A 55,967-nucleotide genomic window follows, 5' to 3' on the forward strand; every position below is an offset into this window, starting at 1 on the left:
GGGGGCGTTGCTGTCGTGGGCGTTGCTCTGCGCCGAAATTCTCTATGCCACCGCCCATGACAAGACCATGCCCGCGTTCCTGAAAAAGGAAAACGTCAATCAGGTGCCGGTCAATGCGTTGTGGCTGACCAATGTGATGATCCAGCTGTTCCTGGTGATCACGCTGTTTTCGGAAAGTACCTACACCACCCTGATCTACCTGGCGTCGTCGATGATTTTGGTGCCCTACCTGTGGTCGGCGGCGTATGCAGTGCTGTTGAGCGGGCGCGGTGAAACCTACGAAGGTGCCCATGGCGAACGCATGAAGGACTTGCTGGTGAGCCTTATCGCCCTGGCTTACGCAGTGTGGCTGCTCTACGCCGGAGGCTTGAAGTACCTGCTGCTGTCGGCGTTGCTGTACGCGCCGGGGGTGATCCTGTTTGCCCTGGCCAAGCGTGAGCAGGGCCAGCCCTTGTTTACCCACCTGGAAAAAGGCATTTTCGCCTGCGTGATCGCCGGGGCGAGCCTGGCGGCGTATGGGTTGTACAGCGGGGTGTTGTCGTTGTGAGGATGCAGCTGGCGTATCAGGCGCCGTATGACTGGGCGGCGATGCTGGGCTTTTTGTCGGCGCGGGCGATCAGCGGGTTGGAGACGGTGGACGGCGGTGTGTACTCGCGCAGTATCACTGTCGACGGTCAGCAGGGTTGGCTCAGTGTGTCGCCGGGGGCCGGGGATTGGCTTGAGGTAACGGTGAACTTCCCCAACCCGTCTGCGTTGCCGGAAATTGAGCGGCGGTTGCGGGACATGTTTGACCTGTCGGTTGACCCGAAGCGGATCAACCGGCAATTGGCGAATGATCCCTTGATGGCGAGCTTGGTGGCAGCGCGTCCTGGTCTGCGGGTGCCTGGAACCTGGGATGGATTGGAGTTGGCGATCCGCGCGGTGTTGGGCCAGCAGATTACCGTGGTAGCGGCGATCAAGTTGGCGGGCAAGCTGGTGGCGCAGTACGGCACGCCGCTGGTGACGCCCCATGCCGGTGTGACCCACGTGTTTCCTTCCGCCGAGGTGCTGGCAGCAGCAGATTTGGCGACCCTCGGCATGCCGAAAAGTCGCGGGCGCACCTTGTCGGGTGTGGCCCAGGCCTTACTGGATGACCCGCAGGTATTCCAGCCGAAGGCGAGCCTGAAGGAGGGTGTGGCGCGGTTGGTGGCATTACCGGGGATTGGAGACTGGACGGCGCAGTACATCGCCATGCGCCAGATGCGCGAGCAGGATGCGTTTGCCTCGGGGGATATCGGCTTGATCAATGCGTTGGTGGCGCTGGAAGGCGGACCGGTGAGCCCACGCCAGTTGCTGGCGCGGGCTGAGGCCTGGCGACCGCTTAGAGCCTATGCGGCGCAGCATTTGTGGACATCACTGAGCCGCGCGGATTGACGGTGACTGCAAGGGCCTCATCGCGGACAAGCCCGGCTCCTACAGGAGATCCGAGTCAGCTCAGGCAACTCGATCAACTGTGGGAGCCGGGCTTGCCCGCGATAGCGATTTTCAAGTCACCACTTCGCCCGATGTGAACCCAGTTCACCTGCTGGCAAATCCCACTGCAACGGTGTTCCGCTGATGGTCACCGGGGGCAGCAACCGGTGGGCCGGGCCCCAGGCTGTTTGCTCCACCACCAAGCCTTGATCACCCGGCTCTTCGGCCCGCAGCGGTAGTTGTTCCGGGACTTGTCCTGCGTCCACCAACAGTTTTGCCGTGCGCGCGAGGGACAGCAGCGCCGAACCGCCGCGCCCGGATTTCAATCGTTCACTCAAGGCCTGGATTGCACTGGCCGCCATCAAATACCCGGTGGCGTGATCCAGTGCCTGCAATGGCAGCGGCACCGGCTTGTCCGACTTTTTCCACTGCCTGCCGGCCTCGGCAATCCCGGTACTCATCTGCACCAGGCTGTCGAACCCTCGGCGATTGCGCCATGGGCCGCTCCAGCCATAGGCATTGAGGCTGGCGTCGATCAGGCCGGGGGCGATGGCTTGCAACGCGGCCTCACCGTAGCCCAACTGCTCCAGGGCATCGGCGCGGTAGCCGTGCAGCAGAATGTCGGTGTCCTTCAGCAGGTTTTCGAAGGTCTGGCGGTCGTCGGCGTTCTTCAGGTCCAGGCGGGCGCAGCGTTTGCCCAGAGTCATTTCCGGTACGACGCCAGGTTCGTTCCAGTCCGGTGAGTCGATGCGCAGTACATCGGCGCCAAGGCCTGCAAGAAAGCGACTGGCAGTGGGGCCGGCCAATACGCGCGTCAGGTCCAGCACCTTGATCCCCGCCATCGGCCTTGCCACCGAGCCCAGCCAGGGTTTGTCGCTGAGGGTTGCAAAGGTCTGGCGATGGACCAGCGGTTCCTGATTGACCGCCAAACCTTGTGGATGCACCTGCCAGTCTTGCCACGAGCGCATCTGCGCCGCACAGCCGTTGGCTTCGACAATCGCCTGTTCCAGTTCGGCGGCGTTCCATTGGGCGACCTTCGCGGCCATCGCATCTCGGTCAGCGACCTGCCCGAGTACGCGTTCAGCGGCGGCGCGATGGTGTGGCGCATTGGTGTGCAGGCGAATCCAGCCGTCGGCGCAGGCGTAGTCGCCGGCAATCGGGTCCCACAGCGGCGGGGTGGTCCAGCCATCGGGACGCAGGGACGAGGAGAACCAGAATGAGGCGAGGCGCCGGTCCACGGTCACCGAGGGCAGGCGCCCGGTTTGCTGTAGCAGCAACTGGGCAACTGCCTGGCCCGCCGCACCGATGCTGGCGCTGGCCAGTTCGGTGACGGCAAAGGTCGAGGGCAGGGCGCCAGCCTCGGTAAAGGCCAGCGGGGTGACGGGTAAATCGAGTGCTTCCTGGATGGGGGTGAGCAGATCAGTCATCAAAGGCCCTCCTAATGAGAAGGACCATCATAGAAGATCATCAGGGTTGAATGACAACCCCGGGCTCCAGCGGCAAATCCACACTGGCGATAAAACCGCCGTCAGGATGATTGGCCAGGATCAGGCTGCCGCCATGACGTTCTGCGGCGCGCCGCGCGATGGCCAGTCCTAGTCCGTGCCCTTGGGCGGTTTGCCCTGGGGCGCGGTAAAACGGCTCGCCCAGTTGCTTCAGGTGTTCGGCGTCCACGCCGGGGCCGTGGTCGCGCACGCTGATCACAATACGGTCGCCCTGGCGTCTGGCGTCCATTTCAATCGGTTGGCCTGGCGGGTTGAAGCGCTGGGCGTTGCGCAGCAGGTTGTCCACGGCGCGTTCAATCATGGTCGGCCAGCCCTTGAGTTGCAGCCCGGCCTCGGCATCGAGCTGCACGGGTTGGTCCGGTGCGCCGAGCAAGGCGTCTTTTTGCAGGGTCCTGAGCAACGGGTTGAGGTCGATGTCTTCGGCGCTGGCGTTGTCGGCATCCACCCGGGCGAGTACCAGGATTTCACTGATCAGCGCTTCAAGGCGGTCGCATTCGCGGGTCAGGCGGGGCCAGAGTTTCTCCCGTGCCTCGGGGGTGGCGCGTTCTGCCAGGGCCAAGGCGATCCGCAGCCGGGCCAGGGGCGAGCGCAGTTCGTGGGACACGTCACGCAGCAATTGGCGCTGGCTGCCAATCAGGCTTTGCAGGCGGGCGCCCATGCGGTTGAAGTCGGTGGCCAGTACGCCGAATTCGTCGCGACGGTTGGCCAGCCGCGCCAGGCTGTTCTGCTGGTAGGTGGTCTGGCCCAGATCGTGCACTGCGCCGCGCAGGCGGCTGAGGGGGCGGGTGATGGACAGCGTCACCAGCAAACTGAACAGGGTCAGCACCACCAACGCGATCGCCAGGGCACTCAATGGCCAGAGCAGGCTGTTGCGGTGCCAGGCGTCCAGTTCCGGGTGGGGAATGCGGTAGATCAGCAGGTAAGTGTCGCCGGTTTTTTCACTGGTGTACTCGGCGGTCAGGCGCCGCCAGGGCAGATGGCGGTCCTGGCTGTCTTTTTGTCGGGCTTCGAGGGCGGCGGCGCGGCGCGGAAAGGTACCGAGCACTACGGGCTCGCCGCTTTCGTTAAGCACTTGTACGTCGATGTGGTACTGGCGCTTGCGCTGCTGCAGCAATTCCTGGGCGGCGTCCTCGCCTTGGGCCTCATAGAGCTGCGTCCATTCCTGCGCGAGGTTATTGAGCCCGGGGTGGCGGCTGAGAATCCAGGCGTCCTGGTTGAGCATATGCCCAAGCAGGATCGACAGCCCGGCAACCAGGGCGATGGCCAGCCAGAAGCTGGCTAGGACGCGCCAGAACAATGAACGCACAAGAAACCCTCAAACAGGAAAAGCCCAGCGGCGGTGGCCACTGGGCTGGGAGTGAAGCTAGATCATTATTGCGCTTTTTGCGGCTGTTGGGCTTTCCAGGCCTGGAATTCCTTCCACTCGGCGCGGCGTTCGGCTTGTTTCTTCACGATCTCGTCGAATTTCTTCTGTTGATCGGGTTTCAGCACGGCACGGATGTCGGTCTGGGTTTTCTGCTTGGCGGCCGCCATGTCGTCTTTCATGGCTTGCTTGTCAGCGGCTGGCAGTTTGTCCAGGTACTTGCGCACCAGCTCTTTGCGAGCGTGCCACTGTTGGCCCATCAACTTGCCGATCTGCTGGCGCTGTTCAGGGCTCAGGTCCAGCTGGCTGAAAGGGCCACCTTTGCCCCGCATGCCGTGTTCGCCGCCGTGGCCTGGGCCACCCATCATGTGGCCTTCAGGACCGCCCATCGGGCCTGGGCCTTCAGGTGCTGCGGCCATGGCAACGGTTGGCAGGGCAGCAGCGAACATCAAAGCGATAAGGGTCTTGCGCATGGTGATTCTCCTGTCTCTATTCCGGTGAGTCCGGATGTGAGTAGATTACGGAGAACAAGGTCAGCGGCAGTCAGGGGACGGTAAAGCTTGGGTAAAGAGGATTTTGGGCGAAGCTGACAAAACTATCCCGGCAGGGGAGATCATGTGTGGGAGCTGTCGAGCCTTGGCGAGGCTGCGATGCAGGCACCGCGGTCTATCCGTTGCACCGGGGTGATGCCATCGCAGCCTCGCGAAGGCTCGACAGCTCCCACAGGGGACAGGTGTTGTGCTTAGAGGCTGTAGTAATAACCGCGGCTACGCAGCGCCACGATCCGTGGTCGGCCATCCGGGTGCGGGCCGATCTTCCTGCGCAGGTTGCTGACGTGCATGTCCAGGCTGCGGTCATACAAGGTCAGCTTGCGGCCCAGGGCGATTTGCGCCAGTTCCTGCTTGTCCAGCGGCTCGCCCGGCTGGCGCAGCAAGGCTTCCAGCAGACGGCTTTCGGAAACGGTCAGGGCAAATTCCTGTTCATCGATAGTGACCACGCCACGCACCGGGCTGAAGCACAGGTCACCCAGCTCCAGCTGGGTGGACACGGCAGCCGGGTGACTGCGGCGCAGCACGGCGCGCAGGCGGGCGGTCAGTTCGCGAGGGTCGCAGGGCTTGGCCAGGTAATCGTCGGCGCCCAGCTCCAGGCCGAGGATCCGGTCCAGCGGTTCGCCGCGAGCCGAGAGCATCAGCACCGGCAGCTCCGGGTGGTCGTTGCGCAATTGCTTGAGCAGCTCCAGGCCGCTGCCGTCGGGCAGCATCACGTCGAGCACCACGGCCGCCGGGGCGGCTTCGGCCAAAGCCTTGCGGGCGCTCAAGCCATCATGGCAGGCGCGCACCTGGAAACCTTCCTGGCTCAACCAACTGGTCAGCAGCTCACAGAGCTCCTGGTCATCATCTATCAGTAACAGCTCGCTCATGACTCACTCAATTTAGCCATTGTCGACGGCGCCGGTGCCCGCCACTGGCGAAGATCCCGCACAGCAGGGCGATCAGCGCGACTGCTCCACCGGTCACGAACCATTGCTGTTGCTCGGTAAGCCAGCGTGGCAAGGCACTGCCCTGTGCTTCTTTGAGTTGCTGGACCAGGCGTTGGTTCTCCTGGCGCAGTTTACTCAATTGGGTACTTTCCCGCGTGGCGTCAGCACTTTGCAATTGCTTGCTCAGTTCATCCCGCTGCCGTTCGCTTTCTTTCAAACGTTGCTGCAAATCGGTGATCTGGCTGCCGGCACTCAAGGACAGGGGCGTGGAACTGCCGGTGTTCGAGGTTTCTTCAGCGTGGGCCGTAGCCCCGATCATTAACACTGCCAACAGACACAACTGACGTAAGCGCATCGGAACTCCTGATTCCACACGAATATTCAGAACGTTGTCGGCAGGTTACCGGGAATAATGAGCGTTTAGGAGTGCGCTGAAGCCAATTGGTTCAGCGCACAACGAATCAAGGCAGGACTTGCTTGAACGGCTTGACCAGGACATGGGCATACACGCCGGCCGCGACATACGGATCAGCGTCGGCCCAGGCTTGTGCCGCCGCCAGGGAGGCGAACTCGGCGACGATCAGGCTACCGGTGAAACCGGCGTCTCCCGGGTCATTGCTGTCGACTGCCGGGTGCGGGCCGGCGAGCACGATACGGCCTTCGGCTTGCAGCTGTTTCAGGCGCTCGACGTGGGCCGGGCGCACGCCCAGGCGTTTTTCCAGCGAGTCGGCAACGTCGGTGGCAATGATGGCGTAGAGCATGTCAGTCCTCGGTTTTCGGCGTGGTAGGGTCGGTGTCATGCAGGTGGCGCGACAGGTAGATACCCTGGCCGACCAGGAACAGCACGGTCATGCCCAGGCTGCCGAACACCTTGAAGTCCACCCAGTAGCTCTGGAAGGTGAAGGCGACGAACAGGTTGGCGGCGCCGCAGAACAGGAAAAACACGATCCAGGCGATGTTCAGGCGCACCCAGATCGGGTCCGGCAAGCTCAGCGCGTGACCCATGATCCGCTTGATCAGCAAGCGGTCACCGATGAAGTGGCTGCCGATAAAGGCCAGGGCGAACAGCCAGTTGACCACCGGGGCTTTCCATTTAAGGAAGGTTTCGCTGTGGAAGGCCAGGGTCAGGCTGCCGAAGACGAGGCAGGCGATCAGGGTCAGCCATTGGCTTTTTTCCAGCTTGCGCTGGGAGATGAAGAGCGCGCCGTAGACCACCACGGAGCTGATGATCAGCACCGCCGTGGCACTGTAGATGCCACCGACTGTCAGCTCGTGGCCGGCAAGATCAATGACGCGAGGGTCGGTTTTGTAAACGATGAAAAACAGCAACAGCGGGATGAAGTCGATGAATTGTTTCACAGTAAGAGCCAGAAGCTGGATGTGGCGGCATAATAACAAACATCCTTGGTAGCGAAAGCGCCAGCTGACTTGAGGTTACACACTCCCGTGAATGTTGATTTGCACTGCCATAGCACAGCCTCCGACGGCGCCCTGGCGCCCGCGGTCCTGGTTGCGCGTGCGTTTGAAAAAGGCGTGCGAGTCCTGTCGTTGACCGACCACGACACCCTCGAAGGCCTGGCAGAGGCCCGTGATGCGGCGAATGCGTTGGGCATGCAACTGGTCAACGGGGTTGAATTGTCCTGCACCTGGGGCGGCGCGACGATTCATGTATTGGGCTACGGTTTTGACGTAAACGCACCGCCGCTGGTGGAGGCCATCGCCAAATTGCACGATGGCCGCTGGCTGCGGTCCGAAGAAATAAGCCGCAAGCTGGCCCTCAAGGGCATGCCCAACGGCCTGGAAGGCGCCCGCGCCATCCAGCAGGAACTGGGCGACAGCGGCAACGCCCCGGCCCGTCCGCACTTTGCCGACTGGATGGTGCGTGAAGGTTTTGTAAAGGATCGTGCCGAAGCGTTCCGCAAATGGCTGGGTGCCGGCAAGCTGGGGGACGTCAAGCAACACTGGCCCACCCTGGAAGACACCGTCGGCACATTGCGGGCAGCAGGTGCCTGGGTCAGCCTGGCGCATCCATGGCATTACGATTTCACCCGCAGCAAGCGCCGCAAGCTGATTGGCGACTATATTGGAGCGGGCGGCCACGCAATCGAAGTGGTCAACGGGCATCAACCCGCCGAGCAGGTAGGCAGCCTGGCGATTCTTGCCCGCGAATTTGGTCTGCTGGTCAGCGCCGGCAGTGATTTTCATGGCCCTGGCGGCTGGTCCGAGATTGGCGAGTACCGCGCCGTCCCGGAAGATTTGCCGCCCCTTTGGTGTCGCTTCAAACATGACCCCATTATTGCCACCGTCTGAACAGGTAGAACACGTGAGTCAATTCTTCCAGATTCATCCGGAAAACCCCCAGGCGCGCCTGATCAAACAGGCCGTGGAGATCATCCGTGCCGGTGGTGTGGTGATTTACCCCACGGATTCCTCCTACGCTATCGGTTGCCAGATCGGCGACAAGAATGCGGTCGAGCGCGTAAGACGCCTGCGTGACCTGGACAAGAACCACAACTTCGCACTGATTTGCAGTGACCTGTCCCAGCTGGGGCTGTTCGCCAAGGTCGACACCGGCACCTTCCGCCTGCTCAAGGCCCACACGCCGGGGCCCTACACGTTCATCCTCAACGCCACCCGCGAAGTGCCGCGCCTGCTGCTGCACCCTAAGAAGCGCACCATCGGCCTGCGGGTGCCGGAACACCCGATCGCCCTGGCGCTGCTGGCCGAACTCGGTGAGCCGTTGATGAGCGTGTCGCTGATCCTGCCGGGTGAAGAAGAGCCGTTGTACGACCCTTATGAAATGCGCCGGTTGCTGGAAAAACACGTCGACCTGATCATCGACGGCGGCTACGGCGGCAACAAGGCCTCCACCGTGATCAACCTGGCCGACGGCGAGCCGGAAGTGGTGCGCGTGGGTTGTGGCGACCCGGCACCGTTCATGGTCGAGGCCTGAATGTCGGCCGTGGAATCCGTCGACAGCCAGGCGGGCGCCCAGCAGGAACTGCCATTTGCCATGGTCTACGGCCAGGCCGTCATGGAAATGCCGCTGGACCTGTACATCCCGCCGGACGCCCTGGAAGTCTTCCTCGAAGCCTTCGAAGGCCCGCTGGACTTGCTGCTGTACCTGATCCGCAAGCAGAACATCAACATCCTCGACATCCCGGTGGCGGAAATCACCCGCCAGTACATGGGCTATGTCGAGTTGATGCAGACCGTCCGCCTGGAACTGGCCGCCGAGTACCTGGTGATGGCCGCGATGCTCGCGGAGATCAAGTCGCGCATGCTGCTGCCGCGTTCGGAAAGCATCGAGGCGGAAGAGGATGACCCGCGCGCCGAACTGATCCGTCGCCTGCAGGAGTACGAACGCTTCAAGGCCGCTGCCGAAGGCATCGACGGCCTGAGCCGGGTGGGCCGCGATGTGGTGGTGCCCAAGCTCGACGCCCCGGAAGCCCGGGCGCGCAAGCTGCTGCCGGACGTAAGCCTGGAAGAATTGCTGATGTCCATGGCCGAAGTACTGCGCCGTGGCGATATGTTTGAAAGCCACCAGGTCAGCCGCGAGGCACTGTCCACCCGCGAGCGCATGAGTGATGTGCTGGACCGCCTCAAGGGCGGCGGGTTTGTGCCTTTTGTCGAACTGTTTACCAAAGAAGAAGGGCGTCTGGGGGTAGTCGTGACCTTCATGGCAATCCTCGAATTGGTCAAGGAATCCTTGGTCGAGCTGGTCCAGAATGAGCCTTTTGCGGCTATCCACGTGCGGGCGCGAGCCGAATAAAGAGCTGAATCGATGAATCTGACTGAACCCCGCGAACTGGCCCCGCTGCTGGAGGCCTTTCTCCTGGCCTCGGGCAAGCCGCAATCCCTGGAACGCCTGTTCGAACTGTTTGAAGAAGCCGAACGACCTGAGCCGCCGGTGTTCAAGAAAGCGTTGGAGATTCTGCGCAAGTCCTGCGATGGCCGTGCCTTTGAGCTGCGGGAGGTGGCTTCAGGGTATCGCCTGCAAATCCGCGAGAAGTTTTCGCCGTGGGTTGGCCGCCTATGGGAAGAACGCCCGCAACGTTATTCCCGGGCGATGCTGGAAACCATGGCGCTGATCGCCTATCGCCAGCCGATCACCCGGGGCGAGATCGAGGACGTGCGGGGCGTGGCGGTTAACAGCCATATCGTCAAGACGCTGCTGGAGCGGGAGTGGATTCGGATCGTTGGTTATCGGGATGTGCCCGGCAAGCCGGCGATGTTTGCTACCACCAAGGTGTTCCTCGACCACTTCAACCTGAAAAACCTCGACGACTTGCCGCCGCTGGCCGAGCTGCGGGAGATGGAGCCGGACCCGGTCCTGGATTTCGACGACGCACCGGTGCCGGCCAGTTTGCAAGAGCTGGCCGACGCCAGCGCCGAGCCGGAAGAGCCGAAGGACGAAACCAGTTTCCATACGCTGTTGCTGGAACTGGATGACATGGAGCAGGGCATCAAAACCGACTTCGACGACTTGCTGCGTGATGGCGCGGTGGGTGACAGTGAGCAGGAGCCTGCGCTGCAACTGAACGTTGAGGTTGAGCTGCCAGTCGAAGTTGAAGATGAGCCCGAGCCTGAACCCGAGGAGGACATCCTCGGCGTCGCCGAAGCCCGTGCCAAACTCCTGGCCGCCGTAGCTGCGCTTGAACAACCGCCGCTGAGCGACGAAGAAGACGAAGCCCGCGCCCTGGCCGAAGCCATCGAAAACGAACGCCGCCAATTCGAAGACTGACGCCGCTTCAAAATGTGGGAGCTGGCTTGCCTGCGATGCAGGCGACTTGGTCTTTCTGCTACACCAAGGCGATGCCATCGCAGGCAAGCCAGCTCCCACAGAAAACCAGTGCCTGGGAGGATTTCAATGAGCTCCACCAAAGACCCCTGCATCAGCATCTGCAAATTCACCGACGACATCTGCGTGGGCTGCGGCCGCAGCAAGCGCGAGATCCGTGCCTGGAAGAAACTCGACAAGGTCGACAAGCGCACGGTACTCGCCGAAGCTGAACTGCGCCTGCTGGCGCTGGGTGCCACCGGTCGGCGGAAAGGCAAATGAACCCGCACATATCGACTAGTCTCTGATGCGCAACGCTCGCCATGAGCGTATGATTCGCGACCCTTTGGCGATGCGTTCGCCAAAAGCCCAGCTTTTACTATCTTCAGGCCCAGCCTGAATCGACACACCGGGAGGTGCTTAAGATGAGTGACCAAGACCAGAAAGACAGCCAGGAAATCGGCCCCGCAGGTGAAAAACTGCAGAAAGTCCTCGCCCGTATCGGCGTAGGCTCGCGCCGCGACGTAGAAGCCTGGATCACCCAGAAGCGCATCAAGGTCAACGGCGTTGAAGCCACCCTTGGCCAGCGCGTCGACCTGCACGATGCCATCACCATTGATGGCAAGGTCATCAAGCGTGAAGAGGCCGCCGAATCGGTGCGCCGCGTCATCATGTACAACAAGCCTGATGGCGAAATCTGCACCCGTGACGACCCGGAAGGCCGTCCAACCGTATTCGACAAGATGCCGCGCCCTAAAGAAGGCCGCTGGATCAACATCGGTCGTCTCGACATCAACACCACCGGCTTGCTGATGTTCACCACCGACGGTGAACTGGCCAACCGCCTGATGCACCCTTCCTACGAGATGGACCGTGAATACGCGGTGCGTGTACGTGGCGAAGTCGATGACGAAATGATCGAGCGCCTGAAAGCCGGCGTCGTGCTGGAAGACGGCCCGGCCAAGTTCACCGACATCAAGCAGGCTCCAGGCGGCGAAGGCTTCAACCATTGGTACCACTGCGTGGTGATGGAAGGCCGTAACCGTGAAGTACGTCGCCTGTGGGAATCCCAGGGCCTGGTGGTCAGCCGCCTGAAGCGTGTACGTTTCGGCCCGGTGTTCCTCAACTCCGACCTGCCGATGGGCCGCTGGCGCGAAATGAGCCAGTACGAAGTCGACATCCTGAGTGCCGAAGTCGGCCTGACGCCGGTGGCCATGCCGCAGATGAACGCCAAGAGCAAAGACAAGCTCGAGCGTATGCAGCGTAAATCGTCGCGTCCGGTGGCACGTACCGACCGTGTTGCCCGCACCCTGCGCCCTGCACTGGATGCACCGGCCACTGGCGGTCGTATCTCCCGCGAGCCGCATATCGAAGGCGAGCGTCGTCCTTCGGCACCGGCCCGTCAGGATGGCGAACGTGCGCCGCGCGCTCCGCGTCCAGCCGGTCGTGGTGGTGATGCCCCAACGGGCGGTCGCGGTAACCGGGGCGAGTCTGGCCGTGGTGCTCCGGCTGCGGGCCGTCCCGACGACAGCGCCAGCACCAAACGCCCAGCCAAGCCATCGCCGAAAAAGCGCCCGGGCTTGAAACTGGTCGATGACGCGCCATCGGGCAAGCGTCGTGGTGCACCGGCCGGTTCCGGCCAGCGTCCAGGTTTTGGTCGCAAGAAGCCGCAGTGATTCGTTAAGCGCTGCATAAAAACGCCAACCCTCGGGTTGGCGTTTTTTTTGGCCTGGATTTGGAATGCTTTCTATCAAGCAGACCTGATTTCCTGTGGGAGCTGGCTTGCCTGCGATACCGGCAACTCGGTCTATCAGCAATACCGAGGTGATGCCATCGCAGGCAAGCCAGCTCCCACAGTTGATCTCCATTGTTTTGACGGGCGGGTCAGAACATGAACGCCCCATCGAACACGGGTTTATCGTCGAGGGCCAACACGCCACTGGCGAAGATCAGGTCCAGATGGTGGCTGCCTTTCTGCCCGCCACCCAAGCCCAAGTGCAGCCCGCAATGGCGCTCTTCAAAGCCGGCATTGCGCGCATACAAATCCTTCACACCTTCATTGGTGCCAATGCCCAGTTCTTCCACCCGGCGATTGGACGGGTTGGCATTCAGGTATTTGTTGAAGTCATCTGCCAACCCCGGCACTTCGCTGGCCACGGTGCAGATGGTCGAGTTCTCGATCCACAATTCCAGCGGCGATTGCAGCACGCCGTATTTGCGCGCAAAGGGAATGGTGCTGAGAAAGGTGCCTACAAACCGCACCTGGCCATTGATGGCCTCGCTGTGGGTCGCGATCTCGCCGGGCGCCAGGTCGTGGTTGCCGACGCCGTTGATATTGGTCCACTTCTTGATGCTGCTCATGGGCGCTTCAAGGCGCGAGCCATGCTGGTCGGTGAAGCTCAGCACGCTGGCCTGGGACATGCGCCGGATCAACGTGGCGTTGAGGTCGGCAATCCGCTGTGGGGCGACGCTGAAGGTGTCGTAGAAATAGTCGCCGTAGTCCTTGAGCAGCAGGGATTTTTTCCAGTGCTCGGCCATCACGCCTTGCAGCGCGCGGATAAAGTCCGGGCCCTCGGCACGCGGGTTGGGCAGGGTCGAGGAATCGTAGAGAAACATGTACAGGTCGCAGGCTTCGATGGCCGTGGCCAGCGCTTCGCTGGGGGCCTGGTCCAGGCGTTGTACCTGGAAGTCGAAACGGGCGGCGCTGCCTTGGGTGATCGAGTGGGCGATGGCGTCGTAGCGTTCGGTATGGCCGAGCAGAATGGTGGGGCGGTGCAGGCCGGTGAGGGCCGGGTGATGGGCGAGGTAGTAGAGAAAATGTTCGACGGCGCGGGCCTTGTCCATGACGTCCTTCCTTCAAAGCCTTCGGTAGGAGCAGTGGCAGGTGCGGCGTCCCGCACCTGCCGGGGTGCCTGATCAGATTAGAAAGGCCACATCGCGGTGCCGAACGGCACAACGGCATCGGCTTGCATCATTTCAACGGCGGCCTCATGGGTCGGCGCTTCAAACCAATCGTCGAGTTGCAGTTCGGTTTCCAGGTCGTTTTCCAGTGCTTGCATGGTGAATCTCCTAGATGACGGTGTTTGAGAACGAGCTTGCCAGCGGGCTGCGCTGGGCAAGTGGATGAACCTAGAAGAGTGTGTTTGGGAATGCAAAATTTTTATTGACACGGTTTCATTTGGATTTTTTATTCTGTTTTGATGGCGATTTGGTTTATGTCGACGAAACAGTCAGTTGGTTGCGTCTTTCTGAAGGAATTGTCTCGCCGTCAATTTCCCGATATCTGAAAGAATTTTCCCAATGTCCCTGCTATCCGTCGCATCGCATCCTGTCGGCCCAGACAGGTTTGGCGGTGTACAATGCGCCGCGTTTTACTGTGATCCCACTTTTTCAGGGCTATCCGCCTTGTTCATTCCGCCTGGCCACAAGCCTGTCGGGTTCGATTTCGTCACAGATAAAAACAACAGGTGACGTATGACCGTAAGAAAAAACGCTGGACCGAGGTTTGATCGGCGCTGCTGTAGCCCGTTACCAAAGCAGCACCCCTCCATGAGTACCCTCAAACCTTGCGTGAGACCCTTTTCATGAGTGAAGCCAACTCGCATTCAGGCGAACTGAAGCGCGGCCTGAAAAATCGCCATATTCAACTGATCGCCCTCGGTGGCGCGATTGGCACCGGGTTGTTCCTGGGATCGGCCGGTGTGCTGAAATCTGCCGGACCCTCGATGATCCTGGGCTATGCCATCTGCGGCTTTATCGCCTTCATGATCATGCGCCAACTGGGCGAGATGATCGTCGAAGAGCCGGTAGCCGGTTCCTTCAGCCACTTTGCCCACAAGTACTGGGGCGGTTTCGCCGGCTTCCTGTCAGGCTGGAACTGCTGGATCCTGTACATCCTGGTGGGCATGTCGGAGCTGACGGCCGTCGGCAAGTACGTGCACTACTGGTGGCCCGAGATCCCGACCTGGGTGTCGGCGGCGGCGTTTTTTGTGTTGATCAACGTGATCAATCTGTCCAACGTCAAAGTCTTTGGCGAGGCCGAGTTCTGGTTTGCGATCATCAAAGTGGTCGCCATTGTCGGCATGATCGCCCTGGGCAGTTACCTGCTGGTGAGCGGCACCGGCGGGCCGCAGGCTTCGGTGACCAACCTGTGGGAGCACGGTGGGTTCTTTCCCCATGGTGTGGGTGGTTTGGTGATGGCCATGGCGATCATCATGTTTTCGTTTGGTGGTCTGGAGATGCTCGGGTTTACCGCAGCCGAGGCGGACCAGCCGCGTACGGTGATTCCGAAGGCGATCAATCAGGTGATCTACCGGATTCTGATTTTCTACATCGGTGCGTTGGTGGTGCTGTTGTCGTTGACGCCTTGGGACAGTCTGCTGGAGACCCTGAATGCTTCCGGTGACGCCTATAGCGGCAGTCCGTTTGTGCAGGTGTTTTCGATGTTGGGCAGTAATACAGCGGCGCACATTCTCAACTTTGTGGTGCTGACGGCGGCGTTGTCGGTCTACAACAGCGGCACTTACTGCAATAGCCGGATGTTGTTGGGGATGGCCGAGCAGGGTGACGCGCCGCGTGCATTGGCGAAGATCGACAAGCGTGGGGTACCGGTGCGGTCGATCCTGGCGTCGGCGGCGATCACGTTGGTGGCGGTGTTGATGAATTATCTGATTCCGCAGCATGCGCTGGAGTTGCTGATGTCGCTGGTGGTGGCGACCCTGGTGATTAACTGGGCGATGATCAGCTTTTCGCATTTCAAGTTTCGCCAGCACATGGATCGGACGGGGCAGGTGCCGTTGTTCAAGGCGCTTTGGTATCCGTATGGCAATTATGTTTGTCTGGCGTTTGTGGTGTTTATTCTTGGTGTGATGCTGCTGATTCCGGGGATTCAGGTGTCGGTGTATGCGATTCCGGTTTGGGTGGTGTTTATGTGGGTTTGCTACGGGATCAAGAACAGGCGCAAGGCTCGGGAGGGGGTGGTGTTGAGTTGATGGTGTACATATCCGTTTCTTCGGTAACGGCGACTTATGGTTCCGCTCTTACAGCGGGTCACTTTTGGCAAACGCCCCAAAAGTAACCAAAAGGTCTTTGCCCCACCACTCGGTGCCTCGCTTAGGCTCGGCATGCCCGCACTCCGGCCCGATTCCGCGGGCCGCCGCGACGGGCCATCCATGGCCCGGCGCGGCTAAATCGGCATCCCTGCCGATTTACCCGCTCCACCGTGCCTACTTGCGGCCATCGTGGTTAACGGGGCCCGCAGATCAAAATCAAAAGCAAGAGCACAGCGGCCTACCGGCCGGCTTGAGTGTTAGAAGCCAGATCAAAAACCAGAGCGAAAGCAGAGCTACTTTTCTGTGGGAGCTGGCTTGCCTGCGATGCAGACACCTCGGTTTTTCAGATACACCGAGGCGATGCCATCGCAGGCAAGCCAGCTCCCACATTTGACCGTGCCCGCTTTAGATTTTGATTTGGTTTTTGCTCTTCAACACTCAAGCCGGCCGGGAGGCCGCTGTGCTCTTGATCTGCTTTTGATCTTGATCTTAGGCGCCCCGTTAAACCACGCTGGCCGAACGCAGGCTTTGGAGCGTGGGTAACCTGGCAGGACGCCAGGTTAGCCGCGCTGGGCCAAGGATGGCCCATCGCGGCGGCCCACGGTCCAAAGCCGGAGTGAGGGTACACCGAGCCTAGGCGAGGTGCCGAGTGGTGGGGCAAGAGCGTTTTGCTTACTTTTGCGCTTTTCAAAAGTGAGCCGCTGTAAGAGCGGAACCAATAGCGGCCCTAACCGCAGCAACGGATATACCCCCAGCCCCCAGCAGCCCACCACATTGGCGTATCCTTACCCCTCCACCCCAAGGCCCGATCAAAAAATGCTGGTGATATCCAACAACGTGCACCTCCCCGACGCCGAGATCGAGCTGACAGCTATCCGCGCCCAAGGCGCCGGCGGTCAAAACGTCAATAAAGTCTCCAGCGCCGTGCACCTGCGTTTCGACATCCCGGCCTCGTCCCTGCCTGACTTCTACAAGGAACGCCTGCTGGCCCTGCGCGACACCCGCATCACCAGCGACGGCGTGCTGATCCTCAAGGCCCAGCAATACCGCACCCAGGAACAAAACCGCGCCGACGCCCTCGAGCGCCTGGTCGAGCTGATCCTCAGCGCAACCAAGGTCGAAAAGAAACGCCGCCCCACCAAACCCACCCTGGGCTCAAAAAAGCGCCGCCTCGAATCCAAAACCAAACGCGGCAGCATCAAGGCCGGTCGCGGCAAGGTTGATTTCTAAGCCGCCTCCCGCTCCTCGCGGTACTTAGGCGCCTGCCGATACAAATACAGGCTCAACAGCAACCCGCCAAACGCCGCGATCGCCGCAAACAGAAAGATCGAGGCAAATCCGAACCCCGCCGCAATCGCCCCGGCCAACGGCCCGGTGATCCCCAACGACAAATCGATAAACAGCGAATACGCCCCCACCGCCGCGCCCCGGCTCGAGGCAGGCACCAGGTTGACCGCCTCCACACCCAAGGCCGGAAACACGAGGGAAAACCCGAACCCGCTCAACGCCGCACCCGCCAACGCCAAATGAGGATCCGGCGCCAGCCACAACAGCAGCAGGCCCAGGGTCTCTACCGACAGGCAGGCAATCGCCACGCGAAACCCGCCGATGCGGTTGATCAAATTACCGAACAACAACCGCGCCCCGATAAAGCTGGCACCGAACAGGCTCAGGCACAGCACCGCGTTGTCCCAGTGCTGGGTCGCGTAATACAGGGTGATGAAGGTCGCAATGGTGCCAAACCCGATCGAGCCCAGCGCCAGGCCGCAGCCGTGGGGCAGTACGCGCCCGAGCACATGCATGAACGGTAGGCGCTCGCCCACCACGATCGGCGCGGCGACTTTCGGCCAGGCCAGCAGCAGGCCCAACACCGCCAGCAGGATGATGCTGACGCCCATGCTCCACAGCCCGAAATGACTGACCAGCAACACCCCCAGCGGTGCGCCGATGGCCAGGGCGCCGTAGCTGGCGATGCCGTTCCAGGAGATGACCTTGGCGGTATTCGCCGCGCCCACCCGGCCGATGCCCCAGCCAATGGAGCCCGAGCCCACCAGGCTTTCAGCGCTGCCCAGTACCAGGCGGCCGATCAGCAGGCTGGTGAGGCTCAACGCCGGCAGGTGTGACAGCCACGCCGAAAGCAACATGAACACGCCGCTCAACCCGCAGCCCGCCAGGCCGTACATGACGGCGCGCTTGCTGCCGCGGTTATCGATGATGCGCCCGGCATAGGGCCGGCTCAGCAGGGTGGCCAGGTATTGCACGCTGATCACCAGGCCCGCGATCACGGCGCCAAAGCCCAGGTCGCTGTGCACGTAGCCGGGCAACACGGCCAGGGGAATGCCGATATTCAGGTAGCCGATGAATGTGAACAGAACGATGGAAACGACTTGCAGCGTGACCGCCATGGGGCGCTGGGTATCTGGCATGGGGAGAGGTCCACTGTCGCAGCAGGAAAAGATAGGCTGCTTATGATACCGATGCTGGGCGCGTGCGGGGGCAGCAAACCAAACTTTTAGCGATCGGCGGGGTTGAGCAGTTGCGTGGTTACCAACGCGGCGAGGGCGTTTTCCTGAGTGCCGAAGCGCTTGAGCAGGAGTGCCTGTTTTTCCGGGGTGAGGCGGTTCCATACGTCGACCATCTGCAGGGCAGTGTCGAGCAGGGCAGTATCGGGGGTGGTGTCGGTCATGGCGGGCTCACGGTGTTCAGGCGGTGTGGAAAGCGCGCAATGTCACGCTTTCCACACGGTCTGGGTACGGCACTCAGTCTGCGCTTTTGCGGTCGACCGGTTTTGCCTCTTTTGGCTCGGGCTTGCTGGCACCGGCCTGTTGCGGGGTTGGCTGCTCAGTTTCGCGCAGGCTTGGGAAGGGGAGATTAGGGATTTCGTGCATCGTCGTCGCTCCTCGCAAGATCTGTTTTATCAATCGCAGGTGATTCCGCGCTTTCAAAAAGCTTGGGCAGGATACAGCACTGTAAATGACAGAAAGATTTTATCTCGAAAAATGAACACCTCTTCATCCCGCCGCGCAAGTGACGTGGCGCCACAGGCGGATCGGTTGTCATCGTACAACATCACCCGTAACGGATTGACATCGTGTTGCGGACTGAATATAACGCTAACAGTTGTATGACGACATATGACGTTACAGTTTTATAGCGCCCGTAATACGGGCGCGCTCGGTCGCAGAACGTAAGCCTCAAATCTAAAAATAATTAAGGTGAAGCGATGAAAATCAAAGGCATCCGTTGGTGGATGGTCGGGCTGATGACGGTCGGCCTGATTATTAACTACCTGGCCCGCAACACGCTGTCCGTCGCAGCCCCCACGCTGATGACCGACCTGAGTATCTCCACTGAGCAGTATTCCCACATCGTTGTTGCCTGGCAGGTGTGCTACGCCTTGATGCAGCCGATCGCCGGTTATGTGATCGATGCGATCGGTACCAAGATGGGCTTTGCGATCTTCGCCATTTCCTGGTCGGTGGTGTGTGCGCTGGCGGCGTTTGCCACCGGTTGGCAGAGCCTGGCAGTGGCCCGTGGCGCCCTGGGGCTGACGGAGTCGGCGGGCTTCCCCGGCGGCGTCAAGGCGATTACCGAGTGGTTCCCGGCCAAGGAGCGTTCCGTCGCCATAGGCTGGTTCAACTTTGGTTCGTCGTTTGGTGCGCTGCTGGCGCCGCCACTGGTGGTCTGGGCGATTTTGCACAGTGGCTGGCAGTTGGCGTTCCTGATCGTCGGCGGTATCGGCCTGGTATGGAGCGGGCTTTGGCTGCTGCTGTACAAGCACCCGCGTGACCAGCGCCTGCTGGCTCAAGCCGAGCGTGAGTACATCGAAGCCGGCCAGGAAACCCACCTCAAGGAAGGTGTGCAGAAGAAAGCCAGCTGGAAGCGCATCCTCAAGAGCCGTAACTTTTTCGCCATCGCCTCGGCGCGGATGCTCTCGGAACCGGCCTGGCAGACCTTCAACGCCTGGATTCCGCTGTACCTGATGACCGAGCGGCACATGAACATCAAGGAAATGGCGCTGTTCGCCTGGCTGCCGTTTCTGGCCGCCGACATCGGCTGCGTACTGGGTGGCTACCTGAGCCCGCTGTTCCATCGCTACTTCAAGGTTTCGCTGTTCACTTCGCGCAAGCTGGTGATGCTGTTCGGTTGCCTGTGCATGATCGGCCCGGCGTGCATCGGCCTGGTGGACAGTGCCTACACCGCGATTGCCCTGCTGTGTGTTGGCGGTTTCGCCCACCAGACCTTGTCCGGCGCGCTGTTTTCCATTGCCTCGGACTCATTCGGCAATAACGACGTGGCCACCGCCACCGGTGGCGGGCAGATGTGCGGGTTTATCGGGGCTGCGGCATTTACCGCCGTGTTCGGCGTGCTGGTGACCAAGGTCGGCTACAGCCCGCTATTTGTGGTGCTGGCGATTTTCGACATCATCGCGGCCATCATCATCCTGACTGTGGCCAGGGAGATTGTTAAAGGCCCGGAGCCGACCGTCCAGACGGGGCACGGCGGCAGGTTGTTGCCGGTTTAACCCTGGCGCTCCATCGCCGCCTTGTAGAGCGAGTGCTTCGGCTGGGCAAACACCCGCGCCAGCATCGGTTCGAAGAAGCTCAATGGCAGGGTGTCGTAGGCTGGATCGAACGCCGCCGCGTCGTATTGCGCGCAGAACTCGATGGTTTGCCGGTACTGCGGGTGGTCGCCAAATTGCTCGCGCAGGTGGCGGTCCATCCCCAGGTGATGGAAGAAGTAGTAACCCTGGAAAATCCCGTGCTTCTCCACCATCCACAGGTTCTCGGGGCTCACAAACGGCTTGAGGATCGCGGCGGCGATGTCCGGGTGGTTGTAGGAACCCAGGGTGTCGCCGATGTCGTGGAGCAGGGCGCAGACCACGTACTCTTCATTACGTCCGTCGTGCCAGGCGCGGCTGGCGGTTTGCAGCGAGTGAGTCAGGCGGTCCACCGGGAAGCCGCCGAAGTCGCCTTCCAGCAGTCGCAGGTGCGCCACGATTCGGGTTGGCAGTTGCCGGGCGTAGGCGCTGAAATCCTTGGCGATGATCGCCCAGTCTTCCTGGGTGCCATCCTGCATATGGGTGAAGCGGGCCTGCTGGTTCATCAAAGCCTCTCTTATTGTTTTTGAGGTGCAGGGCTAGAACGGCACCTTGCCTAGAATCATGTCGCGGTACATCACAAAATCCCCCAACAGGCTGTAAAGCGGGTGCTGGAAGGTCGCCGGGCGATTCTTTTCAAAGAAGAAGTGGCCGACCCAGGCAAAGCTGTAGCCCGCCACCGGCACCGCCAGCAGCAGCCACCAGGCGCCTTTGCCGATCGCGAACGCCAGAATGAAGATCACCAGACTGGTGCCGATAAAGTGCAGGCGACGGCAGGTGCTGTTGCCGTGTTCCCTCAGGTAATACGGGTAGAAATCAGCGAAGCTATTGAATTGTCTGACATTTTCCACAGTATCCGGCCCTCTGATTATTGTTCTGCCCGACAGATGTTCGGCGGGGAGCTTATTTGAGTCTAGAGTCATCAGTGGTAACAGCCAGTGACAATAGATGCCACTTTAGTATCCTTCGGATTCCTGGCTGTCGTTTCAGCCTTCCTTGTTAAGAAAACGCCATGAGCGAACGAACGACTTCTGCAAGCTGGGCGATGGGGATAGTCAAGGCGCTGGAGATGGACGGCCTGGATTGCCGTGCCTTGTTCAAGCAGCTTGGCCTGGATTACGCCGCGCTGAATGACCCGGATGCACGTTTCCCCCAGGACTCCATGACCCGGCTCTGGCAGCGTGCGGTCGAGCTGTCGGGCAACCCGGCGATCGGCTTGAACATGGGCAAGGTGGTGCGCCCGGCGTCGTTTCATGTGGCTGGCTACGCGTTGATGTCCAGTAACACCCTGGCCGAAGGTTTCATGCGCCTGGTGCGTTATCAGCGAATCATCGCTGAAAGTGCCGACCTGAGTTTCCGACTGTTACCCGAAGGTTATGCGTTGATTCTTACCGTGCACGGCGACCACCTGCCGCCCACCCGACAAAGCGCCGAAGCGTCCCTGGCCAGTGCCCTGGCGTTATGCGGCTGGCTGACCGGGCGCACTCTGCAACCGCGCAAGGTGCTGGTGCAGGGCGATCAACCGGCGGACCTGGCACCCTACAAACAAGCGTTCCATGCACCGTTGGTGTTCAACGCGCCCTATGACGCGCTGATCTTCGAGCGGGCGGATATGGAGGCGCCGTTGCCTACGGCGAACGAGGCGATGGCGTTGCTGCACGATCGTTTTGCCGGGGAATACCTGGCGCGGTTTTCCGAGAGCCGGGTGACCCACAAGGCGCGGCAGGTACTGTGTCGATTGCTGCCTCAAGGCGAGCCCAAGCGTGAGGTGGTCGCGCAGACGTTGCACCTGTCCCAGCGCACCTTGCAGCGTCGTTTGCAGGAGGAGGGCACCAGTTTCCAGACCTTGCTCGATGACACCCGCCGCGAACTGGCCGAGCAATACCTGGCGCAGCCGAGCATGACCCTGCTGGAAATTGCCTACCTGCTGGGGTTTGCCGACCCGAGCAACTTCTTCCGCGCGTTCCGCCGCTGGTTCGATGCCACGCCCGGCGAGTACCGGGCGCGGTTGCACGAGTTGCCTGTCAGTGACGCCAAAACGCCGGAATGCACAGCACAAACACCGTAATGATCTCCAGCCGGCCCAGCAGCATGCCGAACGACAGGATCCACTTGGCGGCATCCGGCAGGGTGGAGAAGTTGCCGGCCGGGCCGATGGTTTCCCCCAGGCCCGGGCCCACGCCGGACACGGTGCTGGCGGCGCCGGTCAGCGCGGTCATCCAGTCCAGGCCCAGCAACGACAGGGCCAGGGCGATGGCGCAGATGGTGATCGCGAAAAAACGAGAAGGTCAGGATCGAACGCACGATTTCTTCATCGAGGCGATGGCCGTTGTACTTCTGCTTGATCACCGCCCGTGGGTGAATCAGCTGGTTCAAGTTGGCCTTGAGCAGGATGTAGGCGACCTGGAAACGGAAAATCTTGATCCCGCCAGCGGTGGAACCGGAGCAACCGCCCACAAAGCCCAGGTAAAAGAACAGCATCAGCGAGAAATTGCCCCAGATGCTGTAGTCCCCCAGCGCAAAACCGGTGGTGGTCACTACCGACGTGACGTTCACCGCTACGTGGCGCAGCGCCTCCAGCCAATGCAGATTGGTGGTCCACCAATACCAGGTGCCGAGCACCAGCCAGGTCACCACCAGCAAACCGAGCATGCCCTGCACCTGCTGGTCCTTGATCAGCGCCCGGCGGTTGCCGCGCATCGTGGCCACGTACAGGGTGAACGGCAGGCTGCCGAGAATCATCACCACCACCGCCACCCAGTGCACCGCCGGCTGTTTCCAGTGGGCCAGGGATTCATCGGAGGTGGAGAACCCGCCGGTGGAAATCGCCGACATCGCATGGTTGATCGCGTCAAACAGGCCCATGCCTGCCCACCAGAACGCCAGGCTGCCGAGGATGGTGATGCCCACGTACGCCGCCACGATCAGGCGCGCCACCATGTGCGAGCGGGGCATGACCTTTTCCGAGCGGTCGGAGGACTCGGTCTGGAACAGGCGCATGCCACCGATACGCAGCAGCGGCAGGATCGCCACCGCCATGCCGATAAAGCCGATGCCGCCGAGCCAGTGCAACAGCGAGCGCCAGATGAGGATGCCCGGGGACATGGTGTCCAGGCCACTGAGCACCGTGGAGCCGGTGGCGGTGATGCCGGACATGCTTTCGAAGAACGAGTCGGTGTAGCTGATGTGCTGGGTCAACAGAAACGGCAGTGCGGCGAAGATGCACACCACCAGCCAGCTGGAGACGGTCAGCAGGTACATGTCCCGCGGGCGTAGGTGCACGTGTTCCGGGCGGCCGGGGATCACCAGCGCCAGGCCGGCGATGAAGGTGATCAGGCTGGCCCAGAGGAACGATGGCAGGTCGCTGGTGCGTTCGAAGAACACCAGGGTCGCCATGGGGATGACCATGGCGATCGCCAGGGTGATCAGGAAGATGCCGATAATGAAACCGATTATCCGTAAGGTCGGCAACGCCATGAGGTCCGCTCGGTGTGACAGGAAAGGCGCCATTCTACCTGCGGTGCAGGGCAAGTAAACCGGGGGCTGGAAGGCGACGCCGGGCAAATGTGGGAGCGGCTTGCTCGCGAAAGCGGTGTGCCAGTCAACGGATGCATTGGCTGACCCACCGCTTTCGCGAGCAAGCCCGCTCCCACAGGGGGGTTGCGGTGGTTAATGGACCTTGAAGGGCAGGCACAAAAAGGCGACCCGAAGGTCGCCTCATTCAACGCGGCACGGATCAGAATTCGTGATCAGCGTTATCCGGGTTCAAGTCACTGATGCCCAGCTTGCCAGCGGCCTGTTCGATCGAACCGGTCTGCTTGACCAGCGCGGCGATGGCATCACGCACGATCTGGTTGCCTTTATCGTTACCGGCCGCGATCAACTGGTCGTAGTGTTCGCCGTTGTTGGCGTGATCCACCATCACCTGGATCTTCGCTTCGGTCGACGCCAGGTCGGCTTTCAGTGTCGCATCGGCGGTTGGATCAGCCTTGGCCACCAGGGACGACAGGCTTGGACCGGTCATTTTGGTACCGTCGGTGCGGGTGTACTCACCCAGGTAAACGTTACGAATACCCTTGGCGTCATAGAAGTGCGAGTTGTGGGTGTTGTCGCTGAAGCAATCCTGTTCGTCTTCCGGCGAGTTGGCTTCCAGGGAAACCTTCATGCGCTCACCGGCCAGTTCGCCCAGGGACAGGCTACCCATACCGAACAGCATTTTGCGCAAGCCATCGGTCGGCGCTTCGGCTTCCAGGGTGGCGCGGTAGTTGTCTTCGACGTTGGGTTTCCAGTTGCCGACCATTTCTTCCAGGTCGCTGACCAACAGTTGAGTCACGGCGCGCAGGTAGGTGCGGCGGCGCTCGTTGTGGCCGCCAGTAGCGCCATCACCGGTCATGTAGTCTGACGCTGGACGATTGCCGGCGCCCGGGCCGGTGCCGTTCAGGTCCTGGCCCCAGAGCAGGAATTCAATCGCGTGGTAACCGGTGGCCACGTTGGCCTCGGAACCGCCCAGCTCGTTCAGGCTGGCGAGTTTTTCCGGGGTGATGTCTTTCACATCGACCTTGTCTTCGCCGACCTGGATTTCGTTGTTGGCAATGATGTTGGCGGTTGCGCCAGGGTTGCCCAGGGCGTGTTCGTAGGTTTTGTCGACGTAGTCGATCAGACCTTCGTCCAGGGGCCAGGCGTTCACTTGGCCTTCCCAGTCGTCAATGATGGTGTTGCCGAAGCGGAACACTTCACTCTGCAGGTACGGCACGCGCGCGGCGATCCAGGCGGTACGGGCCGCTTTCAGGGTGTCGTCGTTCGGGTTGGCGAGGAAGGTGTCGATCGCGGTTTGCAGGGTCTTCGCAGTGGACTCGGCATCGCTGTATACGGCGAAGACCATGTCAGCGTAATGCGCGACCACGGCCTTGGCAGCGGCCTCGTCGACCTGGCCTGCCGGGGCAGCCGCAGGGGCTGGAGTGCTGGCGGCGGCCGGGGCTTGAGGCGCGGCGGCCTTGTCTTTGCCTTCACCGCAACCGGCAAGAGAAATGGCAATGGCGAGAAGGCTGGCGGTGGCCAGGGGCATACGAATCATGGCGAACATCCTGCTTCGGTTGATGATGGGGCACGCGGGGGGCGCGCAAAACTGCGACATAATGCGAAAGATTTGCATTTTGTGTAAAGGGTTATAACTAGGAAATATTTAGTATCGATTTGCTGGCCATCGGCGCGTGCGGCACCGCTGGCCAGCATTGCTTCAGAGAATGGCGGCGTTATTGCGTTGGGCCTGTTTCAAGTAGGCCGCCAACTCCCGTGCCGGCAGGGGTTTGCTGTAGTGGTAGCCCTGACCTTCGTGGCAACCCTCGGAGATGATGTAGGCCTCCTGTTCGGCGGTCTCCACACCTTCGGCGATCACCTGCATGCCGAGGCTTTTGCCGAGCTGGATGATCGCCCGCACGATGGTCGCGTCGTCGTCGTCATCCAGCAGGTCCTGGACGAAGCTCTTGTCGATCTTGATCTTGTCCAGCGGCAGGCTTTTCAGATAGCTCAGGGACGAATAGCCGGTGCCGAAGTCATCAATTGCAATCAACGCCCCGGAGCGGCGCAGGCTCAGCAGGTGCTGGGCGGCGGTGCTGATGTCTTCCATCAGGCCGGTCTCGGTAACTTCCAGCTCCAGGCTGCGGGGCGGCAGGCGGTAGATTTGCAGCAGGTTGTTGACCACCCGTGGCAGCTCGGCGTGGTGCAACTGTACGGTGGACAGGTTGACCGCCATGCGCAGCTCGGTGAAGCCTATGTCATGCCATTCCCGGAGTTGCCGGCAGGCCTGGTCCAGCACCCATTCGCCGATGGCAATGATGGTGCCGTTCTGTTCGGCCAGGGGGATAAACAGGTCAGGCGGCACCAGGCCATGTTCCGGGTGCTGCCAGCGAATCAAGGCTTCGACACCCACCACGCGATGGTCGAGATAGCTGATCTGCGGCTGGTACACCAGGTGGAACTGCTCGCGGCTCAAGGCGTCGCGCAAATCCTTTTCCAGCTCGCGGCGGCGGCGCATTTCGCTGTCGACGCTGGCGATATAGAACTGGTAGCGGTTGCGCGAACGGCTCTTGGCCAGGGTCATGGTCTGTTCGGCTTTTTGCAGCAGCTTCTCGGTGCTGTCGCCGTCTTCCGGGAACAGGGTGATGCCGATGGTGGCACGCAGGCGGATCTGTTCGTGGTCGAGGGCGAATTCGGCCTCCAGGTCATCGAGGATGCTTTGCGCCAGCTCGGCGGCTTCGTAGGGTTGCTCGATATCGGCCTGCACCAGGGCGAACTGGTCGCCACCCAGGCGGGCGAGGGCGCCAAGGCGGCCGCTGTGGGCCCGCAGGCGGTCGGCCAGGGCCAGCAGCAATTGATCGCCGGCCTGGTAGGTGAACTGCTCGTTGACGCTTTTGAAGTCATCCAGCCCCACACACAGCACTGCGACACGGCGCTGCCGGCGGCCGGCGTCGGTCAGGATCTTGTCCAGTTGCTCCTGCAACTTCTGGCGGTTCGGCAGGCCGGTGAGAAAGTCGTACTGGGCCATGCGCAGCAGGCTGTTCTCCGCCTCGTGGCGCAAGTGGGTGTTGCGCTCGATGGATTCGAGCAACTGGTTGGCGGTGCTGATCCAGATCCCCAGTTCGTTTTTCTCGTGGCCCTTGAGCTGCGGAATCTTGTGCTCGCTGGGGCGATCGGGGTTGATCGAACTCAGGTGCTCGATGACGCGGGACAGCGGCTTGGTCAGCAGCCAGTGATAGACCAGGTACAACACCAAGCCCATGGCCAGGGCCCGCAGCACCCCGGAGATGAAAATGATCACCGAACTGACGAGAAACCCTTTGCCATAGGTGGCGGTGTCGAGGGTGATGCTCAGGTCGCCGTAGTACTCGCTATAAGGCCCGCGCCCCACCAGTGGCGTGGTGAACGTGCGCTCCTGGCCCAGAATCAGGTCGGTCAGCCAGCGGGTTGGGGATTGTTGCAGGTCGCGGGTTTTTTCCGCGAGCATGGTTTCGTTGGGGTGGCCGATGGAGGCCATACGCACGGCATCGTCCTGAAACAGACCTTCGATGACCTGCATCCCCATCTCCCGGTCCAGGCTGTAGACGGCCTGGGTCGACGGGTCGCGAAACATGTCGAGGATGCGCTGGGCATCACCGGCCACGGCCTGGCGCGTCTTATAGGCATCAAAGACGATCTGCGCCGCGCTCAGCACCACGCCCACTGCCAATGCCGAAAGCAGCACCACCCGTAGCAACTTCACCGACAAGCTGTTTTTGAGTTCCAGCTTCAAAGGGGTATTCCTTGTTCCATGCGGGTAGCCTCAATATGCCATGAGTATTGGCAATCCCGTGAAGGCAGTCAAAGGAACATTGGGCCCGAAGAACGTGAATACTAACAAGTGAAGGCCGGGAAGGAGGAAGGCGGATCCTGTCCGCCGTCCTCTTGCACCGCGCGGGGGAGCGAAGGCAAATGCCTTTTTGAGAGCTCGCGAGAGATTGTCGAGAGTTTTATCAGCTGAAAGTAATCTGCGCGGATGATTGCTGGTGGACATCTTCGCCGATTTTTCCCTGCCCGTTATCGGCACCCTGATTTTGTGAATCCAGGAGCTTCCCCAGCAAATCCATGCCTTTTTCTGCCAGCGGCATGAGTGATGACACGGCAGACATTCCCATCGTTAACGGATCCATTGCGCACTCTCCTACTAGAAATGAGAGAGTTATTTCTCTCACTTGGTGGGTGGCCAGTTCATCTCCTTGGGTTCCACGGGGCCTGCATTACGCTTTTGCATCAGCCACAAAAAAGCCCGGCAATTGCCGGGCTTTTTCTACTGCAAGCGTTGCTTAAGCGGTGAAGGTTTTGCCTTCGAACTGCTCAGCCACGAACTTCCAGTTGACCAGGTTCCAGAACGCTTCCACATACTTTGGACGCACGTTGCGGTAGTCGATGTAGTAAGCGTGTTCCCAGACGTCGCAGGTCAGCAGCGGGGTGTCGCCGCTGGTCAGCGGGTTGCCGGCGCCGATGGTGCTGGCCAGGGCCAGGGAACCGTCAGCCTTTTTCACCAGCCAGCCCCAACCGGAACCGAAGGTGCCGACGGAAGTCTTGGTGAACTCTTCCTTGAACTTGTCGAACGAACCGAACGCAGCGTTGATGGCTTCAGCCAGCGCGCCGGTAGGTTGGCCGCCGGCGTTTGGCGCCAGGCAGTTCCAGTAGAACGTGTGGTTCCAGACCTGAGCGGCGTTGTTGAAGATGCCGCCCGAAGAAGACTTGACGATTTCTTCCAGGGTCTTGCCTTCGAACTCGGTGCCGGGCACCAGGTTGTTCAGGTTCACGACATAGGTGTTGTGGTGCTTGTCGTGGTGATATTCCAAGGTTTCCTTGGAAATGTGCGGCTGCAGGGCATCGTGTGCGTAGGGCAGCGGCGGCAATTCGAAAGCCATGATGATTCTCCTAATCAGGTCAGTTGCGGTGAGCGCAAGGCCGATCACGGGCGGCCAAACAAGCGCCGGGGAGTTTGTACTCTTTGCGGCGCAGGGGCTGGATCATAGCACCGGGGGTGCGGCAAAACCACGCAACAACTGTGTGGGATAGAGGTTCCAGAGGGTTTTGGCTTCTGTTGAAAAAAGTTTATGCGGCGCTGATTAATTGATAGGCCACGCTGAACATCATGGCCGCCACCAGCAGGTCCAGAATTCGCCAGGTGGCGGGGCGCGCCAGCCACGGTGCCAGCCATGCGGCGCCCAGGGCCAGGGTCATGAACCACAGGAATGAAGCGCTGGCGGCACCGGCCACATAGGCGCCGGGTTCGGTCTGCTGGGCACCGAGGGAGCCGATCAACAGCACGGTATCCAGATACACGTGAGGATTGAGCAAGGTCACTGCCAGGGCGCTGAGCATCACCGCCTTCAGCGAGCGCACCTTGAGGTTCTCACCCTGGTCCAGGCTCTGCTTCGAGCAGGCCCGGCGCAAGGCGAGGGTGCCGTACCACAACAGGAACGCCGCACCGCCCCAACGGGCAACCGCCAGCAATATCGGGTTATGCGCCAGCACGGTCGCCAGGCCGAACACACCGGCGGCCACCAAGATTGCATCGCACACCACGCATAACGCCGCCACGGGCAGGTGATGTTCGCGCCGCAGGCTCTGCGCCAGCACAAACGCGTTCTGGGTGCCGATGGCCATGATCAAACCGAAGGCTACCAGCAGGCCGTTCATATAGCTTTGCCACATAGGATTTACTCCGCGTCCGCCGCCAATTGCCGCAACACCGCCATGGCGCGCTCGGCATCGGCGCGGCCAACAAACAGGTGATCGTGGTAGTAGCCGGCAATCACGTTGCAACTGATCCCGGCCTTGCCCAGGGCCGTGGCAAACGCGGCGGTCAGACCCACCGCTTCCAGGGCCGAATGCACGTTGAGGGTGATCCACGCTGCCACGTAGTCGAAGGCCAGCCCGGCCCGTTCGGCCTGCTGGCGCTCGACGATCAGCGTCAGGCCTTCCTGCTCGCGGAAGCTGCCGATCACGTCGCAACCCTCGGGGATGCGGCCGTCGGCCAGGGTACAGAACACGTAGTCACCGTCATTAAGCTGTGGGCTCATGCTGCGCAGCAGGGTTGCCAGGGCGGTTTCGCCAGCCATGTGGAAGGTCCTTGAATAAGAAGAAGCGATGCTGGCTATTCTCCCGTCCAAGGCTGTATAAGAAAAACCAATATTGCTGATCGCTCATTAGGAAAACTGATGTTCGACTATAAATTGCTTTCCGCCCTGGCAGCGGTGGTGGAACAGGCTGGCTTTGAGCGGGGCGCCCAGGTGCTGGGAATCTCCCAGTCGGCGATCTCCCAGCGCATCAAGCTGCTGGAAGCGCGGGTCGGCCAGCCGGTGCTGGTACGCGCCACGCCGCCGACGCCCACCGAAATCGGCCGCCGTTTGCTCAACCACGTGCAACAGGTGCGGCTGTTGGAGCGCGACCTGCAAAGCCAGGTGCCCGCGCTGGATGAAGAGGGCATGCCCGAGCGCCTGCGCATCGCCTTGAATGCCGACAGCCTCGCCACCTGGTGGGCCGAGGCCGTCAGCGACTTCTGCGCCGAGCAACACCTGCTGCTGGATTTGGTCGTAGAAGACCAGACCGTCGGCCTCAAACGCATGCGTGCCGGCGAAGTGGCGGCGTGTATCTGCGCCAGCGAACGCCCGGTGGCCGGTGCCCGCAGCCTGTTGCTCGGTGCCATGCGCTATCGGGCGCTGGCCAGCCCGGCGTTTGTCGCACGGCACTTTCCCGATGGCGTACGCGCCGATCAACTGGCCCGCACTCCGGCGCTGGTGTTTGGCCCGGATGATTTTCTGCAGCATCGCTACCTGGCATCCCTGGGTGTCGACGGTGGTTTCGAACACCATTTATGCCCCTCGTCCGAAGGTTTTATCCGCCTGACGGAAGCTGGATTGGGCTGGGGCCTGGTGCCCGAATTGCAGGTGCGCGATCAACTGGAAAGAGGCGTGCTGGTGGAGTTATTGCCAGATAAGCCGATCGATGTGCCTCTGTACTGGCATCATTGGCGCAGTGGTGGACAATTGCTGGGTCTGCTGACGGATCATCTGGCACACACAACGGGGCAATGGTTGGTGCCGTTGGCGTGATGGCCAGCGTCAAGGCAACAGCGATGAAAAACGAAAGAATGCGGAGTAAGTCATGAAAATTCTGGTCACCGGCGCAAGCGGCTTCATTGGCGGGCGTTTTGCGCGTTTCGCCCTGGAGCAGGGCCTGGACGTGCGGGTCAACGGGCGGCGGGCCGAAGGTGTGGAGCACCTGGTACGGCGCGGCGCCGAGTTTATCCAGGGTGATTTGAATGATCCGGACCTGGTGCGCGAGTTGTGCCGCGACGTCGAGGCCGTGGTGCATTGCGCCGGGGCCGTGGGGCTGTGGGGGCGCTATCAGGACTTCCACCAGGGCAATGTGCTGGTTACCGAAAACGTGGTGGAGGCCTGCCTCAAGCAGCGGGTGGGGCGCCTGGTGCACCTGTCGTCGCCGTCGATCTATTTCGATGGCCGCGACCACCTGGGGTTGACCGAAGAACAAGTGCCCAAGCGTTTCAAGCACCCGTATGCGGCCACCAAGTACCTGGCGGAGCAAAAGGTGTTTGGCGCCCAGGAGTTTGGCCTGGAAGTGCTGGCCCTGCGCCCGCGTTTTGTCACCGGTGCCGGCGACATGAGTATCTTCCCGCGCCTGTTGAAGATGCAGCGCAAGAACCGCCTGGCGATTGTCGGGGATGGCCTGAACAAGGTGGATTTCACCAGCGTGCACAACCTCAATGAAGCGTTGCTCAGCGGTTTGCTGGCGACGGGTTCAGCGTTGGGCAAGGCCTACAACATCAGCAACGGCGCCCCGGTGCCGGTGTGGGATGTGGTGAACTATGTGATGCGTCAAATGGACATGCCCCAGGTCACCCGTTACCGGTCCTACGGCTTGTCCTACAGTGTCGCAGCGCTCAACGAAGCCTTCTGTGCCATGTGGCCGGGGCGCCCGGAACCGTCGTTGTCACGGCTGGGCGTGCAGGTCATGAACAAAGATTTCACCCTCGACATCACCCGGGCACGGCATTATCTCGACTACCAGCCCAAGGTCAGCCTGTGGGCGGCCCTTGATGAGTTCTGCAGTTGGTGGAAGGCTCAGGACGCAGGGCTTAAATAACCGGCAACACACCGGGAACCGAATGGGCGAACCCCGGTCGATCAGTGCGGCAGCCGGAGGTTTATACTCCGGCGCTTGGCTATCCATATGCCACCTCAAAGGATTTAAGGTTGATTCATGCGTAACGATGCTAACGACGACTTTGACAACGTTCCCAGCCTGCGGGCGGACACCTCGGACGACGATGATTTCGAGCCTACGCCGGCCACGTCCGTGCGCTCCCGGCCAGCGCCTGTCGTCAAGGTCAAGAGCGCCAGCACCGGGCCGTTGTGGGCACTGGTCGGTGCGTTGCTGTTTGCCTTTGCCGGCCTTGCCTGGTGGAGCTTCCAGCAGATTTCCCTGATGGGCCAGCAACTGGTGGCCACCCAGGAAAGCTTCGCGCGCATCAGCGAGGAAGCGGCGGGGCGCCTGCAGGATATTTCCGGCAAGGTGGTGGCCAGCGAAGCCAACGTGAACAACGGTAGCGAAGCCCTGAAGCTGCAAATCAAGCAGCTGGAGACCCAGTTGCTGGAGCAGGGCAAGCAGCAGTTGGGCGTGGCCGGCCAGGCCACTGACCTGGACAAGCGCCTGGAGCAAATGACCGCCAGCACGACCCAACTGTCCAGTGCCAACGCGCAACTGCAAGGGCAGGTCCAGGCGCTGACGGAGGCGGTGGCTGCCCTCAAGTCCCGGGATGCCGAGTTCAAGGACCTCTCCGCCGACGTCGCAGCCCTGAAAAAACAGGGCAACCCCACGGCCGCCATCGCCCGCCTGGAGCAGGACCTTGTGGTCCTCAAGAGCGAACTGGACAACCGCGCTGCGGCTTCCGACGGTCCGTCCACCAAGGAGTTCGACGTGTTCCGCATCCAGACCACGCGTAACGTCACTGCCTTGCAAAGCCAGGTGCAGAACCTGCAGCAGCAGATCAACCAGCCAGCCCGGATCACCCCACTCGGGCAGCAGTGATGTGAGGCGCTGCAGGCGTCATTAAACATGACGCCTGCAGGCCCTAGCACAATCAATGTCACCATCCTGTGACATTTCCTACCTCCTTCGTTACTTGCCCTCGCCCCGCCCTTGTTTAGACTCCCGTCATCCCGCACATAATAAAAAGGGCTAATCATGACCACGCAACCACTGCCTGCCAGTAGTTGGCTGAACGCTCCTGCCCATCACGCCTGGCTTGCCACTGAAGGCCAGCGCCTGCTGTCATTCGCCAAGGCTTCCAAACTGTCTGAAGGCTTCGGCAATCTCGACGATCACGGTGTTTTGCCGCCCGATGCCGTCGCCGAAACCATGAACACCGCCCGCATGACCCACAGCTTCGCCATGGCCCATGGCCAGGGCCTGCCCGGTTATGCCGACCTGGTGGAGCACGGGGTTGCGGCCCTCAGCGGCCCGCTGCGCGATGCCCGGCATGGCGGTTGGTTCGCCACGCCCAATGCCAGCGATGGCAACACCGGCAAGGCCGCCTATCTGCACGCCTTTGTCGCCCTGGCCGCCAGCTCCGCGGTAGTGGCCGGCGCGCCCGGCGCACAAACCTTGCTCAACGACGCGACCCACATCATCGACCAGTATTTCTGGAGTGAAGAGGAGGGCGCGATGCTCGAGTCCTTTGCCCAGGACTGGAGTGGTGTAGAAGCCTATCGCGGCGCCAACAGCAACATGCACGCCACCGAAGCGTTCCTGGCCCTGGCCGATGTCACCGGTGAAACCCGTTGGCTGGACCGCGCGCTGCGCATCGTCGAACGAATTATTCATACCCATGCGGCGGAAAACAGGGACATGGTCATCGAGCATTTCGACAGCCACTGGCAACCCCTGCGCGGTTACAACGAAGACAACCCGGCCGATGGTTTTCGCCCCTACGGTATCACCCCCGGCCACGGCTTCGAATGGGCGCGGCTGGTGTTGCACCTTGAGGCCGCGCGCCTGGATGCCGGGCTCGCCACCCCTGAGTGGCTGGTCACCGATGCCAAGGGCCTGTTCGCCAGCGCCTGCGAATATGCCTGGGCCGTCGACGGCGCCCCGGGCATTGTCTACACCCTCGACTGGAGCCAGCGCCCCGTGGTGCGCGAGCGCCTGCACTGGACCCATTGCGAAGCCAGCGCCGCTGCCCAGGCGCTGCTCAAGCGCACGGGCGAACTGCATTACGAAACCTGGTACCGGCGCTTCTGGGAGTTCTGTGAAAGCCATTTCATTGACCGAACCCACGGCAGCTGGCACCACGAACTGAGCCCGAAAAACCAGCCCAGCAGCAAGATCTGGGGGGGCAAGCCGGACCTCTACCACGCTTGGCAGTCTGTCTTGTTGCCGGGTCTACCCTTGTCACCGAGCATGGCCAGTGCCGTGGCCGCCGGGCGTTATGTCACCAAGTGGTGACATTTTGGCGTCCCTTTGTTACCTGCACCTGAAAAATCCCTGTTTAAACTCGTTTGCAGCGCAAGCACCGACTTGCATGCATAACAACAAGAAAAAAGGTACTCAGATGAAAGCGATCAGTCGCCTCGCCGTAGCTATTTCCGTTGCCTCGTTGTTTCCCCTCAGTGCTTTTGCCGCCGACTCGAAAGGGACGGTTGAAGTTGTGCATTGGTGGACCTCGGGTGGCGAGAAAGCGGCAGTAGATGTCCTGAAGGCCCAAGTTGAAAAAGACGGTTTCACCTGGAAAGACGGTGCCGTCGCCGGCGGTGGTGGTTCGACTGCCATGACCGTCCTGAAAAGCCGCGCCGTTGCTGGCAACCCGCCTGGCATGGCTCAGATCAAAGGCCCCGACATCCAGGAATGGGCGTCCACCGGGCTGCTCGACACCGACGTCCTGAAGGAACCCGCCAAAGAAGAGAAGTGGGACAGCCTGCTGGACAAGAAAGTCTCCGATACCGTGAAGTACGAAGGTAACTACGTGGCCGTGCCGGTGAACATTCACCGCGTCAACTGGCTGTGGATCAACCCGGAAGTCTTCAAGAAAGCCGGTATCACCAAGAACCCGACCACCCTCGAAGAATTCTACGCAGCGGGCGACAAGCTCAAGGCCGCGGGCTTCATTCCGCTCGCCCACGGTGGCCAGCCTTGGCAGGACAGCACTGTATTCGAAGCGGTCGTGCTCTCGGTCATGGGGGCTGACGGTTACAAGAAAGCCCTGGTGGACCTCGACGAAAAAGCCCTGACCGGCCCTGAAATGATCAAGTCCCTGACCGAGCTGAAGAAAGTCGCGACCTACATGGATGCCGACGGCAAGGGCCAGGACTGGAACCTCGAAGCCGCCAAAGTCATCAACGGCAAGGCCGGCATGCAGATCATGGGTGACTGGGCCAAGAGTGAATGGACCGCCGCCAAGAAAGTCGCCGGCAAAGACTACGAGTGCGTAGCCTTCCCGGGCACCGACAAGGCCTTCACCTACAACATCGACTCCCTCGCAGCCTTCAAGCAGAAAGACAAAGGCACTGCTGCCGGTCAGCAGGACATCGCCAAGGTCGTGCTGAGCGAAAACTTCCAGAAAGTCTTCAGCATCAACAAGGGCTCGATCCCGGTTCGTATCGACATGTTGCAAGACATGGGCAAATACGGCTTTGACTCCTGCGCCCAGACTGCTGCCAAGGACTTCCTGGCGGATGCCAAGACTGGCGGCCTGCAACCGAGCATGGCCCACAACATGGCAACCACGCTGGCGGTGCAAGGCGCGTTCTTTGATGTCGTGACCAACTACATCAACGACCCGAAAGCTGACCCTGCCGATACCGCGAAGAAACTCGCGGCGGCGATCAAGTCGGCCAAGTAACGGTTAGTACCGAATGGCCTTGTGGGGGGACCCCTAACCCCCACAAGGCATGTTCCTGTAGTCCTTTTCCCTGTACTGGATTTTCCCATGAGTTCTGTTGCTGTGTTCAGCAAAGCCTCGCCGTTCGATGCACTGCAGCGCTGGCTACCCAAACTGGTGCTGGCGCCGAGCATGTTCATCGTTCTGGTGGGCTTCTATGGCTACATCCTGTGGACGTTCGTGCTGTCGTTCACTAACTCGACTTTCCTGCCGACCTACAAGTTTGTAGGCCTGGCGCAATACGTGCGCTTGTTCGACAACGACCGCTGGTGGGTCGCGAGCAAGAACCTGGCGGTGTTCGGTGGCATGTTCATCGGCATCACCCTGGTGATCGGTGTGACTCTGGCGATTTTCCTCGACCAGAAAATCCGTCGCGAAGGTTTTATCCGCACCATTTACCTGTACCCGATGGCGCTCTCGATGATCGTCACCGGTACGGCCTGGAAATGGCTGCTCAACCCGGGCATGGGCCTGGACAAATTGCTGCGTGACTGGGGCTGGGAAGGCTTTCGCCTCGACTGGCTGATCGACCCGGACCGTGTGGTGTATTGCCTGGTGATCGCCGCTGTGTGGCAGGCCTCGGGCTTCATCATGGCGATGTTCCTCGCCGGCCTGCGCGGTGTTGATCAATCGATCATCCGTGCCGCGCAGATCGACGGCGCGAGCATGCCGCGCATCTACTGGAAAGTAGTGCTGCCCAGCCTGCGCCCGGTGTTCTTCAGTGCGGTAATGATCCTGGCGCACATCGCGATCAAGAGTTTCGACCTGGTGGCGGCAATGACTGCGGGTGGTCCGGGTTACTCCTCCGACCTGCCGGCGATGTTCATGTACTCCTTCACCTTCAGCCGCGGCCAGATGGGCATGGGCTCGGCCAGTGCGATTCTGATGCTCGGTGCGATTCTCGCAATCATCGTGCCTTACCTGTACTCCGAGCTAAGGACCAAGCGTAATGACTAGTCTCGCCGGCAAACCTGCCATCAGCCTGAGCCGCGTCGCGATCTACGCGGTGCTGATCCTCGCTGTCCTGCTTTACCTGGTGCCGTTGGTGGTCATGTTGCTGACCAGCTTCAAGACCCCGGAAGACATCAGCACCGGCAACCTGCTGAGCTGGCCCACCGTGATCACCGGCATTGGCTGGGTGAAAGCCTGGGCCACGGTTGACGGCTACTTCTGGAACTCGATCAAGATCACCGTTCCGGCGGTACTGATCTCCACCGCCATCGGTGCGCTGAACGGCTACGTGCTGTCGATGTGGCGTTTCCGCGGTTCGCAGTTGTTCTTCGGCCTGTTGCTGTTCGGCTGCTTCCTGCCGTTCCAGACCGTGCTGCTGCCAGCCTCGTTCACGCTCGGCAAGATGGGCCTGGCCAGTACCACCACGGGCCTGGTGTTTGTGCACATCGTCTACGGACTGGCCTTTACTACACTGTTCTTCCGTAACTACTACGTCAGCATTCCCGATGCACTGGTGAAAGCGGCACGCCTGGATGGCGCGGGGTTCTTCACGATCTTCCGCCTGATCATCCTGCCGATGTCGACACCCATCATCATGGTGTGTCTGATCTGGCAGTTCACGCAGATCTGGAACGACTTCCTGTTCGGCGTGGTGTTCTCCAGCGGCGATTCGCAGCCCATCACGGTGGCGCTGAACAACCTGGTCAACACCAGCACCGGGGTTAAGGAATATAACGTTGATATGGCGGCGGCGATGATCGCCGGGCTGCCGACCCTGCTGGTCTATGTGGTCGCAGGCAAGTATTTCGTGCGCGGCCTGACGGCCGGCGCGGTCAAGGGGTAATCATGGCAACGCTTGAACTTCGTAACGTAAACAAGACCTACGGTACCGGCCTGCCGGACACCCTGAAGAACATCGAACTGTCGATCAAGGAGGGTGAGTTCCTGATCCTGGTCGGGCCTTCGGGTTGCGGTAAGTCGACCCTGATGAACTGCATCGCCGGCCTGGAAAACATCACCGGCGGCGCGATCATGATCGGCGACCAGGACGTCAGCGGCATGAGCCCCAAGGATCGTGACATCGCCATGGTGTTCCAGTCCTACGCGCTGTACCCGACCATGAGCGTGCGCGAGAACATCGAATTCGGCCTGAAGATTCGCAAGATGCCTCAGGCGGCGATCGACGAAGAAGTGGCGCGAGTGGCCAAGCTGCTGCAGATCGAGCACCTGCTCAATCGCAAGCCGGGCCAGCTCTCCGGCGGCCAGCAACAGCGTGTGGCCATGGGCCGTGCACTGGCGCGTCGTCCGAAGATCTACCTGTTCGACGAACCACTGTCCAACCTCGACGCCAAGCTGCGGGTCGAGATGCGTACTGAAATGAAGCTGATGCACCAGCGTCTGAAAACCACCACCGTCTACGTCACCCACGATCAGATCGAGGCGATGACCCTGGGCGACAAAGTGGCGGTGATGAAGGACGGCATCATCCAGCAGTTCGGCACGCCGAAAGAGATCTACAACGACCCGGCCAATCTGTTCGTGGCGAGCTTCATCGGTTCGCCGCCGATGAACTTCATTCCACTGCGCCTGCAACGCAAGGACGGCCGCCTGGTGGCGTTGCTGGACAGCGGCCAGGCCCGCTGTGAGTTGCCGTTGAACATGAACGATGCCGGTCTTGAAGACCGCGAAGTGATCCTGGGCCTGCGCCCGGAGCAGATCGTACTGGCCGCCGCTGAAGCCACCGGCGCGCCGACCATTCGGGCTGAAGTGCAAGTCACCGAGCCGACCGGTCCGGACACCCTGGTGTTCGTGCAAATCAATGACACCAAGGTCTGCTGCCGCCTGGCGCCCGATGTGGCGCCGCAAGTGGGCGAGACCCTGACCTTGCAGTTCGACCCGGCGAAGGTGTTGCTGTTCGACGCCAAGACCGGCGAGCGCCTGGGCACTGCCGCTTCGTTGCCGGCACAGGACCGTGCGGACAACGTCGCTCAATTCAAGGGACGCTGAAGTTTCAAATGATGTGTAGGGGCTTTTGTGAGAGTCCTGCTCTCACAAAGAAGTAAACCGCGTTAGATAAAAACAGTTAATAACAATAAAGACGAGGATGTAGGGATGAAAAAGCACCACAACAACACCCGGCTGATCTGCCAACTGTCAGCAGCAGCCGCCCTGGTACTGTCCGCCAATGCGATGGCGGACGACGCGTTCAGCGCCGATTCCAAGTGGATGACCGGCGATTGGGGCGGCGAGCGTACCAAGCTGATCGAGCAAGGTATCGACATCAAGGCGGATTACGTCGGTGAAGTCGGTGGCAACCTCAGCGGTGGCTACAACAACGACAAAACTGCCCGTTACGCTGACCAGTTCGGTCTGGGCGTGGCACTGGACCTGCAAAAGCTGTGGGGTTGGGATAACACCCAGGCCAAGATCCAGTTGACCAATCGTAATGGCGCAAACATCTCCAACGACCGTATTGGTGACCCGCGTGCCGGCACCTTGAGTTCGTCTCAAGAAGTCGACGGCCGAGGCCACATGGTGCGTCTGACCCAGTTCTGGATTCAGCACCAGATGTTCGACAACAAGCTGGACGTGAAACTCGGTTACTTCGGTGAAGGCGAAGACTTCAACACCTTCCCGTGCGACTTCCAGAACCTGTCGTTCTGTGGCTCGCAGGTCGGTAACTATGTAAACACCTGGTACAACTGGCCAGTCAGCCAGGCGGCTATCCGCGTGAAGTACAACATCACGCCTGAGCTGTATGCGCAAATCGGTGCGTACAACCAGAACCCGTCGCAACTGGAGCACGGCAACGGCTTCAAACTCAGCGGCAGCGGCACCAAGGGCACCGTATTGCCGGTTGAATTGGTCTGGTCGCCGAAGGTCAATGGCCTGCCGGGCGAATACCGTGTGGGTTACTACAAGAGCACCGCTGACGCTACCGACGTACGTGAAGACGTCAACGGTAACGATGCTGGCACCACGGGCGCAGCCTTCCGCGTTCGCAGCAGCAAAAGCGGTTACTGGGGCGTTCTGCAACAGCAACTCACCACCCACAATGGCGATGCGTCCCGCGGCTTGAACATTGCGGCCAACGTCACCTTCCACGACAAAGACACCAACCTGGTCGACAACTACCAGTCGCTGATGCTTGTGTATAAAGGTCCATTCGACGCACGTACAAAAGATGACGTGGGTATCGGTGTATCCCGTATCCATGCCAACAGTGACGTGAAGAAAAACGCTGAGTTGCTCAACGCGGCCGGCGGTTTCACGGATTACGACCAATCGGGTTACGCACCGCTGCGTAACACGGAGTACAACGTCGAACTCAACTACGGCTTCCACGTCACCAACTGGCTGACCGTGCGTCCTAACCTGCAGTACATCGCCAACCCAGGTGGTGTGAAACAAGTCGACAACGCGGTGGTAGCGGGCCTGAAAATTCAGTCTACGTTCTAACGTTGTTGCGATAAGCTCCTTCTCTCTGTGCGCATTTTGCGGGTAGCCATGGCTATCCGCTTTTTTTTGTGTGGGAGCTGGCTTGCCTGCGATGCGAGCCCCGCGGTGTATCTGGCACACCGAGGCGATGCCATCGCAGGCAAGCCAGCGCCTACAAAGATATTCAGGACCGTGGCACATGCATGAGCATCCGCTGCAACGCTTTTTCAAATCCCTGCGCGAGCGGCCGGTATTCGCGTGGGAACGCTTCCAGATGCGCGATGTGTTGGTGATTGATCACCCGCTCTGCCAAGCGGTGTTCAGTCGTCAGGGCGCGCAATTGCTGCACTTTCAGCCCACGGGCCAGAAGCCTTGGCTGTGGTGCGCTGCCAAGTGGCCGCAGGTCGGCGCCATTCGTGGCGGCGTGCCGGTGTGTTGGCCGTGGTATGGCCGCCATCCCAGCGAAAACGCCTGGCCATCCCATGGTTGGGCGCGGCTGATCGACTGGAAGCTGCTGGACAGCAGCACCGACGACGACGGCGTGCGTTTGCACTGGCAATTGCAGTTATGTGATTGGCAGGTCGATCTGCATGCGCACCTGGGGGAAACCTTGGAACTGCGTCTGGCCACCGAGCACCAGGATGAGCTGCCGTGCCAACTGAGCCATGCTTTGCATGCCTATTGGCGGATTGGCAACGTGGGTGAGGTAGCGCTGTCTGGGCTGGATGGCGCGCAAGGCTACGACCAGCTCAATCGCCAGGCGTGCCAGCAGGAAGGCGAGTTGCGGGTGGATGGCGGTTGTCAGCGAGTGTTCCAGCACGAGGGCGAATTGCACCTCAAGGACCACGCCTGGCAGCGCGAGCTGTGCATCGATACCGGTGAGAGTGCCGACACGGTGGTGTGGCACCCAGGGACCCGGCCGTTGCTGGGGGTGAGCTTCAACGAGGCTTCGGGGTTTGTGTGTGTGGAGTCGGCGATGGCTGCCGCGAGCCTTGCGCCGGGGGAGAGGGCGCATTTGAGTTTGCAGGCGAGGGCGGGGGTTTAGTGGTGTTGCTGATGGCCTCATCGCGGGCAAGCCCGGCTCCCACAGGGGAATGCATTCCAAATGTGGGAGCGGGCTTGCCCGCGATGGCGGCGGTACTGCAGGCAGAAATTCGAGCTTAGTTAAACTCATCCCCAACCGGATACCGGCTGTCGTTCAAGCTCTCTTTGATCTTGCGCAAATGAGGCTGGAAATCCACCCCGCGACGCAAGGTCATGCCCGTCGCCAGCACGTCCAGCACTGTCAACTGAATGATCCGCGAGGTCATTGGCATATAGATGTCGGTGTCTTCCGGCAACGGAATGTTCAGGCTCACCGTGCTGACCTTGGCCAGCGGCGAGTTCTCGGCGGTCACCCCCAGCACCGAGGCGCCGTTCTCCCGCGCAATACGCGCCACTTCCACCAATTCACGGGTGCGCCCGGTGTAGGAAATGATCACGAACAATTCCCCGGTGTGGGCCACCGAGGCGATCATCCGCTGCATCAGCACATCGGCATGGGCCGTGACCGACAGGTTGAAACGGAAAAACTTGTGCAGGGCATCCATGGCCACCGGCGCCGAAGCACCCAGGCCAAAGAAGTGGATCTGCCGGGCCTGGATCAGCAGGTCGACGGCCTTGCTGATCAGGTTCGGGTCCAGGGCCTGGCAGGCGCTGTCGAGGGACGCGATGGCACTGCCGAAGATCTTCTGGGTGTAGGCCTCCGGGTTATCATCGGCCTCCACTGCGCGGCTGACATACGCCGCGCCACTGGCCAGGCTTTGCGCCAGCTGCAATTTGAGTTCAGGGTAACCACTCACGCCGAACGAGCGGCAAAAGCGGTTCACCGTAGGTTCGCTGACCGAAGCGGCCTGGGCGAGGGCGGCGATAGAGAAGCGGGTCGCCTGCTGCGGGTTGAGCAGGATGACCTCAGCGACTTTACGTTCAGCCTTGTTCAGTTCATCGAGGCGTTTCTGGATCTGTTCCAGTAGATTTCGCACGCGGTCCATTCATGTTTCCTTAGGGCGACGATGCAAATAAGGGTCGTCAACCAATCGACGAGCGGCCCTTTGCGGTGGCCTATCCTACTGAGGGTAGTTGAACACCACCACTCGGAATACGTTTTTCGGGAAAATGTTGTGGTTATTACTACATTTTTCCTTGAGTGATGCCTTAAAAAAAGGTATTTGTAGCTTAACTTGATAAAAGAACAAACATCATGCCTTCGATAACCGTAGAACCCTGCACCTTTGCCCTGTTTGGCGCCTTGGGTGATCTGGCGCTGCGCAAGTTATTTCCTGCCCTCTATCAACTCGATGGCGCCGGCCTCCTGCACGAAGACACACGCATCCTGGCCCTGGCCCGTGAGGCCGGTTCCGAGCAACAGCACCTGGCCCACATCGAAAAAGAATTGCGTAGCTACGTTGGCAAAGAACTGGACGAAACCGTCGCCCAGCGCTTCCTGGCCCGCCTGACGTACCTGCACGTCGACTTCCTGAAGGCCGACGACTACGTCGCCCTGGCAGAGAACGCCGGCACTGAACAACGCCTGATTGCCTACTTCGCCACCCCGGCGGCGGTGTATGGCGCGATCTGCGAGAACCTGTCCAAGGTCGGCCTGGCGGAAAACACCCGGGTCGTCCTGGAAAAACCCATCGGCTCGGACCTGGATTCCTCGCGCAAGGTCAACGACGCCGTGGCGCAGTTTTTCCCGGAAAACCGCACCTACCGCATCGACCACTACCTGGGCAAAGAAACCGTCCAGAACCTGATCGCCCTGCGATTTGCCAACAGCCTGTTTGAAACCCAGTGGAACCAGAACTACATCTCCCACGTGGAAATCACCGTGGCCGAGCAGGTAGGCATCGAAGGTCGCTGGGGCTATTTCGACAAGGCCGGGCAACTGCGGGACATGATCCAGAACCACCTGCTGCAGCTGCTGTGCCTGATCGCCATGGACCCGCCGGCCGACCTGTCTGCCGACAGTATTCGTGACGAGAAGGTCAAGGTGCTCAAGGCCCTGGCGCCCATCAGCCCGGACGGCCTCACCACCCAGGTGGTGCGCGGCCAATACATCGCCGGCTACAGCGCCGGCAAGCCGGTGCCGGGTTACCTGGAAGAAGAGAATTCCAACACCCAGAGCGACACCGAAACCTTCGTCGCGCTGCGGGCCGATATCCGTAACTGGCGTTGGGCCGGGGTGCCGTTCTACCTGCGCACCGGCAAGCGCATGCCGCAAAAGCTGTCGCAGATCGTCATCCACTTCAAGGAACCGTCCCACTACATCTTCGCCCCCGAGCAGCGCTTGCAGATCAGCAACAAACTGATCATCCGCCTGCAACCGGACGAAGGGATTTCCTTGCGAGTGATGACCAAGGAGCAGGGCCTGGACAAGGGCATGCAACTGCGCAGCGGGCCACTGCAACTGAATTTTTCTGATACCTATCGCAGTGCGCGGATTCCCGATGCCTACGAGCGGTTGTTACTTGAAGTCATGCGTGGCAACCAGAACCTGTTTGTACGCAAAGATGAAATCGAAGCCGCGTGGAAGTGGTGTGACCAGTTGATCGCCGGGTGGAAAAAATCCGGTGATGCGCCCAAGCCGTACGCGGCGGGGTCCTGGGGGCCGATGAGCTCGATTGCACTGATCACGCGGGACGGGAGGTCTTGGTATGGCGATATCTGATTTGAAACTGCCTCAGGGCGTGACGGCCCATGAGTACCGCAACCCGGTGCTGCTGGCCGATGGCTTGGCCAATGACGTGGCCGAACAACTGCGCGCGGCCATCAGTGCCCGTGGCGCAGCGACCCTGGTGGTATCCGGTGGCCGCAGCCCGGTGGCGTTCTTCCAGAACCTCGCCAAGCAAGGCCTGGACTGGTCCAAGGTGACCATCACCCTGGCCGACGAGCGCTGGGTGCCGGTGGAACATGCCGACAGCAATGCCGGCCTGTTGAAGAAGTATTTGCTGCAAGGCCCGGCGGCCAAGGCGAAGTTCCTGAGCCTGTACAGCGTGGCCGCCACCCTTGATGACGCTGCCGAGCAGGCCGATCGCCTGTTGGCCGAGTTGCCGGCGATTGACGTGCTGGTGCTGGGCATGGGCGACGACGGCCACACTGCATCGCTGTTCCCCAACAGCCCGAACCTGGCTGAAGCGCTGAAGCCCGATGGCAGCCGTCGTTGCTGGCCTATGCTGGCACCGACCGTGCCGCACCAGCGCCTGACCATGAGTCGCGCGTTGCTGGCTACCGCCCACTACACCGTGCTGTCGATTTCCGGTAGCTCGAAATTGACCACCTTGAGCGCCGCGCTGGCCAGTGACGACGTTGCTGCCATGCCGATACGCGCGTTTTTGCAACCTACTTTAGAGATTTACTGGTGCCCATGAGCCAAGGATCAGCCGCGATGAACAGCCCTCAACCTACCGTTTCCATGGCGGACAAAGTTGCCTTGATCGACAGCCTCTGCGCCAAGGCGCGGATCCTGCCGGTGATCACCATTGCCCGTGAACAGGACATTCTGCCGCTGGCCGATGCCCTGGCTGCCGGTGGTTTGACCGCACTGGAAGTGACCCTGCGTTCGCAGTTCGGCCTCAAGGCCATCCAGGTGCTGCGTGAGCAGCGTCCGGAGCTGTGCACCGGTGCCGGTACCGTGCTGGATCGCCATATGCTGGAAGCGGCCGAAGTGGCCGGTTCGCAATTTATCGTCACCCCCGGGATTACCCGTGACCTGCTGGAAGCCTCGGTACACAGCTCGATTCCGCTGTTGCCGGGCATCAGCAATGCCTCCGGGATCATGGAAGGTTATGGCCTGGGTTATCGCCGCTTCAAACTGTTCCCGGCTGAGGTGAGCGGTGGCGTGGCGGCGATCAAGGCCTTGGGCGGCCCGTTTGGCGAAGTGAAATTCTGCCCGACTGGCGGCGTAGGCCCGGCCAACATCAAGAGCTACATGGCTTTGAAGAATGTGATGTGCGTGGGCGGTAGCTGGATGCTGGACCCAGAGTGGGTCAAGAACGGCGACTGGGCGCGCATCCAGGAAACCACCGCCGAGGCGCTGGCCCTGCTGGACTGATTGGATTTACCGAATCGTTGTTGCTGTGTTCTACGGCATTTTTGCGGCGCACTTGGTCGGTGTGCCGCTTTTTTTTGCCTGGAGGAAAACCAAGGACACGACCCCCGTAGCAGCTGTCGAGCGCCAGCGAGGCTGCGTTGGCAGCACCGTTGATATCGAGCCAGGCGCAAAACCGAGTCGCGCCTGACGCAGCCTCGCTGGCGCTCGACAGCTGCTACGGATCAGTTTTTGCAGAGTTCGGTGATGGCTTTGATCAGCACATGAATGTCCGCCGCTGAGGTCAAAAAGCCTGGTGTCACCCGAATACAACTGCCGAACGAGGCCCCGCTGCGGGTTGTGGTGAAGAGGTCGTATTCCTTGAGCAACCGATCCGCCATCACCTGCTGATCCGGCTGATCAGTGAACTTGAACGAGGTGATCGCGCAATACAGCCGTGGATCATCCGGCGTCAGCACTTCAATCCCCGGCAACTGCCGCACCTCACTTACCCACAAATCCCGCAGGTAGTTGAGTCGGGCACCCTTGGCCCTCGAACCGCCCAACAAGCGATGCTCCTCGAACACCAGCGGCAAGGTCATCAACGCCGGGAAATTCGGTGTGCTGTACGGCGTACGGGCCCGTACATCGGTGATGGGGTAGTGAAACTCACCCATGTCCGGATCAATGTCCGCCAAGCGCTGTGGGTCGATGTAGATAAAGCCCAGGGTCAATGGCGCGCCAATCCACTTGTGCAGGTTGAAACCGGCAAACGCGATACCCAACTGTGCCAGGTTGAATTCGATCTGCCCCAGCGCATGGGCGCCATCGAGGATCACATCAATTCCGTGTTCTTTGGCCGCGCTGGCAATCGCTTCCACGGGCATTACCAACCCGGTGCGGTGGGTGACGTAGGTCAGTGCCAGCAATTTGAGCCGCGGGTAGCGCACGAAGGCATCGCGGTACGTCTGCACCAGGCTGTCGAAACTGGCCGGGTGTTCGTGGGCAATCTCGATCACTTCTACGCCACGATTCTGCGCCAGCCAGCGCATGGCGCCCTTGACGGTGTCGTACTCCAGGTCGCTGATCAGCACCTGGTCGCCGGGCTGCAAGCGGTTGTAGTTACGGATCAGCGACTGCAACGCATCCGAGGCGCAACGGGTGAGGGCGATGGCTTCAGGGTCGGCGTCCATCAATTGCGCCAACTGGTTACGGATCTCGACGTTCTCGCCCTGCTCGAAACGCTGGCGCACATGGATCGAGTTGCTGCGGTTGATGAAGGCGACGTTGTCTTGATACTGCTGCAGTACCGCGCGGCTCATGCGCCCGAAGTAACCGTTTTCGAGGTTGATCGGGCCGGGCTCCAGGTCGTAGCGCTGGGCGATGGCGTGCCAGTGTTGTTCGTCGCGGGTACTGTCCATGTGCGTGCTCTATTAATGACGAGGGGCAGGCTTGCCGTGTTTGGCGCGTAGGGGCTCCAGCAATTCGGATAAGCCGTTGTGGTCGATTTCCTGCATCAGTGCCAGCAACCCGCCCAGCTCGCCGTGGGGGAAGCCTTCACGGGCAAACCAGTTCAGGTAGGGGCCGGGCAGGTCAGCGATGATCCGGCCCTTGTACTTGCCGAAGGGCATTTCGCGGGTGATCAGCAATTCAAGTTTTTCAGGATTCATTGGGACTTCAGGTGTTTGAGTCGATGCCTTGGAAAATACAGGCATTCTGCATGGAGGCCAAATGACAGATCATGCAAATAAAGCGGATACAGATTTTTGGTTAATTTATAACTTGTTGAAATATAAGGATTAAATCGTTTTTCAAAAGCTGGCACGGGCGCTGCAATTACTAAGACACGTTTCTTAACCCGCGAAGGAATTGAAAAATGACTGATATCAACAAAGAATCGATCTCCGTACTTAATGACCTGATCGAGACCAGCAAGGACGGCCAGGAAGGCTTCAAGACCTGCGCAGAAGACATCAAGCATCCAGAGCTCAAAGCTCTGTTTGCCAAGCGTTCCGCTGATTGCGCCACCGCCGCTGCCGAACTGCAGACTGCCGTTAAAGCCCTGGGTGGCGATCCGGAAAAATCCGGTAGCGTCGCCGGTGCCTTGCACCGTGGCTGGGTCGACGTGAAGTCGATGGTTACCGGTAAAGACGAAGAGGCTGTACTGAACGAAGCCGAGCGCGGTGAAGACCACGCACTGAAGGCTTACAAAGAAGCGATCGAGAAGATCAACAAGCACAACCTGCTGGGGATTCGTGACCTGGTGGAGCGCCAGTTCCACGGCGCGCAACGCAACCACGACCAGGTGAAAGCCCTGCGTAACCAGGCTCGCGCTCAATCTTGAGCCCCGCCTGAATAAAAAAAGCCCCGCAGATGCGGGGCTTTTTCATGGGCGATTATTCAGCCGATGCTGATGGCCGGCAATTCGGTCAAGGTCACGGTCTGCTGCTTGCGCGGCGCGAGGATCTCAGCCTCACCGTCCACCACCAACTCATCGCGCTGGTTGAACACGCGGGTGGCGATGCGCACGCGAAATTTCGGCAGCTTCTCCAGGATTTCCAGACGCACGGTCAGGGTGTCGCCGATTTTGACCGGCTTCTGGAAGGTCATTTGCTGGCCGATATAGATCGTGCCGGGCCCGGGCAACTCGCACGCCACCGCTGCGCTGATCAGGGCGCCGCTGAACATGCCGTGGGCAATGCGCTCCTTGAACATAGTCGCCTTGGCGAATTCGGCGTCCAGGTGCACCGGGTTGTGGTCGCCGGACATCGCTGCGAACAACTGGATATCGCGTTCTTCGACGGTCTTGCTGTAGCTGGCGGTCTGGCCGACTTCGAGGGCTTCGTAAGGCGTGTTGGTAACCTGGGTCATCAGATGCTGCATCCTGTGGCTAATCGATAATCTTAATGTATTGATTTTAAACGAAAAATCATTCGCAGCGAGTAGGGCGGCGCAGTACTGCTGCCTGGGCCAGCCACGTCAGCACATCGGCTGTGACCGCATCACGGTTGGTTTCGTTGAATAATTCGTGGCGCGCCTGCGGATAAATGCTCAGCTCCAGATTCTGGCAGCCGGCTTCGCGAAACGCGTTGGCCAGACTTTTGAGACGCTTGCCTTCACTGACCGGATCACATTCTCCACCCATTATCAGGATCGGCAGGCCCGGATCGATCTGAGCGAGATTGGACGCTTTGCTGATTTGCTGCAAGCCGCCGAGCAGGTCGATCCACAGCTGGTTGGTGCAGCGAAAGCCGCAGAGCGGGTCGTTGACGTACTTGTCGACCTCCGCGGGGTCGCGGCTGAGCCAGTCGAAAGCGGTGCGATTGGGTTTAAACGCTTTGTTAAACGATCCAAATGACAGGAAATCAATCAACGCGCTGCGCCCCCGCAAGCCCTGGCGCAGGCGTTCGACGTGGGCAATCACCTTGGCCGCGCCGTACAGCGCCACCGGCTGGAAGTTCGAGCCGCTGAGAATCGCCCCATTGAGGCTGGCGCTGTGGTGCAGCAGGTACGCCTGGGCGATGTAGCTGCCCATGCTATGCCCCAGCAGGATGATCGGCACGCCCGGCGCCTGCTGGCCGATGTGCTGATTGAGGCTCGCCAGGTCACCCACCACTTTGTTCCAGCCGTCTTTCTCGGCGAACAGCCCCAGGGTGCCCTCGTCGGCGGTACGCCCGTGGCCGCGCTGGTCGGGGGCGTACAGGCCGTAACCGGCGTCACACAACGCCTGGGCCAGGCGCCCATAGCGGCCACTGTGCTCGGCCATGCCGTGGGCCAGCATGATCAGCGCCTTGGGCGGCCCGTCGGGTAGCCATTGGTTGACGTACACCCGACTGCGGTCATTCGCGGTCAGCCAGAAAGTGGTGTGGTTCATGGCGCTTCCTTTGCTCAGGGTCGTTGCAGTGTATCGCTCAATCGCCTCGGGCCGCTGGATCAGTGCTGGCCTTGGCGGGGAGATTCACACAATCAATGACGCATCTTGTTGTATTTGCCTGATTGACCATAGCTGCTAACGTCCCCAAAGCTCCGCTTTCATTGCAATCAAAAGCGGCCGGACCACTCAGGTAAGAGGACAAGAATAATGCAACCTGATTTCTGGAATGACAAACGCGCGGCCGGGGTGCCCAGCGAGATCGACCTGAGCGCCTACAAGTCGGTGATCGAAGTCTTCGAGCGTTCCTGCAAGACCTTTGCCGATCGTCCGGCGTTCAGCAACATGGGGATCACTCTGACGTACGCCGAGCTGGACCGGCGCAGTGCCGCGTTCGCCGGTTACCTGCAAGGGCACACCGACCTCAAGCCGGGTGACCGCATTGCGGTGCAGATGCCCAACGTCCTGCATTATCCGATTGCCGTGTTCGGCGCCCTGCGTGCCGGGCTGATCGTGGTCAACACCAACCCTCTGTACACCCCGCGGGAGATGCGTCACCAGTTCAAGGACGCCGGCATTCGTGCATTGGTGTACCTCAATCTGTTCGGCTCGCGGGTTGAAGAAGTCAGCAAAGACACCGAGATCGAGTACCTGATCGAAGCGAAAATGGGCGACTTCATGCCCGCCGCCAAGGGCTGGCTGATCAACACCGTGGTCGACAAGGTCAAGAAGATGGTCCCGACCTATAATCTGCCCCAGGCCATCTCGTTCAAGCGTGCCCTGCACATGGGCGCCGGCCAGGCGCTCATCCGCCACCCGGTGACCCTGGACGACATCGCCGTGCTGCAATACACCGGCGGCACCACCGGCCTGGCCAAGGGCGCCATGCTCACCCACGGCAACCTGGTGGCCAACATGCAGCAAGTGCGGGCGTGCATGTCGCAACTGGGGGACGACGGCCATCCGCTGATCAAGGAAGGGCAGGAGGTGATGGTCGCGCCGCTGCCGCTGTACCACATCTATGCCTTCACCGCGAATTGCATGTGCATGATGGTGTCCGGCAACCACAACGTGCTGATCACCAATCCCCGGGACATTGGCGGCTTTATCAAGGAGCTGAAAAAGTGGCGCTTCACCGGGATTCTGGGGCTCAACACGCTGTTTGTGGCGTTGATGGACCATCCGGATTTCAAGACCCTGGACTTCTCCCACCTCAAGCTCACCAACTCCGGCGGTACCGCGTTGGTCAAGGCGACGGCCGAGCGCTGGCAGCAACTGACCGGCTGTGCGATTGGTGAAGGCTACGGCCTCACCGAAACCTCACCGGTGGCCAGCACCAACCCCTATGGCGGCAAATCGAAGCTGGGTACCGTAGGCATTCCGGTACCGGGCACGGCGATGAAAGTCATCGACGACAACGGCGTGGAGTTGCCGCTGGGTGAGCGGGGCGAGTTGTGCATCAAGGGCCCGCAAGTGATGAAAGGCTACTGGCAGCAACCGGTGGCGACCGCCGAGACCCTGGACGCCGAAGGCTGGCTCAAGACCGGCGATATCGCGGTGATCGACCCGGACGGCTTTGTGCGCATCGTTGATCGCAAGAAGGATTTGATCATCGTCTCGGGCTTCAACGTGTACCCCAACGAGATCGAAGACGTGGTGATGGCGCATCCAGCGGTGGCCAGCTGCGCAGTGATCGGCGTACCGGACGAGCGTACCGGCGAGGCGGTGAAGCTGTTTGTGGTGGCCCGTGCCCAAGGCGTGAGCCTTGAAGAGCTGAAGACCTACTGCAAGGCCAACTTCACTGGCTACAAGGTGCCCAAGCACATTGTGTTGCGTGAGTCGTTGCCGATGACGCCGGTGGGCAAGATCTTGCGGCGCGAGCTTCGCGACATCGCCTGATTTGGAATAGGCTCAAAAATGTGGGAGCTGGCTTGCCTGCGATGGCGGTGTATCAGTCACCAGATGTATTGGCTGACGAATCGCAATCGCAGGCAAGCCAGCTCCCACATTGTTTTTTAGCCCTGTAGAGCCCATTCCAGAGCCTTTTATCGGCTTATAGAATCTTTGCTCTAAAAATGACCATTAGATATTCTTGAGTCATGATTATGACCGTAGGGGCCTCTTTTGGCTCTAGGCGGCCTTTGGCAAAGCTGCTACTCTCGGCGCGCTTTGTGACCTCTTGGCCTGCTTTTAACCGCCAGACTCACCCAAAAACAAACAAATAATAATCGCATCAAATGCGATGAATGAATTCGCGTCGCTGAGGAGTGGGCTTCCATGATCGAAGACTTTTGGAAGGATAAGTACCCCGCCGGGATTGCTGCAGAAATCAATCCAGACGAGTATCCGAATATTCAGGCGGTACTGAAACAGTCCTGCCAACGCTTCGCCAACAAACCGGCTTTCAGCAACCTGGGCAAGACAATCACCTACGGTGAACTGTACGAACTGTCCGGCGCCTTTGCCGCCTACCTGCAACAGCATACCGACTTGCAGCCCGGTGATCGAATCGCCGTGCAACTGCCCAACGTCCTGCAATACCCGGTCGCCGTATTCGGTGCCATCCGTGCCGGCTTGATCGTGGTCAACACCAACCCGCTGTACACCGCGCGGGAAATGGAACACCAATTCAACGACTCCGGTGCCAAGGCCTTGGTTTGCCTGGCCAACATGGCGCACCTGGCTGAAAAAGTCGTGCCCAAGACTTCCGTCAAGCACGTGATCGTCACCGAAGTCGCCGACCTGTTGCCGCCGCTCAAGCGCCTGCTGATCAACAGCGTCATCAAGTACGTGAAGAAGATGGTCCCGGCTTACCACTTGCCCAAGGCCATCAAGTTCAACGACGTCCTGGCCAAGGGCCACGGCCAGCCGGTGAACGAAGTCAGCCCCGACGCCAGTGACGTGGCCGTGCTGCAATATACCGGCGGCACCACCGGCGTGGCCAAGGGCGCGATGCTGACCCACCGCAACCTCGTCGCCAACATGCTGCAGTGCAAGGCGCTGATGGGCTCCAACCTCAATGAAGGCTGCGAGATCCTGATTACCCCGCTGCCGCTGTACCACATCTATGCCTTCACCTTTCATTGCATGGCGATGATGCTGATCGGCAACCACAACATCCTGATCAGCAACCCGCGCGACCTGTCGGCGATGGTCAAGGAACTGTCGAAGTGGAAGTTCAGCGGCTTTGTCGGCCTGAACACCCTGTTTGTTGCGCTGTGCAACAACGACGCCTTCCGCAAGCTGGATTTCTCGGCGTTGAAAGTCACCCTGTCGGGTGGCATGGCCCTGCAACTGGCGGCGGCCGAGCGCTGGAAAGCGGTTACCGGCTGCTCCATCTGTGAAGGTTACGGCATGACCGAAACCAGCCCGGTGGCCACCGTGAACCCGATCCAGAACATCCAGATCGGCACCATCGGCATTCCGGTGCCGTCGACCCTGTGCAAGGTCATCACTGATGACGGCGTCGAGCTGGCGCTGGGTGAAGTGGGCGAGTTGTGCGTCAAGGGCCCGCAAGTGATGAAGGGCTACTGGCAGCGCGAAGACGCCACCGCTGAGATCCTCGACAGCGAAGGCTGGCTGAAGACCGGTGACATCGCGATCATCCAGCCCGATGGCTACATGCGCATTGTCGACCGCAAGAAGGACATGATCCTGGTCTCCGGTTTCAACGTGTACCCCAACGAGCTGGAAGACGTGCTGGCGACCCTGCCGGGCGTGCTGCAATGTGCGGCCATTGGTGTGCCGGACGAGAAGTCCGGGGAACACATCAAGATCTTCATCGTGGTCAAGCCCGGTGCCACCCTGACAAAAGACCAGGTGATGGAGCACATGCGTGCCAACGTCACCGGCTACAAGGTGCCCAAGGCCGTGGAGTTCCGCGATGCGCTGCCGACCACCAACGTGGGCAAGATCCTGCGTCGTGAACTGCGGGACGAAGAACTGAAAAAGCTGGGTTTGAAGAAGTAAATCGGCCCCAACAAAAAGCCCCGCAGATGCGGGGCTTTTTATTGGCGATGATTCCGCCACTTGGAATGCAATCCAAATGTGGGAGCTGGCTTGCCTGCGATAGCGGTGGGCCAGTCACCGCCGTGTTAGCTGACCCACCGCTATCGCAGGCGAGCCAGCTCCCACAGGTTTGAACCGTATTCCTACAGTGCGAATTGCGCGAAGCTCACACCGGCACCGGCCGGGCGTACATCCTTCAGGAACGAGTCCTTGTCGGCACTCAGCTCCAGGGTAATCTCCGGCTTACGCTTGCCAGCATTACGCACCACCAGCCCTTCCAGCTTCTCGCGCAAAAACACCGTCGGCACCTTCAGGTGCAGCAACTGGTCGCTTTCGGCGTTGTGCATCAACAAGTGAATCCACTCGTACTGGCCCACGGCAATCCGGCCCACCGGCAGGTCGAACCACCAGATGTTGCGTTTGCGGTCCAGGTCGGTGAAGTGGCAGTTGTTGACGCCGAGTACGGCACCGCCCAGTTCCTGGTTTCTGCGGGCGATGGCCTGTGCTTTATTGAGTTTCATAACCTTCCTACGGGATCTGTTATCCAGCGCTTGCGCCTGGATGTGCCCGGCATTCTCGTGGGTTGGCTGCAAAACATAAAGCCAAACCTGTACGGCGCGATGAAATGCCGCTCAAAAAATAATTGAAACTCTCTGGAAAGGCCAAGGGTCAACGATTACGTAGTGACCAAAATCCTCGATTGTTCCCAGGAGAAATACCATGAGTAGCACATCGGATAAGGCAAAAGGTTTGGCGAACGAAGCCGTCGGCAACATCAAACAAGGTGTTGGCAAAGTCACCGGCAACGACAAGTTGCGGGCTGAAGGCGTGGTTCAGGAAAAGAAAGGCGAAGTGCAAAAAGCAGTCGGCGACACCAAGGACGCGGTAAAGAAAGCGGTCAAATAGTCCTGACCTGGCTGACTGCTCTCCAGCAGCCGAACGGCCATCCACGGATGGCCGTTTTTGTGTCACCCGTAGTGATTAAACATTGGAAATTGTTTCAAGGTCGCCAAATGGGCTACCTTGATGTAGAAAACGGCCCCTGAGTCGCCCACGAACTCATATTTTTTGCGGCGAAAGGAGACGCTATGATTTTTCCGGTATTACAAGGCCTGCCCCTGCACAAAGTGCTGGTGCGCACCGTCACAGAGTTCCTCGATGACGAGATGCCTACGTACGCCTCGGCACTGGCCTACCAGATGCTGTTCTCGCTGTTTCCCTTCCTCCTGTTCCTGATTGCCCTGATCGGTTTCCTGCACCTGCCGGACTTCTTCACCTGGCTGCGCATGCAATCGGAACTGGTATTGCCGCCCCAGGCCCTGGAGCAGGTCAACCCGGTGATCGACCAGTTGCAGCAATCCAAGGGTGGACTGTTGTCGGTGGGTATCGTGATTGCGCTGTACACCGCCTCGGCGGGTGTGCGCCTGATGATGAGTGCGATGAACGCCGCCTACGACGTGGTGGAAGGCCGGCCGATCTGGAAGCGCTTCCCGTTGTCGATTTTCTACACCGTAGGTTTCGCCGGCATGCTGTTGGCCGCCGCTGCACTGATGGTGCTTGGGCCGCAGGTGATGGAATGGCTGGCGGGGCAGATCGGCATGCAGGAATTCGTGGTCACGCTGTGGACCATCCTGCGCTGGCCGCTGATCGTGATCCTGTTGATGTTTTCCGTGGCCTTGATGTACTACGTGATGCCTGACGTGAAGCAGAAGTTTCGCTTTATCACCCCAGGATCGGTGCTGGCGGTGGTGGTCTGGATCATCGCTTCCCTGGGGTTTGGCTACTACGTCAAAACCTTCGCAGACTACAACGCCATGTATGGCAGTATCGGCGCGATCATTGTGTTGCTGCTGTACTTCTACATTTCGGCCGCCGTGCTGTTGCTGGGGGCGGAGATGAACGCGGTGATCGAACACATGTCGGCGGAAGGCAAGGATCCTGGTGAAAAGGACTTTGACGAGCACGACGAAAAAAAGCATGTTTCCGGCCTCGGCCGAGACCCCTCACTCAAGCCCACTACCGACGAAGTCTGATCGATGATCCGTGAAATCCTGAAAATGGGCGATGAACGCCTGCTGCGTATTGCCCCGCCGGTTCCGCCGGAGATGTTCGACAGCCCCGAGCTGTGGCAGTTGATTGATGACATGTTCCAGACCATGGAACACGTCGGCGGCGTTGGCCTGGCCGCACCGCAGATTGGCGTGGACCTGCAACTGGTGATCTTCGGTTTCGAGAGCAGCGAACGCTACCCCGACGCGCCCGCCGTGCCCCAGACCATCCTGATCAACCCGCTGATCACGCCGCTCAGCCCGGTGCTGGAAGAGGGTTATGAAGGGTGCCTGTCGGTGCCTGGTTTGCGTGGGGCAGTGGACCGCTACCAGCAGATTCGCTACGAAGGGTTTGACCCCAAGGGCGAGCCGATTGTGCGGATCGCCGAAGGCTTTCACGCACGGGTGGTACAGCACGAGTGCGATCACCTGATCGGCCGGCTGTATCCGTCGCGGATTACCGATTTCAGCAAATTCGGGTTTATTGAAGTGATGTTCCCGGATATGGATCCGACGGCAGACGAATAACCCTCAGGCAAAACACACATCAAACTGTGGGAGCGGGCTTGCCTGCGATAGCATCACCTCGGTTTAGCTGATACACCGAGGTGCCTGCATCGCAGGCAAGCCAGCTCCCACAATCAGGTCATGTTCATTCAGATTTTGCGGGCTTCACAAACCGCAATGTCATCCGGTCCGACTCACCAATCGCCACATACTTCGCCTTGTCCTTCTCCCCCAACGTCAACGCCGGCGGCAAGGTCCAGACCCCATCCGGGTAATCCTTGGTGTCTTTCGGGTTGGCATTCACCTCACTCTGTCCCTCAAGCTTGAACCCCACATCGGTCGCCAGTTTCACCACATACGCCGTGGTCAGGTAACCGCT

The 55,967-nt window shown here is 60.4% G+C and carries 57 protein-coding genes and 1 pseudogene (1 of these 58 running past the window's edge); 31 read left to right on the forward strand and 27 right to left on the reverse strand.

The features are described from left to right. Together JFU58_RS07625 and JFU58_RS07630 are read left to right on the forward strand one after the other, a co-directional pair. A partial coding sequence (locus JFU58_RS07625; RefSeq protein WP_201140175.1) for an amino acid permease occupies positions 1 to 547 on the forward strand: 547 nt, incomplete at its 5' end. Positions 548 to 549: 2 nt separating this feature from the next. Then, positions 550 to 1,413, forward strand: a complete 864-nt coding sequence (locus JFU58_RS07630) for a DNA-3-methyladenine glycosylase family protein (RefSeq protein ID WP_201140239.1) — start codon at positions 550 to 552, stop codon at positions 1,411 to 1,413. Between the two features lie 116 nt (positions 1,414 to 1,529). Here JFU58_RS07630 and JFU58_RS07635 read toward each other — a convergent pair whose 3' ends face one another. The 7 genes from JFU58_RS07635 to JFU58_RS07665 form a co-directional block, all read right to left on the reverse strand. Further along, a complete protein-coding gene (locus tag JFU58_RS07635) occupies positions 1,530 to 2,879 on the reverse strand; it encodes a CoA transferase (RefSeq protein WP_201140176.1) in 1,350 nt (449 codons plus the stop codon). A 40-nt stretch (positions 2,880 to 2,919) separates the two neighbouring features. Next, positions 2,920 to 4,263, reverse strand: a complete 1,344-nt coding sequence (locus JFU58_RS07640) for a sensor histidine kinase (RefSeq protein WP_177027129.1) — start codon at positions 4,261 to 4,263, stop codon at positions 2,920 to 2,922. Positions 4,264 to 4,328: 65 nt separating this feature from the next. Continuing rightward, positions 4,329 to 4,793, reverse strand: a complete 465-nt coding sequence (locus JFU58_RS07645) for an LTXXQ domain protein (RefSeq protein WP_093205766.1) — start codon at positions 4,791 to 4,793, stop codon at positions 4,329 to 4,331. Between the two features lie 269 nt (positions 4,794 to 5,062). Then, positions 5,063 to 5,740, reverse strand: a complete 678-nt coding sequence (locus JFU58_RS07650) for a response regulator transcription factor (protein WP_093206819.1) — start codon at positions 5,738 to 5,740, stop codon at positions 5,063 to 5,065. 7 nt (positions 5,741 to 5,747) lie between these two features. Beyond that, the gene (locus JFU58_RS07655) at positions 5,748 to 6,155 is read right to left on the reverse strand and encodes a hypothetical protein (protein ID WP_003220067.1); all 408 of its coding nucleotides are present in this window, start codon (positions 6,153 to 6,155) and stop codon (positions 5,748 to 5,750) included. Positions 6,156 to 6,261: 106 nt separating this feature from the next. After that, entirely contained in the window at positions 6,262 to 6,561 is a 300-nt protein-coding gene (locus JFU58_RS07660) for a YciI family protein (protein WP_063027669.1), read from the reverse strand. A gap of 1 nt (position 6,562) precedes the next feature. Beyond that, entirely contained in the window at positions 6,563 to 7,159 is a 597-nt protein-coding gene (locus tag JFU58_RS07665) for a septation protein A (RefSeq protein WP_201140177.1), read from the reverse strand. 87 nt (positions 7,160 to 7,246) lie between these two features. Here JFU58_RS07665 and JFU58_RS07670 point away from each other — a divergent pair, with 87 nt between their 5' ends. The 6 genes from JFU58_RS07670 to rluB all read left to right on the forward strand — a co-directional run bounded on the left by JFU58_RS07670 (position 7,247) and on the right by rluB (position 12,256). Beyond that, positions 7,247 to 8,110 carry a PHP domain-containing protein gene (locus JFU58_RS07670; protein ID WP_017475714.1) on the forward strand — a complete coding sequence of 288 codons (864 nt, stop codon included), beginning with the start codon at positions 7,247 to 7,249 and terminating at the stop codon, positions 8,108 to 8,110. Between the two features lie 13 nt (positions 8,111 to 8,123). Continuing rightward, the gene (locus JFU58_RS07675) at positions 8,124 to 8,753 is read left to right on the forward strand and encodes an L-threonylcarbamoyladenylate synthase (protein ID WP_003220075.1); all 630 of its coding nucleotides are present in this window, start codon (positions 8,124 to 8,126) and stop codon (positions 8,751 to 8,753) included. A 120-nt stretch (positions 8,754 to 8,873) separates the two neighbouring features. Further along, a complete protein-coding gene (locus JFU58_RS07680) occupies positions 8,874 to 9,572 on the forward strand; it encodes a segregation and condensation protein A (RefSeq protein ID WP_172834604.1) in 699 nt (232 codons plus the stop codon). A gap of 12 nt (positions 9,573 to 9,584) precedes the next feature. Continuing rightward, positions 9,585 to 10,544, forward strand: a complete 960-nt coding sequence (gene scpB / locus JFU58_RS07685; RefSeq protein ID WP_063027675.1) for an SMC-Scp complex subunit ScpB — start codon at positions 9,585 to 9,587, stop codon at positions 10,542 to 10,544. A 126-nt stretch (positions 10,545 to 10,670) separates the two neighbouring features. Then, positions 10,671 to 10,862 carry a DUF1289 domain-containing protein gene (locus tag JFU58_RS07690; RefSeq protein ID WP_003220079.1) on the forward strand — a complete coding sequence of 64 codons (192 nt, stop codon included), beginning with the start codon at positions 10,671 to 10,673 and terminating at the stop codon, positions 10,860 to 10,862. A 143-nt stretch (positions 10,863 to 11,005) separates the two neighbouring features. Further along, complete coding sequence (rluB, locus tag JFU58_RS07695; RefSeq protein WP_017475718.1) at positions 11,006 to 12,256, forward strand: 23S rRNA pseudouridine(2605) synthase RluB; 1,251 nt, start codon at positions 11,006 to 11,008, stop codon at positions 12,254 to 12,256. Positions 12,257 to 12,464: 208 nt separating this feature from the next. On the opposite strand, the gene JFU58_RS07700 is transcribed toward rluB, so the two are convergent. After that, complete coding sequence (locus JFU58_RS07700; RefSeq protein WP_177027132.1) at positions 12,465 to 13,424, reverse strand: leucyl aminopeptidase; 960 nt, start codon at positions 13,422 to 13,424, stop codon at positions 12,465 to 12,467. 77 nt (positions 13,425 to 13,501) lie between these two features. Continuing rightward, positions 13,502 to 13,639 (reverse strand): hypothetical protein, encoded by a 138-nt coding sequence (locus tag JFU58_RS07705; RefSeq protein WP_003175756.1) that lies wholly within the window; start codon positions 13,637 to 13,639, stop codon positions 13,502 to 13,504. Positions 13,640 to 14,164: 525 nt separating this feature from the next. Here JFU58_RS07705 and JFU58_RS07710 point away from each other — a divergent pair. Beyond that, complete coding sequence (locus tag JFU58_RS07710) at positions 14,165 to 15,571, forward strand: amino acid permease (RefSeq protein ID WP_093206834.1); 1,407 nt, start codon at positions 14,165 to 14,167, stop codon at positions 15,569 to 15,571. Between the two features lie 876 nt (positions 15,572 to 16,447). Next, positions 16,448 to 16,861, forward strand: a complete 414-nt coding sequence (gene arfB, locus JFU58_RS07715; protein WP_093206840.1) for an alternative ribosome rescue aminoacyl-tRNA hydrolase ArfB — start codon at positions 16,448 to 16,450, stop codon at positions 16,859 to 16,861. On the opposite strand, the gene JFU58_RS07720 is transcribed toward arfB, so the two are convergent. Next, a complete protein-coding gene (locus JFU58_RS07720; protein WP_017475721.1) occupies positions 16,858 to 18,057 on the reverse strand; it encodes an MFS transporter in 1,200 nt (399 codons plus the stop codon). The genes arfB and JFU58_RS07720 overlap by 4 nt on opposite strands. A gap of 86 nt (positions 18,058 to 18,143) precedes the next feature. Continuing rightward, positions 18,144 to 18,317 (reverse strand): hypothetical protein, encoded by a 174-nt coding sequence (locus JFU58_RS07725; RefSeq protein ID WP_010169883.1) that lies wholly within the window; start codon positions 18,315 to 18,317, stop codon positions 18,144 to 18,146. Positions 18,318 to 18,881: 564 nt separating this feature from the next. On the opposite strand from JFU58_RS07725, the gene JFU58_RS07730 reads away from it, so the two are divergent. Further along, a complete protein-coding gene (locus JFU58_RS07730) occupies positions 18,882 to 20,156 on the forward strand; it encodes an MFS transporter (RefSeq protein ID WP_201140241.1) in 1,275 nt (424 codons plus the stop codon). Here JFU58_RS07730 and JFU58_RS07735 read toward each other — a convergent pair. Together JFU58_RS07735 and JFU58_RS07740 are read right to left on the reverse strand one after the other, a co-directional pair. Then, the gene (locus JFU58_RS07735; protein WP_201140178.1) at positions 20,153 to 20,737 is read right to left on the reverse strand and encodes an HD domain-containing protein; all 585 of its coding nucleotides are present in this window, start codon (positions 20,735 to 20,737) and stop codon (positions 20,153 to 20,155) included. The two genes, JFU58_RS07730 and JFU58_RS07735, sit on opposite strands and share 4 nt — an antisense overlap. 33 nt (positions 20,738 to 20,770) lie before the next feature. Further along, a complete protein-coding gene (locus tag JFU58_RS07740; protein WP_063027685.1) occupies positions 20,771 to 21,082 on the reverse strand; it encodes a DUF962 domain-containing protein in 312 nt (103 codons plus the stop codon). A gap of 161 nt (positions 21,083 to 21,243) precedes the next feature. Between JFU58_RS07740 and JFU58_RS07745 the strand changes: the two genes are divergently transcribed. After that, positions 21,244 to 22,299, forward strand: a complete 1,056-nt coding sequence (locus tag JFU58_RS07745; RefSeq protein ID WP_003212986.1) for an AraC family transcriptional regulator — start codon at positions 21,244 to 21,246, stop codon at positions 22,297 to 22,299. On the opposite strand, the pseudogene JFU58_RS07750 reads toward JFU58_RS07745, so the two are convergent. The 7 genes and pseudogenes from JFU58_RS07750 to JFU58_RS07780 form a co-directional block, all read right to left on the reverse strand. After that, a pseudogene (locus JFU58_RS07750) lies at positions 22,256 to 23,708 on the reverse strand (TrkH family potassium uptake protein). The gene JFU58_RS07745 and the pseudogene JFU58_RS07750 overlap by 44 nt on opposite strands. A gap of 259 nt (positions 23,709 to 23,967) precedes the next feature. After that, entirely contained in the window at positions 23,968 to 25,305 is a 1,338-nt protein-coding gene (locus JFU58_RS07755) for an imelysin family protein (RefSeq protein WP_063027687.1), read from the reverse strand. A 162-nt stretch (positions 25,306 to 25,467) separates the two neighbouring features. After that, complete coding sequence (locus tag JFU58_RS07760; protein WP_063027689.1) at positions 25,468 to 27,519, reverse strand: putative bifunctional diguanylate cyclase/phosphodiesterase; 2,052 nt, start codon at positions 27,517 to 27,519, stop codon at positions 25,468 to 25,470. A 220-nt stretch (positions 27,520 to 27,739) separates the two neighbouring features. Then, a complete protein-coding gene (locus JFU58_RS07765) occupies positions 27,740 to 27,916 on the reverse strand; it encodes a hypothetical protein (RefSeq protein ID WP_167410150.1) in 177 nt (58 codons plus the stop codon). Positions 27,917 to 28,069: 153 nt separating this feature from the next. Next, positions 28,070 to 28,666 carry a superoxide dismutase gene (locus JFU58_RS07770; protein WP_003212997.1) on the reverse strand — a complete coding sequence of 199 codons (597 nt, stop codon included), beginning with the start codon at positions 28,664 to 28,666 and terminating at the stop codon, positions 28,070 to 28,072. A gap of 187 nt (positions 28,667 to 28,853) precedes the next feature. Further along, positions 28,854 to 29,456, reverse strand: a complete 603-nt coding sequence (locus JFU58_RS07775; protein WP_201140179.1) for a LysE/ArgO family amino acid transporter — start codon at positions 29,454 to 29,456, stop codon at positions 28,854 to 28,856. 5 nt (positions 29,457 to 29,461) lie between these two features. Then, positions 29,462 to 29,863 carry an ACT domain-containing protein gene (locus JFU58_RS07780; RefSeq protein WP_201140180.1) on the reverse strand — a complete coding sequence of 134 codons (402 nt, stop codon included), beginning with the start codon at positions 29,861 to 29,863 and terminating at the stop codon, positions 29,462 to 29,464. A 99-nt stretch (positions 29,864 to 29,962) separates the two neighbouring features. On the opposite strand from JFU58_RS07780, the gene JFU58_RS07785 reads away from it, so the two are divergent. The 10 genes from JFU58_RS07785 to JFU58_RS07830 all read left to right on the forward strand — a co-directional run bounded on the left by JFU58_RS07785 (position 29,963) and on the right by JFU58_RS07830 (position 41,134). Then, a complete protein-coding gene (locus tag JFU58_RS07785) occupies positions 29,963 to 30,856 on the forward strand; it encodes a LysR family transcriptional regulator ArgP (protein WP_063027695.1) in 894 nt (297 codons plus the stop codon). Between the two features lie 52 nt (positions 30,857 to 30,908). Continuing rightward, a complete protein-coding gene (locus tag JFU58_RS07790) occupies positions 30,909 to 31,907 on the forward strand; it encodes an NAD-dependent epimerase/dehydratase family protein (RefSeq protein WP_201140181.1) in 999 nt (332 codons plus the stop codon). A gap of 117 nt (positions 31,908 to 32,024) precedes the next feature. Next, positions 32,025 to 32,852, forward strand: a complete 828-nt coding sequence (locus tag JFU58_RS07795) for a hypothetical protein (RefSeq protein ID WP_063027699.1) — start codon at positions 32,025 to 32,027, stop codon at positions 32,850 to 32,852. 156 nt (positions 32,853 to 33,008) lie between these two features. After that, positions 33,009 to 34,268: a D-mannose isomerase gene (locus JFU58_RS07800; RefSeq protein ID WP_201140182.1), complete on the forward strand. Its 1,260-nt coding sequence runs from the start codon at positions 33,009 to 33,011 to the stop codon at positions 34,266 to 34,268. A 106-nt stretch (positions 34,269 to 34,374) separates the two neighbouring features. Then, the gene (locus JFU58_RS07805; RefSeq protein ID WP_003213009.1) at positions 34,375 to 35,661 is read left to right on the forward strand and encodes an ABC transporter substrate-binding protein; all 1,287 of its coding nucleotides are present in this window, start codon (positions 34,375 to 34,377) and stop codon (positions 35,659 to 35,661) included. An 87-nt stretch (positions 35,662 to 35,748) separates the two neighbouring features. Then, positions 35,749 to 36,657, forward strand: coding sequence for a carbohydrate ABC transporter permease (locus tag JFU58_RS07810; RefSeq protein WP_003213011.1), 909 nt, complete (start codon positions 35,749 to 35,751; stop codon positions 36,655 to 36,657). Beyond that, entirely contained in the window at positions 36,650 to 37,495 is an 846-nt protein-coding gene (locus JFU58_RS07815) for a carbohydrate ABC transporter permease (RefSeq protein WP_003213012.1), read from the forward strand. The genes JFU58_RS07810 and JFU58_RS07815 overlap by 8 nt, the downstream gene beginning before the upstream one ends. 2 nt (positions 37,496 to 37,497) lie before the next feature. Further along, positions 37,498 to 38,658, forward strand: a complete 1,161-nt coding sequence (locus tag JFU58_RS07820) for an ABC transporter ATP-binding protein (RefSeq protein WP_017475738.1) — start codon at positions 37,498 to 37,500, stop codon at positions 38,656 to 38,658. A gap of 105 nt (positions 38,659 to 38,763) precedes the next feature. After that, positions 38,764 to 40,110: a carbohydrate porin gene (locus JFU58_RS07825; protein ID WP_063027703.1), complete on the forward strand. Its 1,347-nt coding sequence runs from the start codon at positions 38,764 to 38,766 to the stop codon at positions 40,108 to 40,110. Between the two features lie 178 nt (positions 40,111 to 40,288). Next, positions 40,289 to 41,134, forward strand: a complete 846-nt coding sequence (locus JFU58_RS07830) for a D-hexose-6-phosphate mutarotase (protein WP_201140183.1) — start codon at positions 40,289 to 40,291, stop codon at positions 41,132 to 41,134. Positions 41,135 to 41,249: 115 nt separating this feature from the next. Here JFU58_RS07830 and JFU58_RS07835 read toward each other — a convergent pair whose 3' ends face one another. Then, positions 41,250 to 42,110 carry a MurR/RpiR family transcriptional regulator gene (locus JFU58_RS07835; protein WP_172834605.1) on the reverse strand — a complete coding sequence of 287 codons (861 nt, stop codon included), beginning with the start codon at positions 42,108 to 42,110 and terminating at the stop codon, positions 41,250 to 41,252. A 218-nt stretch (positions 42,111 to 42,328) separates the two neighbouring features. Between JFU58_RS07835 and zwf the strand changes: the two genes are divergently transcribed. Genes zwf through JFU58_RS07850 form a run of 3 tightly spaced genes read left to right on the forward strand, consistent with a single transcriptional unit; the run spans position 42,329 to position 45,178 of the window. After that, a complete protein-coding gene (gene zwf, locus JFU58_RS07840; protein ID WP_063027707.1) occupies positions 42,329 to 43,795 on the forward strand; it encodes a glucose-6-phosphate dehydrogenase in 1,467 nt (488 codons plus the stop codon). Continuing rightward, on the forward strand, positions 43,782 to 44,495 hold the full coding sequence (pgl, locus tag JFU58_RS07845) for a 6-phosphogluconolactonase (protein WP_093206863.1): 714 nt from the start codon (positions 43,782 to 43,784) through the stop codon (positions 44,493 to 44,495). Before zwf ends, pgl begins: the two co-directional genes overlap by 14 nt. A gap of 17 nt (positions 44,496 to 44,512) precedes the next feature. Next, positions 44,513 to 45,178, forward strand: a complete 666-nt coding sequence (locus tag JFU58_RS07850) for a bifunctional 4-hydroxy-2-oxoglutarate aldolase/2-dehydro-3-deoxy-phosphogluconate aldolase (protein ID WP_003213027.1) — start codon at positions 44,513 to 44,515, stop codon at positions 45,176 to 45,178. A 221-nt stretch (positions 45,179 to 45,399) separates the two neighbouring features. Here JFU58_RS07850 and JFU58_RS07855 read toward each other — a convergent pair whose 3' ends face one another. Then, positions 45,400 to 46,575 (reverse strand): aminotransferase class V-fold PLP-dependent enzyme, encoded by a 1,176-nt coding sequence (locus tag JFU58_RS07855; protein WP_093206866.1) that lies wholly within the window; start codon positions 46,573 to 46,575, stop codon positions 45,400 to 45,402. Positions 46,576 to 46,587: 12 nt separating this feature from the next. After that, complete coding sequence (locus tag JFU58_RS07860; RefSeq protein WP_003213031.1) at positions 46,588 to 46,824, reverse strand: DUF3820 family protein; 237 nt, start codon at positions 46,822 to 46,824, stop codon at positions 46,588 to 46,590. Between the two features lie 206 nt (positions 46,825 to 47,030). Between JFU58_RS07860 and JFU58_RS07865 the strand changes: the two genes are divergently transcribed. Continuing rightward, positions 47,031 to 47,498 (forward strand): ferritin-like domain-containing protein, encoded by a 468-nt coding sequence (locus JFU58_RS07865; RefSeq protein ID WP_017475745.1) that lies wholly within the window; start codon positions 47,031 to 47,033, stop codon positions 47,496 to 47,498. Positions 47,499 to 47,554: 56 nt separating this feature from the next. On the opposite strand, the gene JFU58_RS07870 is transcribed toward JFU58_RS07865, so the two are convergent. Next, positions 47,555 to 48,025, reverse strand: a complete 471-nt coding sequence (locus JFU58_RS07870; RefSeq protein ID WP_003213034.1) for a MaoC family dehydratase — start codon at positions 48,023 to 48,025, stop codon at positions 47,555 to 47,557. A 58-nt stretch (positions 48,026 to 48,083) separates the two neighbouring features. Beyond that, positions 48,084 to 49,028, reverse strand: coding sequence for an alpha/beta hydrolase (locus JFU58_RS07875; protein ID WP_201140185.1), 945 nt, complete (start codon positions 49,026 to 49,028; stop codon positions 48,084 to 48,086). A gap of 207 nt (positions 49,029 to 49,235) precedes the next feature. Here JFU58_RS07875 and fadD2 point away from each other — a divergent pair, with 207 nt between their 5' ends. Both fadD2 and fadD1 read left to right on the forward strand, forming a co-directional pair. Next, positions 49,236 to 50,924 carry a long-chain-fatty-acid--CoA ligase FadD2 gene (gene fadD2, locus JFU58_RS07880; RefSeq protein ID WP_177025684.1) on the forward strand — a complete coding sequence of 563 codons (1,689 nt, stop codon included), beginning with the start codon at positions 49,236 to 49,238 and terminating at the stop codon, positions 50,922 to 50,924. Positions 50,925 to 51,302: 378 nt separating this feature from the next. Next, positions 51,303 to 52,994, forward strand: coding sequence for a long-chain-fatty-acid--CoA ligase FadD1 (gene fadD1 / locus JFU58_RS07885; RefSeq protein ID WP_017475748.1), 1,692 nt, complete (start codon positions 51,303 to 51,305; stop codon positions 52,992 to 52,994). 182 nt (positions 52,995 to 53,176) lie between these two features. On the opposite strand, the gene JFU58_RS07890 is transcribed toward fadD1, so the two are convergent. Further along, positions 53,177 to 53,554 (reverse strand): hypothetical protein, encoded by a 378-nt coding sequence (locus tag JFU58_RS07890; protein WP_003213043.1) that lies wholly within the window; start codon positions 53,552 to 53,554, stop codon positions 53,177 to 53,179. Between the two features lie 199 nt (positions 53,555 to 53,753). On the opposite strand from JFU58_RS07890, the gene JFU58_RS07895 reads away from it, so the two are divergent. The 3 genes from JFU58_RS07895 to def all read left to right on the forward strand — a co-directional run bounded on the left by JFU58_RS07895 (position 53,754) and on the right by def (position 55,609). After that, on the forward strand, positions 53,754 to 53,939 hold the full coding sequence (locus JFU58_RS07895) for a CsbD family protein (RefSeq protein ID WP_003213044.1): 186 nt from the start codon (positions 53,754 to 53,756) through the stop codon (positions 53,937 to 53,939). A 182-nt stretch (positions 53,940 to 54,121) separates the two neighbouring features. Beyond that, positions 54,122 to 55,066, forward strand: coding sequence for a YihY/virulence factor BrkB family protein (locus JFU58_RS07900; protein ID WP_063027715.1), 945 nt, complete (start codon positions 54,122 to 54,124; stop codon positions 55,064 to 55,066). Positions 55,067 to 55,069: 3 nt separating this feature from the next. After that, positions 55,070 to 55,609 carry a peptide deformylase gene (def, locus tag JFU58_RS07905; RefSeq protein WP_003213049.1) on the forward strand — a complete coding sequence of 180 codons (540 nt, stop codon included), beginning with the start codon at positions 55,070 to 55,072 and terminating at the stop codon, positions 55,607 to 55,609. Positions 55,610 to 55,733: 124 nt separating this feature from the next. Here def and JFU58_RS07910 read toward each other — a convergent pair whose 3' ends face one another. Continuing rightward, a protein-coding gene (locus tag JFU58_RS07910; protein WP_201140187.1) for a class I SAM-dependent methyltransferase crosses the window boundary here: on the reverse strand, positions 55,734 to 55,967 show its final stretch. Its footprint extends 591 nt past the window's final position; the window shows 234 of its 825 coding nt (coding positions 592–825); its start codon lies beyond the right edge, outside the window — the gene reads right to left on this strand; the stop codon is at positions 55,734 to 55,736.

Source organism: Pseudomonas sp. TH34, from assembly GCF_016650865.1.
Taxonomy (GTDB): Bacteria; Pseudomonadota; Gammaproteobacteria; order Pseudomonadales; family Pseudomonadaceae; genus Aquipseudomonas; species Aquipseudomonas yamanorum.

Coding starts and splice junctions, on each gene's coding strand:
- JFU58_RS07770 (WP_003212997.1), bottom strand. CDS start 28,666: ATGGCTTTCGAATTGCCGCCGCTGCCCTACGCACACGATGCCCTGCAG.
- JFU58_RS07725 (WP_010169883.1), bottom strand. CDS start 18,317: ATGACCGACACCACCCCCGATACTGCCCTGCTCGACACTGCCCTGCAG.
- JFU58_RS07785 (WP_063027695.1), top strand. CDS start 29,963: ATGTTCGACTATAAATTGCTTTCCGCCCTGGCAGCGGTGGTGGAACAG.
- JFU58_RS07875 (WP_201140185.1), bottom strand. CDS start 49,028: ATGAACCACACCACTTTCTGGCTGACCGCGAATGACCGCAGTCGGGTG.
- scpB (WP_063027675.1), top strand. CDS start 9,585: ATGAATCTGACTGAACCCCGCGAACTGGCCCCGCTGCTGGAGGCCTTT.
- rluB (WP_017475718.1), top strand. CDS start 11,006: ATGAGTGACCAAGACCAGAAAGACAGCCAGGAAATCGGCCCCGCAGGT.
- JFU58_RS07895 (WP_003213044.1), top strand. CDS start 53,754: ATGAGTAGCACATCGGATAAGGCAAAAGGTTTGGCGAACGAAGCCGTC.
- JFU58_RS07820 (WP_017475738.1), top strand. CDS start 37,498: ATGGCAACGCTTGAACTTCGTAACGTAAACAAGACCTACGGTACCGGC.
- JFU58_RS07830 (WP_201140183.1), top strand. CDS start 40,289: ATGCATGAGCATCCGCTGCAACGCTTTTTCAAATCCCTGCGCGAGCGG.
- JFU58_RS07690 (WP_003220079.1), top strand. CDS start 10,671: ATGAGCTCCACCAAAGACCCCTGCATCAGCATCTGCAAATTCACCGAC.
- JFU58_RS07855 (WP_093206866.1), bottom strand. CDS start 46,575: ATGGACAGTACCCGCGACGAACAACACTGGCACGCCATCGCCCAGCGC.
- JFU58_RS07865 (WP_017475745.1), top strand. CDS start 47,031: ATGACTGATATCAACAAAGAATCGATCTCCGTACTTAATGACCTGATC.
- JFU58_RS07870 (WP_003213034.1), bottom strand. CDS start 48,025: ATGACCCAGGTTACCAACACGCCTTACGAAGCCCTCGAAGTCGGCCAG.
- JFU58_RS07710 (WP_093206834.1), top strand. CDS start 14,165: ATGAGTGAAGCCAACTCGCATTCAGGCGAACTGAAGCGCGGCCTGAAA.
- JFU58_RS07705 (WP_003175756.1), bottom strand. CDS start 13,639: ATGCAAGCACTGGAAAACGACCTGGAAACCGAACTGCAACTCGACGAT.
- zwf (WP_063027707.1), top strand. CDS start 42,329: ATGCCTTCGATAACCGTAGAACCCTGCACCTTTGCCCTGTTTGGCGCC.
- def (WP_003213049.1), top strand. CDS start 55,070: ATGATCCGTGAAATCCTGAAAATGGGCGATGAACGCCTGCTGCGTATT.
- fadD2 (WP_177025684.1), top strand. CDS start 49,236: ATGCAACCTGATTTCTGGAATGACAAACGCGCGGCCGGGGTGCCCAGC.
- JFU58_RS07755 (WP_063027687.1), bottom strand. CDS start 25,305: ATGATTCGTATGCCCCTGGCCACCGCCAGCCTTCTCGCCATTGCCATT.
- JFU58_RS07860 (WP_003213031.1), bottom strand. CDS start 46,824: ATGAATCCTGAAAAACTTGAATTGCTGATCACCCGCGAAATGCCCTTC.
- JFU58_RS07795 (WP_063027699.1), top strand. CDS start 32,025: ATGCGTAACGATGCTAACGACGACTTTGACAACGTTCCCAGCCTGCGG.
- JFU58_RS07890 (WP_003213043.1), bottom strand. CDS start 53,554: ATGAAACTCAATAAAGCACAGGCCATCGCCCGCAGAAACCAGGAACTG.
- JFU58_RS07810 (WP_003213011.1), top strand. CDS start 35,749: ATGAGTTCTGTTGCTGTGTTCAGCAAAGCCTCGCCGTTCGATGCACTG.
- JFU58_RS07635 (WP_201140176.1), bottom strand. CDS start 2,879: ATGACTGATCTGCTCACCCCCATCCAGGAAGCACTCGATTTACCCGTC.
- JFU58_RS07815 (WP_003213012.1), top strand. CDS start 36,650: ATGACTAGTCTCGCCGGCAAACCTGCCATCAGCCTGAGCCGCGTCGCG.
- arfB (WP_093206840.1), top strand. CDS start 16,448: ATGCTGGTGATATCCAACAACGTGCACCTCCCCGACGCCGAGATCGAG.
- JFU58_RS07700 (WP_177027132.1), bottom strand. CDS start 13,424: ATGGACAAGGCCCGCGCCGTCGAACATTTTCTCTACTACCTCGCCCAT.
- JFU58_RS07660 (WP_063027669.1), bottom strand. CDS start 6,561: ATGCTCTACGCCATCATTGCCACCGACGTTGCCGACTCGCTGGAAAAA.
- JFU58_RS07630 (WP_201140239.1), top strand. CDS start 550: ATGCAGCTGGCGTATCAGGCGCCGTATGACTGGGCGGCGATGCTGGGC.
- pgl (WP_093206863.1), top strand. CDS start 43,782: ATGGCGATATCTGATTTGAAACTGCCTCAGGGCGTGACGGCCCATGAG.
- JFU58_RS07655 (WP_003220067.1), bottom strand. CDS start 6,155: ATGCGCTTACGTCAGTTGTGTCTGTTGGCAGTGTTAATGATCGGGGCT.
- JFU58_RS07825 (WP_063027703.1), top strand. CDS start 38,764: ATGAAAAAGCACCACAACAACACCCGGCTGATCTGCCAACTGTCAGCA.
- JFU58_RS07735 (WP_201140178.1), bottom strand. CDS start 20,737: ATGAACCAGCAGGCCCGCTTCACCCATATGCAGGATGGCACCCAGGAA.
- JFU58_RS07645 (WP_093205766.1), bottom strand. CDS start 4,793: ATGCGCAAGACCCTTATCGCTTTGATGTTCGCTGCTGCCCTGCCAACC.
- JFU58_RS07730 (WP_201140241.1), top strand. CDS start 18,882: ATGGTCGGGCTGATGACGGTCGGCCTGATTATTAACTACCTGGCCCGC.
- JFU58_RS07775 (WP_201140179.1), bottom strand. CDS start 29,456: ATGTGGCAAAGCTATATGAACGGCCTGCTGGTAGCCTTCGGTTTGATC.
- JFU58_RS07765 (WP_167410150.1), bottom strand. CDS start 27,916: ATGGATCCGTTAACGATGGGAATGTCTGCCGTGTCATCACTCATGCCG.
- JFU58_RS07650 (WP_093206819.1), bottom strand. CDS start 5,740: ATGAGCGAGCTGTTACTGATAGATGATGACCAGGAGCTCTGTGAGCTG.
- fadD1 (WP_017475748.1), top strand. CDS start 51,303: ATGATCGAAGACTTTTGGAAGGATAAGTACCCCGCCGGGATTGCTGCA.
- JFU58_RS07850 (WP_003213027.1), top strand. CDS start 44,513: ATGAACAGCCCTCAACCTACCGTTTCCATGGCGGACAAAGTTGCCTTG.
- JFU58_RS07800 (WP_201140182.1), top strand. CDS start 33,009: ATGACCACGCAACCACTGCCTGCCAGTAGTTGGCTGAACGCTCCTGCC.
- JFU58_RS07780 (WP_201140180.1), bottom strand. CDS start 29,863: ATGGCTGGCGAAACCGCCCTGGCAACCCTGCTGCGCAGCATGAGCCCA.
- JFU58_RS07790 (WP_201140181.1), top strand. CDS start 30,909: ATGAAAATTCTGGTCACCGGCGCAAGCGGCTTCATTGGCGGGCGTTTT.
- JFU58_RS07900 (WP_063027715.1), top strand. CDS start 54,122: ATGATTTTTCCGGTATTACAAGGCCTGCCCCTGCACAAAGTGCTGGTG.
- JFU58_RS07720 (WP_017475721.1), bottom strand. CDS start 18,057: ATGCCAGATACCCAGCGCCCCATGGCGGTCACGCTGCAAGTCGTTTCC.
- JFU58_RS07805 (WP_003213009.1), top strand. CDS start 34,375: ATGAAAGCGATCAGTCGCCTCGCCGTAGCTATTTCCGTTGCCTCGTTG.
- JFU58_RS07745 (WP_003212986.1), top strand. CDS start 21,244: ATGAGCGAACGAACGACTTCTGCAAGCTGGGCGATGGGGATAGTCAAG.